The 57671-nt window shown below is 26.5% G+C and carries 55 protein-coding genes, 3 riboswitches and 1 other annotated feature (1 of these 59 running past the window's edge); of the genes, 12 read left to right on the top strand and 43 right to left on the bottom strand.

The features are described from left to right. On the top strand, positions 1–815 hold the 3' portion of the coding sequence (locus Q3304_RS12735; RefSeq protein WP_407813988.1) for an ABC transporter permease. Its footprint begins 1603 nt before the window's first position; 815 of the gene's 2418 nt are visible here — the last part of the coding sequence; its start codon lies off the left edge, out of view; its stop codon occupies positions 813–815. Between the two features lie 56 nt (positions 816–871). On the opposite strand, the gene Q3304_RS12730 is transcribed toward Q3304_RS12735, so the two are convergent. From Q3304_RS12730 to Q3304_RS12650, 17 genes are all read right to left on the bottom strand, one after another. Continuing rightward, complete coding sequence (locus Q3304_RS12730) at positions 872–2263, bottom strand: hypothetical protein (RefSeq protein ID WP_407813989.1); 1392 nt, start codon at positions 2261–2263, stop codon at positions 872–874. Positions 2264–2429: 166 nt separating this feature from the next. Beyond that, positions 2430–3728 (bottom strand): acyl-CoA thioesterase/bile acid-CoA:amino acid N-acyltransferase family protein, encoded by a 1299-nt coding sequence (locus Q3304_RS12725; protein WP_167640345.1) that lies wholly within the window; start codon positions 3726–3728, stop codon positions 2430–2432. Between the two features lie 310 nt (positions 3729–4038). Continuing rightward, positions 4039–4914 carry a hypothetical protein gene (locus tag Q3304_RS12720; protein ID WP_054270395.1) on the bottom strand — a complete coding sequence of 292 codons (876 nt, stop codon included), beginning with the start codon at positions 4912–4914 and terminating at the stop codon, positions 4039–4041. Between the two features lie 181 nt (positions 4915–5095). Further along, positions 5096–5782: a DUF554 domain-containing protein gene (locus Q3304_RS12715; protein WP_054270396.1), complete on the bottom strand. Its 687-nt coding sequence runs from the start codon at positions 5780–5782 to the stop codon at positions 5096–5098. Positions 5783–5831: 49 nt separating this feature from the next. Next, a complete protein-coding gene (locus Q3304_RS12710) occupies positions 5832–6371 on the bottom strand; it encodes a prolyl-tRNA synthetase associated domain-containing protein (RefSeq protein WP_054270397.1) in 540 nt (179 codons plus the stop codon). Between the two features lie 52 nt (positions 6372–6423). After that, positions 6424–7056 carry a cyclase family protein gene (locus Q3304_RS12705; protein WP_074178195.1) on the bottom strand — a complete coding sequence of 211 codons (633 nt, stop codon included), beginning with the start codon at positions 7054–7056 and terminating at the stop codon, positions 6424–6426. A gap of 85 nt (positions 7057–7141) precedes the next feature. Beyond that, complete coding sequence (locus Q3304_RS12700) at positions 7142–8224, bottom strand: SIR2 family protein (RefSeq protein ID WP_054270399.1); 1083 nt, start codon at positions 8222–8224, stop codon at positions 7142–7144. A 134-nt stretch (positions 8225–8358) separates the two neighbouring features. Continuing rightward, on the bottom strand, positions 8359–9705 hold the full coding sequence (locus Q3304_RS12695; RefSeq protein WP_407813990.1) for a M20 family metallopeptidase: 1347 nt from the start codon (positions 9703–9705) through the stop codon (positions 8359–8361). A gap of 68 nt (positions 9706–9773) precedes the next feature. After that, entirely contained in the window at positions 9774–11054 is a 1281-nt protein-coding gene (locus Q3304_RS12690) for a methionine gamma-lyase family protein (RefSeq protein WP_054270401.1), read from the bottom strand. A gap of 126 nt (positions 11055–11180) precedes the next feature. Then, entirely contained in the window at positions 11181–11441 is a 261-nt protein-coding gene (hfq, locus tag Q3304_RS12685) for an RNA chaperone Hfq (RefSeq protein ID WP_003428780.1), read from the bottom strand. A 113-nt stretch (positions 11442–11554) separates the two neighbouring features. Next, on the bottom strand, positions 11555–12490 hold the full coding sequence (gene miaA / locus Q3304_RS12680; protein WP_407813991.1) for a tRNA (adenosine(37)-N6)-dimethylallyltransferase MiaA: 936 nt from the start codon (positions 12488–12490) through the stop codon (positions 11555–11557). A 37-nt stretch (positions 12491–12527) separates the two neighbouring features. Beyond that, on the bottom strand, positions 12528–14492 hold the full coding sequence (gene mutL / locus Q3304_RS12675; RefSeq protein ID WP_407813992.1) for a DNA mismatch repair endonuclease MutL: 1965 nt from the start codon (positions 14490–14492) through the stop codon (positions 12528–12530). A 10-nt stretch (positions 14493–14502) separates the two neighbouring features. Next, positions 14503–17346, bottom strand: a complete 2844-nt coding sequence (mutS, locus tag Q3304_RS12670) for a DNA mismatch repair protein MutS (RefSeq protein ID WP_407813993.1) — start codon at positions 17344–17346, stop codon at positions 14503–14505. 165 nt (positions 17347–17511) lie between these two features. Further along, positions 17512–18246 (bottom strand): ABC transporter ATP-binding protein, encoded by a 735-nt coding sequence (locus Q3304_RS12665; RefSeq protein WP_200908109.1) that lies wholly within the window; start codon positions 18244–18246, stop codon positions 17512–17514. Continuing rightward, on the bottom strand, positions 18215–19228 hold the full coding sequence (locus Q3304_RS12660) for an ABC transporter substrate-binding protein (protein WP_407813994.1): 1014 nt from the start codon (positions 19226–19228) through the stop codon (positions 18215–18217). The genes Q3304_RS12665 and Q3304_RS12660 overlap by 32 nt, the downstream gene beginning before the upstream one ends. Before the next feature lie 21 nt (positions 19229–19249). Continuing rightward, positions 19250–20020 (bottom strand): ABC transporter permease, encoded by a 771-nt coding sequence (locus Q3304_RS12655; protein WP_054270406.1) that lies wholly within the window; start codon positions 20018–20020, stop codon positions 19250–19252. Next, entirely contained in the window at positions 19995–20285 is a 291-nt protein-coding gene (locus tag Q3304_RS12650) for an MTH1187 family thiamine-binding protein (RefSeq protein ID WP_003424145.1), read from the bottom strand. The genes Q3304_RS12655 and Q3304_RS12650 overlap by 26 nt, the downstream gene beginning before the upstream one ends. A 128-nt stretch (positions 20286–20413) precedes the next feature. After that, positions 20414–20513, bottom strand: a riboswitch (TPP riboswitch). 449 nt (positions 20514–20962) lie between these two features. Continuing rightward, a riboswitch (cyclic di-GMP riboswitch) is annotated at positions 20963–21052 on the top strand. A gap of 52 nt (positions 21053–21104) precedes the next feature. On the opposite strand from Q3304_RS12650, the gene Q3304_RS12645 reads away from it, so the two are divergent. After that, the gene (locus Q3304_RS12645) at positions 21105–21281 is read left to right on the top strand and encodes a hypothetical protein (RefSeq protein ID WP_054270407.1); all 177 of its coding nucleotides are present in this window, start codon (positions 21105–21107) and stop codon (positions 21279–21281) included. A gap of 114 nt (positions 21282–21395) precedes the next feature. On the opposite strand, the gene Q3304_RS12640 is transcribed toward Q3304_RS12645, so the two are convergent. Continuing rightward, positions 21396–21752: a helix-turn-helix domain-containing protein gene (locus Q3304_RS12640; RefSeq protein WP_167641084.1), complete on the bottom strand. Its 357-nt coding sequence runs from the start codon at positions 21750–21752 to the stop codon at positions 21396–21398. A gap of 255 nt (positions 21753–22007) precedes the next feature. Here Q3304_RS12640 and Q3304_RS12635 point away from each other — a divergent pair, with 255 nt between their 5' ends. The 3 genes from Q3304_RS12635 (at position 22008) to Q3304_RS12625 (ending at position 24390) form a co-directional block, all read left to right on the top strand. Continuing rightward, complete coding sequence (locus Q3304_RS12635) at positions 22008–22928, top strand: PhzF family isomerase (RefSeq protein WP_407813995.1); 921 nt, start codon at positions 22008–22010, stop codon at positions 22926–22928. Positions 22929–23157: 229 nt separating this feature from the next. Beyond that, complete coding sequence (locus tag Q3304_RS12630) at positions 23158–23769, top strand: NUDIX hydrolase (RefSeq protein WP_407815251.1); 612 nt, start codon at positions 23158–23160, stop codon at positions 23767–23769. A 282-nt stretch (positions 23770–24051) separates the two neighbouring features. After that, on the top strand, positions 24052–24390 hold the full coding sequence (locus Q3304_RS12625; protein WP_231300842.1) for a DUF3784 domain-containing protein: 339 nt from the start codon (positions 24052–24054) through the stop codon (positions 24388–24390). 278 nt (positions 24391–24668) lie between these two features. On the opposite strand, the gene miaB is transcribed toward Q3304_RS12625, so the two are convergent. The 6 genes from miaB to Q3304_RS12595 form a co-directional block, all read right to left on the bottom strand. Further along, positions 24669–26105, bottom strand: a complete 1437-nt coding sequence (gene miaB, locus Q3304_RS12620; RefSeq protein ID WP_407815252.1) for a tRNA (N6-isopentenyl adenosine(37)-C2)-methylthiotransferase MiaB — start codon at positions 26103–26105, stop codon at positions 24669–24671. A gap of 216 nt (positions 26106–26321) precedes the next feature. After that, entirely contained in the window at positions 26322–27761 is a 1440-nt protein-coding gene (locus Q3304_RS12615; RefSeq protein ID WP_054270411.1) for a cell wall-binding repeat-containing protein, read from the bottom strand. A gap of 848 nt (positions 27762–28609) precedes the next feature. After that, positions 28610–29161, bottom strand: a complete 552-nt coding sequence (locus Q3304_RS12610; RefSeq protein WP_407815300.1) for a tryptophan transporter — start codon at positions 29159–29161, stop codon at positions 28610–28612. 149 nt (positions 29162–29310) lie between these two features. Continuing rightward, positions 29311–29574, bottom strand: a binding site (T-box leader). A gap of 112 nt (positions 29575–29686) precedes the next feature. Continuing rightward, entirely contained in the window at positions 29687–30289 is a 603-nt protein-coding gene (locus tag Q3304_RS12605) for a TetR/AcrR family transcriptional regulator (protein ID WP_407815298.1), read from the bottom strand. A 248-nt stretch (positions 30290–30537) separates the two neighbouring features. Beyond that, entirely contained in the window at positions 30538–30996 is a 459-nt protein-coding gene (locus tag Q3304_RS12600) for a hypothetical protein (protein WP_407815297.1), read from the bottom strand. A gap of 351 nt (positions 30997–31347) precedes the next feature. After that, entirely contained in the window at positions 31348–31836 is a 489-nt protein-coding gene (locus tag Q3304_RS12595; protein ID WP_054270415.1) for an SH3 domain-containing protein, read from the bottom strand. 84 nt (positions 31837–31920) lie between these two features. Then, a riboswitch (cyclic di-GMP riboswitch) is annotated at positions 31921–32014 on the bottom strand. Positions 32015–32526: 512 nt separating this feature from the next. Here Q3304_RS12595 and Q3304_RS12590 point away from each other — a divergent pair. From Q3304_RS12590 to Q3304_RS12580, 3 genes are all read left to right on the top strand, one after another. Next, positions 32527–34857: an FtsX-like permease family protein gene (locus Q3304_RS12590; RefSeq protein WP_407815079.1), complete on the top strand. Its 2331-nt coding sequence runs from the start codon at positions 32527–32529 to the stop codon at positions 34855–34857. Positions 34858–34867: 10 nt separating this feature from the next. Continuing rightward, positions 34868–35629: an ABC transporter ATP-binding protein gene (locus Q3304_RS12585; RefSeq protein ID WP_407815080.1), complete on the top strand. Its 762-nt coding sequence runs from the start codon at positions 34868–34870 to the stop codon at positions 35627–35629. 101 nt (positions 35630–35730) lie between these two features. Then, on the top strand, positions 35731–36576 hold the full coding sequence (locus tag Q3304_RS12580) for an NTF2-like N-terminal transpeptidase domain-containing protein (protein WP_054270418.1): 846 nt from the start codon (positions 35731–35733) through the stop codon (positions 36574–36576). Between the two features lie 411 nt (positions 36577–36987). Here Q3304_RS12580 and Q3304_RS12575 read toward each other — a convergent pair whose 3' ends face one another. The 6 genes from Q3304_RS12575 to Q3304_RS12550 form a co-directional block, all read right to left on the bottom strand. Beyond that, complete coding sequence (locus Q3304_RS12575) at positions 36988–37152, bottom strand: hypothetical protein (protein ID WP_054270419.1); 165 nt, start codon at positions 37150–37152, stop codon at positions 36988–36990. A 524-nt stretch (positions 37153–37676) separates the two neighbouring features. After that, a complete protein-coding gene (locus tag Q3304_RS12570) occupies positions 37677–38009 on the bottom strand; it encodes a carboxymuconolactone decarboxylase family protein (RefSeq protein WP_407815081.1) in 333 nt (110 codons plus the stop codon). Positions 38010–38257: 248 nt separating this feature from the next. After that, entirely contained in the window at positions 38258–38899 is a 642-nt protein-coding gene (locus tag Q3304_RS12565; RefSeq protein ID WP_407815082.1) for an SdpI family protein, read from the bottom strand. Next, positions 38880–39173, bottom strand: a complete 294-nt coding sequence (locus tag Q3304_RS12560; RefSeq protein ID WP_021384784.1) for an autorepressor SdpR family transcription factor — start codon at positions 39171–39173, stop codon at positions 38880–38882. The genes Q3304_RS12565 and Q3304_RS12560 overlap by 20 nt, the downstream gene beginning before the upstream one ends. A gap of 261 nt (positions 39174–39434) precedes the next feature. Then, the gene (locus Q3304_RS12555) at positions 39435–39569 is read right to left on the bottom strand and encodes a hypothetical protein (RefSeq protein ID WP_284181950.1); all 135 of its coding nucleotides are present in this window, start codon (positions 39567–39569) and stop codon (positions 39435–39437) included. Positions 39570–39771: 202 nt separating this feature from the next. Next, positions 39772–40524 carry a TSUP family transporter gene (locus tag Q3304_RS12550; protein WP_284181951.1) on the bottom strand — a complete coding sequence of 251 codons (753 nt, stop codon included), beginning with the start codon at positions 40522–40524 and terminating at the stop codon, positions 39772–39774. A gap of 628 nt (positions 40525–41152) precedes the next feature. Between Q3304_RS12550 and Q3304_RS12545 the strand changes: the two genes are divergently transcribed. The 4 genes from Q3304_RS12545 to Q3304_RS12530 all read left to right on the top strand — a co-directional run bounded on the left by Q3304_RS12545 (position 41153) and on the right by Q3304_RS12530 (position 42039). Beyond that, on the top strand, positions 41153–41299 hold the full coding sequence (locus Q3304_RS12545; protein ID WP_243193344.1) for a hypothetical protein: 147 nt from the start codon (positions 41153–41155) through the stop codon (positions 41297–41299). A gap of 190 nt (positions 41300–41489) precedes the next feature. Continuing rightward, the gene (locus Q3304_RS12540; protein WP_255615882.1) at positions 41490–41618 is read left to right on the top strand and encodes a hypothetical protein; all 129 of its coding nucleotides are present in this window, start codon (positions 41490–41492) and stop codon (positions 41616–41618) included. Positions 41619–41694: 76 nt separating this feature from the next. Then, entirely contained in the window at positions 41695–41862 is a 168-nt protein-coding gene (locus tag Q3304_RS12535) for a hypothetical protein (RefSeq protein WP_227845232.1), read from the top strand. After that, positions 41863–42039 carry an AbrB/MazE/SpoVT family DNA-binding domain-containing protein gene (locus Q3304_RS12530; protein ID WP_054276791.1) on the top strand — a complete coding sequence of 59 codons (177 nt, stop codon included), beginning with the start codon at positions 41863–41865 and terminating at the stop codon, positions 42037–42039. 44 nt (positions 42040–42083) lie between these two features. On the opposite strand, the gene Q3304_RS12525 is transcribed toward Q3304_RS12530, so the two are convergent. The 13 genes from Q3304_RS12525 to Q3304_RS12465 all read right to left on the bottom strand — a co-directional run bounded on the left by Q3304_RS12525 (position 42084) and on the right by Q3304_RS12465 (position 57235). Further along, positions 42084–42878 (bottom strand): N-acetylmuramoyl-L-alanine amidase, encoded by a 795-nt coding sequence (locus tag Q3304_RS12525; protein ID WP_227434934.1) that lies wholly within the window; start codon positions 42876–42878, stop codon positions 42084–42086. Continuing rightward, positions 42878–43144 (bottom strand): hypothetical protein, encoded by a 267-nt coding sequence (locus Q3304_RS12520; RefSeq protein ID WP_021426475.1) that lies wholly within the window; start codon positions 43142–43144, stop codon positions 42878–42880. The genes Q3304_RS12525 and Q3304_RS12520 overlap by 1 nt, the downstream gene beginning before the upstream one ends. 45 nt (positions 43145–43189) lie before the next feature. After that, on the bottom strand, positions 43190–43360 hold the full coding sequence (locus Q3304_RS12515; RefSeq protein ID WP_227434936.1) for a hypothetical protein: 171 nt from the start codon (positions 43358–43360) through the stop codon (positions 43190–43192). A 26-nt stretch (positions 43361–43386) separates the two neighbouring features. Further along, positions 43387–43704 (bottom strand): hypothetical protein, encoded by a 318-nt coding sequence (locus tag Q3304_RS12510; RefSeq protein ID WP_407811700.1) that lies wholly within the window; start codon positions 43702–43704, stop codon positions 43387–43389. Between the two features lie 3 nt (positions 43705–43707). After that, complete coding sequence (locus tag Q3304_RS12505; protein WP_407815083.1) at positions 43708–45645, bottom strand: hypothetical protein; 1938 nt, start codon at positions 45643–45645, stop codon at positions 43708–43710. A 103-nt stretch (positions 45646–45748) separates the two neighbouring features. Continuing rightward, on the bottom strand, positions 45749–47974 hold the full coding sequence (locus Q3304_RS12500) for a hypothetical protein (RefSeq protein ID WP_407815084.1): 2226 nt from the start codon (positions 47972–47974) through the stop codon (positions 45749–45751). Between the two features lie 27 nt (positions 47975–48001). Then, complete coding sequence (locus Q3304_RS12495; protein ID WP_407815434.1) at positions 48002–49966, bottom strand: phage tail protein; 1965 nt, start codon at positions 49964–49966, stop codon at positions 48002–48004. Beyond that, positions 49966–52185 (bottom strand): hypothetical protein, encoded by a 2220-nt coding sequence (locus tag Q3304_RS12490; protein ID WP_407815217.1) that lies wholly within the window; start codon positions 52183–52185, stop codon positions 49966–49968. The genes Q3304_RS12495 and Q3304_RS12490 overlap by 1 nt, the downstream gene beginning before the upstream one ends. 17 nt (positions 52186–52202) lie before the next feature. Beyond that, positions 52203–52508 carry a hypothetical protein gene (locus tag Q3304_RS12485; protein WP_021426484.1) on the bottom strand — a complete coding sequence of 102 codons (306 nt, stop codon included), beginning with the start codon at positions 52506–52508 and terminating at the stop codon, positions 52203–52205. Further along, entirely contained in the window at positions 52495–55254 is a 2760-nt protein-coding gene (locus Q3304_RS12480; protein ID WP_407815218.1) for a phage tail spike protein, read from the bottom strand. Before Q3304_RS12480 ends, Q3304_RS12485 begins: the two co-directional genes overlap by 14 nt. 1 nt (position 55255) lies before the next feature. Then, positions 55256–56011: a distal tail protein Dit gene (locus tag Q3304_RS12475; protein WP_407815219.1), complete on the bottom strand. Its 756-nt coding sequence runs from the start codon at positions 56009–56011 to the stop codon at positions 55256–55258. A gap of 88 nt (positions 56012–56099) precedes the next feature. Beyond that, positions 56100–56825, bottom strand: a complete 726-nt coding sequence (locus Q3304_RS12470) for an endonuclease/exonuclease/phosphatase family protein (protein WP_407815220.1) — start codon at positions 56823–56825, stop codon at positions 56100–56102. 122 nt (positions 56826–56947) lie between these two features. Further along, the gene (locus tag Q3304_RS12465; RefSeq protein WP_407815221.1) at positions 56948–57235 is read right to left on the bottom strand and encodes a sigma factor-like helix-turn-helix DNA-binding protein; all 288 of its coding nucleotides are present in this window, start codon (positions 57233–57235) and stop codon (positions 56948–56950) included. Positions 57236–57671: the final 436 nt, after the last annotated feature.

The following is a 57671-nucleotide window of genomic DNA, read 5'->3' as shown; positions in this document are numbered from 1 at the left end:
TTTTAAAATCATTTGAAGAATATATTGTAAGTGGAAAATCAGATTATAAAAAACTTAACTCAGATGATTTAATTGTAAATAAGTATAGAGCAAAATCCTATGGATTAGATTTAAAACTTGGAGATACAGTTACATTTGATATTTTTAGTGGAAATAATATTATTAAAAAACAAATGAAAATTAAAGGAATTATTGATAATTCTAATACAGGTAGTATGTTTTTTGCTTTGGATAAAACCTTAGAATCTCTAACTCCATATAATACAAGCTTAGATTTTTCTATTTTGGTAGATAAAAAATATTCTAAAGAAGTTGAAGAAAAGTTGCTAAGTATCATTCAGGAACATTCTAGTTTAATGCTTTATTCATATGAGGATGATTATAAAATGATTACTAGAGCATTTAAGTATATAGTTGTAACTTCATACATTTTTGTTGGTTTAATTTCTTGTTTTGGTATACTAAATATGACCAATATTCTAATAAATAGTGTTTTAATCAGAAAAAGAGAATTTGCTTTACTTCAAGCTGTTGGAATGACAAAAAAGCAACTTCGAAATATGCTTTACAGAGAAGGTTTAAATATAAGTATTAAAGCTGTATGTATTTCAAGTTTATTAGGTTATTTGGGTTCAAGTTTACTTTGTACTTTTATAAAAGATGTAGTTAGAGTAGATTTTATTAATTTTAACTTTTCTATATTTACTATTTTAATTTTTTCTTTTGTATTAATTGGAATACAAGTTTTAACAACTGAATTACTTGTAAGAAATATAGAAAAAAAATCACTTACAGAACGCTTGCGCTCTCAATAAAAAAATAGGAGTTACAATTAATCTATCAGTAGATAGTTGCAACTCCTATTTTAACTTTAAATACTTTTCTTTTTTTCTAATATTTCATATATACAATCTTCTGTTGAGTTAATATCTTTTTCTCTTCTCTTTTTAGAATCGATTAAAACAAAATACAGTATAAATCCTACAACAAGTCCCCATGTTCCACCTTTAGCAGCAATCACACCTCCCATAAGCCCAATTAATCCCTTCTCTACACCAGTATTACATAGTTCCATTGACAACTTTGTACATAAATAACCTTGAACTAAGAGTGTCACTGAAAGTGCTAATGGTATAAGAGGAGTAGCAATCTGAGCAACTGGATAAAAACATATGAAAATAGCTGAAACCCACACTAATGTACCCATACCACTAAAAATGGACTGCATTGCTTCCTTTCCAACCTTATATCTTTGAGCAACACTTCCAGTAAGTGTCGCAGCTAATGGACCACACATTGGTATATATGGAGAAATAACTGCCATAACAATATTTCTTATACCACTTATAATATTAGACCTATTTGAATTGAAATCTATATATTCATCTTTTCTGTTTTCACTTTCAGAAAGTACTAAATTTTCACCTGTTATAAAATCACCAAATGCAATTATATATATCATAAAAGCCATTGGTAACCCTTGTATAAATAACATCATGTTTGGAAAACCTATTCCAAGAGGAGATACTGTATTTATTAAATTTTTTAAGTCTACTATGTAAATTATTTTATCAAAACTCAAACTAGGAATTCCTATTTCTTTGCTAAATATACCTACAATTAAACTCACTAAAATAGCTGATACTACTCCATATTCTCCTAAATGAAATAGAAATTTATTTTTAACTTTTAAAGTGTCAAATCTTTCAGAAAACATTACAAAACAGGCAACCAAAATTCCTACTGTTATAGCTATTGGATAAGAATCAAATCTACCTTTAGGACTAAATTCTGATATTACAGTAGAGATACCAACACCCATTAATATCCCACCTTTAATAGAATTTGGTATTTTACTAACCAACTTTCCAGCTACTCCAGTTATTCCCATCAAAATAAATATGATTCCTAAATCTATTTGTAAAGCTGTTAATGCTTGTATTCTTTCAATGCCCATGCTAAACTTTAATAAATATGCAGTTGTAAGAGTTATAGAAGCCGTAATCCAACCAGGTACAACTGGGTCTCCCATAAAAACATGTAAGCAGTATAATATGGAGTTGATTATAGCCATACTCCATGCTACTTCATAAGGTAATCCCAAAATTTGTGTACTAAGACCAATAGTTCCTAAACTTGTCATACTTGATATTATTCCTTGAATAGCTTCTGGTTTCTCAAACTTGTAATGTATAAATGGAATTCGTATCTTGAACAATCCAAATTTTATATGAGGTTGCTCTATTCTAGTGAGTCTTTCCATAATTTCACTCCACCTTTCGATAACTCTTATAAATTTACAACCTTATAATTGTTTATAAATTATCAATGTCGTTAAAACTAGTATATAACATGCAAATTGCATAAACAATAAATTAAATTTATAAAATTGATAGATTTTGTGCATATATGGAAAGACATCTTCATTTTTATTTGTTTATATCACTTGATAAAGGCTCTTTATAAAACTCAATAGTTCTTTTCCATGATTCAAATTGCCCTTGTGTATTTCCTTCTATCGTTCCTCCTGAAGAAAAGATACCTCCACCTACATTCATACATAAGGTCTCTTTTAAAGGTATAACATATGGAATTGGTAATGGATGCCCCATATTATTATATGTTAATAATTCTACTTTACATGGATAATTGTTTTCTTTAAGTATTTCTAATGCCTCTAAACAAGCATCATAACTATTCCATATATTATCTTTTTTCCCAGCAATCATAAGTATGTCTGCTTTGGAATTTTCTATTCTTATTCTAGCTTCATTTCTATTATTCGCTCTTTCAAGATTTTTTTTATAAGAATTGGCAAATCCAAATGGAATTCCTTTTGAGATATCTTTCTTTTGTTCTTCAAGAAAGATATCATCATCTAAGTGGATATATGAAAATGGTTCCCCTTTATACGACCATGATGAAGTATCTTTTCCATTCTCCAATCCATTAAGAGCTTGGAAACAATAAGTATGTGGAGCTGATACTACAACTTTTTTAATCTGTTCATATTTTGAGGCAAGTAAAAGTGCTAACTCTCCACCCTTTGATGTTCCATGAATAAAGATTTCTTTAGTATTAGTAATTTCATTTTCACTAATCCATTTAAATACTTTTTCAAAATATTCTAATGGAACTTCTTCTAATTTATCTGGTAGACCCTCTAAGGCAAAATAAGCAACTGTTAGTACATTGAATCCCCTAGATGCAAGTGGAGCTGCTAAAAGGTCTAGAGCATCTAAACTTCCATCAGAACCACCCAACATTAGAATTGTTTTATTATTAGAATTTTGTTTATAAAATAATTTTCCTATAAATTCATCAGATATGTATTTTGTAGTAATATCATGTGATTTAAATAGTCTTTTCAGTTTAACTTCTTTTCTTTCATTAGAAGATTCAAATATCATATTCATGATTATTGGCTTATCTATAGATATATTTTCTGCAAAATTATTACCTTCAGTTTTAGATTTTTCCAGCGAATAAATTAATCCCATACAGTCAGGATTTTTATAAGTACCTTCTATAGGTTCAACTGAATCTAAATCTACTTCTCCCTTTTCATTTGAAGAAAATACTCCATAAGAAGAGAATTCTTCTCCCTTACACCATGGAAATTCCATTTTCATACTTACTTTAAGTTTAGTATTTGGAGTCAAATCTGAAACTATAATCTTAAGTCTTTCATCTACAAACGATTCTAAATTGTATACATTTACTTTCATAATCCATTTCTCCTTATAATATTAGTGATTTATATATTTAAAATAACTTTATCCAATGTAATATGAATCCTCTAAATTAAGACATCATATTGACTATTTTATTGTATCAACTCATAAACTCTTTGTCAATATGATGTCTTTTTATTCATTTTAAATTATCACTAATATACTCTCTCTATTTAATATCATCATAAATAAAAACCACTCTTTCTAAAGAATGGTTTTTGATAAATGTTATTTTATATTGACAAGTTTCTCTTTTAATTTAAATTTATATAACTAGATATTTTTTATTTAATATCTAATTATATCATGCATTTGCAAAAGTATATATGGCATTAATTCTTGCTATATATAAATTTTCATCGCTACATCCAATATATTTAGCATATTTCTCTATCTTTTCTTTTGCATTTTCAACATCACTTTCATCACTCTCCATTAACTCATTTATATAAATATCCATTAATGAAGCTTTATAATCTTTTATATCATAACCTAAAAATTCAGTTAATCTCTCAATTTCCTTATTGAAATCTCCATCTTCTTTCACCAAAAATTCGTATACATCTTCTCTATATGGATTTAAGGTTATTATTTGTTTTACAACCTTACATTCATCAGCTTTTCCAATAAAGCCATCTTTATAATTATTAAATAATGCATTAGATTTTTTTATAGATTCTTCATCAATATAAGAATGTACCTCAGTTACCCTATTTTCTATAAGAGCATCCACTACAGCATAATGAATTTTAAAACAATCATTATATAAATAATTACTCATTTTTTTTACTGTTGATTCTATTTCTAAAAAACTAGCATGACCATTTTTTTTATTTTTATTTGGAATGATAAAAGTTTTATTCAAATTATTAAAAAGTCTCTTAAAATCCAAGTATTTTTCGCAATAAACACTTTTAAAGGTATCGATATCTATAGTTATAATTCCAAAACTTACTATAGTCTCAATGCCTTTCTTAAAAGATTCCTCTATATATTTTTCTCCTAAATTTAAACCTCTATCTGATATTTGTTTTAAATTTTGAAAATTATTTAAACAATCTCTTTCAAAGTTTTTAGAAATTTCCAAAGCGTATAGTTTAAAGATTTTCCTTATCTTATTATAATTATTTTTCGTATCATCAAATCTGATAATAGCTCCATTTACATCAAAAGTAATCATTGAGTTTTAACCTCCCCATTAGTTTCATCAATAAAATAAATTTAATATAAACTTTATAATCATAATATTAAACTTATTTATACTATAATTATTAATTTGATGATAAAAGCTATTTTCCTTCTAAATAAAAAATTTGTCTAAAGTTTTTAAAAAAATTAGACAAATCTTAGACTATTATTCTTTAAATTATTCCAAATACTCCAAATAATATTGGTATAAATATAGCTGGCAACAAATTTGCTACTTTTATATTTGTTAGTTTAAGTACATTTAAACCGAGACCTATAATCAGTAAACTTCCAGCTGCTGTCATCTCTGTAACTACAGGGTCACTTAAGAATCCATTTAAAAACGATGCACCTAAACATATAATACCTTCATATAAAAATACGGATATTGCAGAAAACATTACACCTATACCTAAAGAAGCAGTGAATATAATAGAAGCTATTCCATCTATTACAGATTTTACAAATAATGTATCATGACTTCCTGTAAGTCCACTTTCTAGTGCTCCAACTACTGCCATAGCTCCTATACAAAATAATAAACTAGATGATATAAAACCTTCCGCAATAGAATCTTTTTTATTTCCTTTAGAGAATTTACTTTGTAAAAAAACTCCTAGTTTGTTTACCCATTTATCTATATCTATTAACTCTCCTATTAAAGCACCTATAGCTATAGATGTTATTGTTACTAACGTATTTTTCCCCTCTAAAGCTCCTGATATACCGATATACAATACACATAAAGCAATTCCATTCATTATAGTATCACTTACTCTTTGAGGTAGTCCTCCTTTAATTATAAGACCTACTATACATCCACCTGCAATTGCTAGACTATTTGCTATTACTCCAAACATTTTTTCTCCCCTCGATTAGCTAATTAAAATTTACTCATATTATCAAAACTTAAACATCAATAGTTTGTAGTGGATATTTTAAATATTCCAAAAATTCTTCAAATCCTTTTCTAGATATATTTACAGTTTTAGTATTTATATTTGGATGAAAATTTAAGAAATCTTCTTTAATTACATCCTTGTCTATGTAAAGCTCCACTTTTCTTTCTGTGTCATTTATCAATGAAAAAGGATTTACACTTCCTGGAAGAAGTTTAAGTACATTGTATAATCTTTCAGGCGAAGCAAATGATAACCTAGAACTTCCTATCTTATCTTTAAGTGAGTTTAAATCAACCTGCTTTTCTCCTTTAACTACAATAAGGTAATACTTATTTCCTTTAGCATTTCTTAAAAATAAATTTTTACATTGACATCCTTTTGTTATTTCATCCAAAATTACTAGTTGTTCTGCTGTATATACAGCTTCATGCTCTACTACATCATATTCAATATTTAATTTGTCCAAGACACTATATATTTTAGTTTCATTAATTCTCACTTCATTTTCGTCTTCTTCTTTCATAACTTTATCTTTCAAATCATTCATATTTCTCTTTTCTCCTTAAACACTTTGTTATTTCTATACCCTCTTTAAGATATTACTCTACAATAGCTATTGCTCTTACTGGAGCACCATCAGCGTCATTATACTTAAATGGAGCTGCTATAAATAGAAATTTTTCTGGAACATTTTCTAGATTTGTAAGATTTTCTATTATTATTTTACCTTTTTCAAATAGAATATGATGCACTTTAAAAACTGATGTATCATATCTATCAACTGATAGCATGTCTATGCCTATACCTTTTATATTAGTATCAGCTATATAATTTGCAGCTTCTTCTGTTAATGTAGGATAACCTACATAGTACTGCTTTTTACCCCAAAACTTTGACCAACCTGATTTAAATATTATAAAATCACTACGTTTTATTTCATCTTCATATTTTTTTAGATATTCTAGCTCTATATTCTTATTTCCTTTTTCAAGTTCCAATACATAAGCTTTTCCAACAAAATTTTCTATATCCAATTTGTCTAGGGTCTCACCTTTAGTATACATATGTCTTGGTGAATCCATATGAGTTCCATTATGAGAAAATACACTAATAAGTGTTTCTTGATAACCATTTTCTTCAATAATTGCTACTTTTTTGATATCTGGTCTGTTAGGCTCTGCATATACAGGCATGTCGTTATGTGTCACATGAGTTAAATCAAAAACCTTCATTTTTATATACCCCCTATGTTTTATTTTCTATTATATACCTAAATTCACTTTATTTCTATCAGTTTTTATTCCATTATATACCATACTAATATATAGTTTTTATAAATTTCAAGGGATTTACAGAAAAATCTTGAAAAGAATTATCAGTAAATATAACATCTTCTCCTAAAAAACGTTTGTATCTTCCTTCTTCTTTTTTCAATGTAATTCTTTGTTTCTGTGAATGATTGTTAAAAACCATTATTTTAAGTGGAGCTTTTTTTCTATTTGTCTGAACTCTTTTTAACATGTATTTTATATGCATATCAGCTTCAGGAAATGAATATCCACAAAATATTAAAAGGTCAGTATCTCTTAACGTTTTTTCTGTTTCATTCCAAACATTACTTAAAAATATATTTGACATATTCTTAAAATATGTTGGTGGGACTATAATAGGTTCTGTCAATTCACCACATTCTAGACATTTTGTTTCTGAACTATTTTCAATAAGTTTCATGACACCACCTTCATGTGGGGTAAGAGTTACACTATTACAAATAGGGCAATAAAGCCAATTTAATGACCCATGTACCTTATATAATTTTATTAGTGGTTCTTTTGGTTTTCTCCAATTTATTTCTTCCTTAAAATTAGTAAATTCCACACCATAATCAAGCATAATTGGAGAATCATTTTTGTCCCTTAAACCAGTGACTGTATTGTCTATATGTATATCATAATTTGCACTAATAAAAGTGGTATCAAGAAGTAAATCACTTTCTAAAAGGTTTTCAACTAAAAGTTTATGATATTTACTATCTGTTCTAGGTGTATTATGAATTGCTTCAGCCATTAATAATATTAAGTATTGTCTCAAAAAACGTATACTATCACTTCTATTATTTAGATTTTCTAGACCAAAGTTTCTAAAGGCCTCTCTTCTTTGTTCTGCTAAATCCAAAAGACCTAGAACTTCCTCAAATGTAGGAAAGTTTGCATTATCTAGATTATCTTTTACTATATCAATGTTGAACATCTGTTTAAAAAAATTGTATAATTCTCTATTCATATTGGTATTATAGTTTTTAGGATTTAGTTTTTTAAAATATTCACTAAAAAGTTCATTTTGAATAGGTAAATTTTCTGCTGCTGAAGCTCCTGCTCCTAAAAATATAGCTATTTTCATATGATTCCTCCTAATATAAATATTACTACTGTTTTTTATATCTATTAAATATTCATATCATATCTTTAATAATACAACAATAAAGCTGTCTCTTCCTAGAAAAAATCCTATTACAAGACAGCCTTATATTTATATTAAATCTTTAATAATTCATAAATAGAAAGAGCATATATTTGAGTAGCCTTTACAATATCCTCTACTATTAAATATTCATTAGCTTGATGTTCTGTTTCTGGTTTTCCTGGGAAAATAGCTCCAAATGCAACACAATTATCTAAAGCTCTTGCATAAGTTGCTCCTCCAGATGAAAGTGGTGTTCCATCAAGACCAGTTTCTTCTTCGTATACTTTTCTAAGTGTTTTTACAAGAAGTGTATCTTCTGGAACATAGATTGAATCTAAGAAATCATACTCCTTATAAGTTAAATTGTACTTATCTGTCATTTTCTTTAATTCTTTTACAAAGTCATCTTTTTTGTATGTTACTGGAATTCTTATATCTATTCCAGCAAATTCTTTTTCACTATCAATAGTTACTCTACCTATATTTACTGTTAGCTTGCCAGATACATCATCCTTGCAATTAGGAATTATATTATTACCATTAGCATCCTCTCCAATGACTTCTGCTAAGAACTTAATTATATTAGAATCTATACCTATATTATTAAGAGCTATACAAAGTCTAGCTACTGCATTTATACCAGTATCACTTGCTGCTGAATGGACACTTTTTCCTATTATACATATTTTATTTCCTTCAACAGTATATTCAAAATTTAACTTATCAAGTTCTTTTTTTAATTTATCAGAATATTTTCCAATATAAATCGCTTTTCCTGGAACCGCATTTAAGGCTTTTCCAACTGACAATTCTATATCACTTTTACTATCACAAGTTAAGTGAACTTGTAAAAGACCTTTTTCTGCATTTGTTATTGGAAATCTAGAATCTGGAGTAAATCCGTAATTTGGTATTTCTTCATTATTTTCTTTATATTTATTTATACATCTCCAAAGATTTTCTTCATCAGCTCCAAAAATAAATCTTATTCTCTTATTAAAGTCTACCTTTAAATTCATAAGAGCTTTTACTGCATAAATTGCTGATATTGTAGGACCTTTATCATCTTGTGTTCCTCTTCCATATAAATTACCATTTTCTAGGACAGCTTCAAATGGAGGATGATTCCAGCTTTCCAAATCACCTTCTGGAACTACATCGACATGACCAAGTATGCCTATCATCTTCTCGCCTTGTCCGATTTCAGCATATCCATAATATCCATCCTTATATACTGTCTTAAATCCTAGAGATTTACATAAGTCTAATATACCTCTTAAAGCCTTATCTACATTTTCACCAAATGGACAGTTTTCAGTTGCGTCAGATATAACACTAGGTATTTTTACACTTTCTTGTATAGAAGAAATCATTTCATCTTGTAGAGAATTTACTTTTTCTTTAATTTGCTCTTTCATATTATCACCCTTCAATTTTCATCATAATATACTAATAAATATTTTGACCTTTTTAAAAAAAAATATGCTTATTTTTTCAGTTTTTTTATAAATTCAATCGCTTTTAAAGTCCCCATTTTAGAATGGTCAAATGTAAGTCCACCTTGGAAATAGACGTTATAAGGAGGTCTTATTGGAGCATCTGCACTTAACTCTATAGAAGAACCTTGGATAAAAGCTCCTGCTGCCATTATGACTTCACTTTCATATCCAGGCATGTCCCAAGGAACAGGTTTTACATAAGAATCAACTGGTGCAGCTTCTTGTATCCCTTCACAAAAACTTATTACCTCATCAGCATCATTAAGTCTAATACATTGAATAATATCACTTCTTAAATCATCGTATTTTGGCAATACATTATAACCTAACTTTTCAAAAGCTCTTGAACAAAATATGGCTCCCATTACAGCCTGAGACACTATATAAGGTGCCAAGAAGAATCCTTGAAGTACATTTCTAGTAGTTCCAAAAGTAAGACCACATTCTTTTCCTATTCCAGGAGAAGTCATTCTATAAGATATAAGTTCAATTAAATCTTTTTTACCAGCAATATATCCACCTGTTAATGCAAGACCACCACCAGGATTTTTTATTAGAGAACCAGCCATAACATCTGCTCCAACATCAGTAGGCTCTTTAGTATCTAAAAACTCACCATAACAATTATCAACCATTACGATAACTTCTGGTTTAACAGATTTTATTACATCAATAGCTTCTTTTATATCACTAATTGAAAGCGACTTTCTCCAAGAATATCCTTTTGACCTTTGTATCATAACAAGTTTAGTTCTATCATTTATTTTATTTCTAATTCCTTCTAAATCTAAATTCCCATTTTCTAAAAAATCTACATCATCATATGTAACACCATACTCTTTTAATGAACCTTTTTCTTCTCTTATCCCTATAACACCTTCTAAAGTATCATATGGTCTACCAGTAACAGACAAAATTTCATCTCCTGGTCTAACTATACCTTGTATGCATAAAGTAAGTGCATGTGTTCCATTTACAATTATTGGTCTTACAAGAGCATCTTCTGTATTAAAAACTTTAGAATAAATTTCTTCTATTTTTTCACGACCAATATCATTATATCCATATCCTGTAGTCCAGTTAAAGTGCATATCACTTAGTTTAGACTCTTGCATAGCTTTTAAAACTTTATATTGATTATATTCTCTTATTTCCTTTATTTCTTCAAACTTGTCCTTTATTTCTTCCATTACTTCTTGCGATAGTTTAAAAGTATCATCATCTATCCCATAGTAATCTTTTAATAATTCTTTTGTCTCATTAAGCATTTTATCACCTGTCTCTTTATTATTTTATTTAAACATGCCAAAGGAGACTATTTTACTAAAACAAATAAATCATAGTTTATAGGTTAGTATAAGTCTCCTCTCAATCATCTTAAATTAAATTATTATCTATCTGTTGTTATTATTGTTATTGTTTTGATTTTGATTTGTTAGATTAATATACTTTCCAGGTTGTATAGTTGAAACAGCATGTTTATAAATCATGTTTTGCTGTCTATTATCTCCTTCTATTAATATTATATAACTATCAAATCCTTTTACAAGCCCTTTAACTTGTACTCCATTAACTAAATATATAGTAACAGGTATCCTTTCTTTCCTAGCATTATTTAAAAACAAATCTTGTAAATTTAAAACTGTATTTTTCATTAGATTTGTACCCTCCCAAGATTAAATTGAACTTCTAAAATATTCCTACCTTATATTCTATATAAGTTATGATAAATTTTCAATATTAAGTTGTATACTTAAAAAATTATATATTATTTTATAGAATCTTTAATATATAAGATTATTTCATTTTTTAATGTATCTATGCTTTCATATTTATCTAAATCAAACCATTTTGCTATTTCATATCTTTTAAACCAAGTTATCTGACGCTTTGCATACCTTCTAGAATCTCTTTTGATTATTTCAATAGCTTCTTCGTATGTATATTCTCCATCTAGATACTTTAATATCTCTTTATAGCCTATACCTTGCATGGATATCATGTCTTTTTTAAATCCCATACTTAAAAGTTTTTTGACTTCTTCAACCAACCCATTTTCAAGCATGATGTCAACTCTCATATTTATTCTTTCATATAAGTGTTCTCTATTTCTATTTAATACAATTATTATTGGTTCATACTCTTCATTAAATTTTAAATCACTTGAAAAGTCATTCATTTTCTTACCGCTTAGACAAACTTCAAGTGCCCTTATAACTCTTTTAGTATTGTTCTTATGAATTCTATTAGCAGCTTCTTCATCAAGTAATTTCAATCTATCATGCATGTAATCTATTCCCTTTTCAGCAAGCTGATTTTGAAGTTCATCTCTCAATTCATTATTGGCATCAGATTTTGCAAAATCCATATTATATATTAAAGAATTTAAATAAAGCCCTGTGCCTCCAGTTACTAATACAGATTTTCCTTTTTGATTTATTTCATATATATACTTTTTTGCCCTTTGTTGAAACTCTGAGACTGAAAATGGATAGTCAGGCTTAACTTCATCTATAAGATAGTGCTTTACTCCCTGCATCTCTTCTTCTGTAACTTTTGCACTTCCAATATCCATATATTTATATATTTGCATAGAATCTGCTGAAATTATCTCTGCATTCATGTCTTTTGCTAATTTTATTGACAAATCTGTCTTTCCAACAGCAGTTGGACCTGTAAGTATTATAAGTGGTATTTTTTTCATAATATTCCTTTCCATATATTTTAACTATCCAAATATTTTACATGATTCTTTTAAACATTTTTTCTATTTCTGTCTTAGATATTTCGACCATTATAGGTCTTCCATGAGGACATGTAAATGGATTTTCACAATCTTCTAATTGTTTTAACAGACTTTTTATTTCAATATCATATATTTTATCATTTGCTTTTATAGCAGACCTACATGCCATAGATGCAAATCTTTCTCCCTTTAAATCATAATTACTTGTAATCTCTTCTATATTATCAACTATCTGAAGAATGAACTTTTCAGTTTCAGGAACTCCAAATATAGTTGGCACACATCTTATCATTATATGATTATTACCAAATACTTCTAATTCAAAACCAAATTTCATAAATAACTCTAAATTATTTTCAATTTGAAGCATATCTACATTTGATACTTCAATTACCACTGGGTCTAAAAGTATTTGCATATTGATATCTTGTCTATAAAACTTTTCCATATATCTCTCATATAATATTCTTTCATGTGCAGCATGTTGGTCCAACAAATACATAGAATCATCTTTGCTTAAAATTATATAAGTATTAAACACAACACCAATTACAGAATATCCATATAGAGAAAATTTACGTTTTGAACTATATAAATACTCTTCTCCGCACTCTCTAATGCTATCAATATAACAGTTACTATCGCTTCTTGAACCATCAACTTGAAATTCTTCTTGTATATTGTCATTTACAGTATCTTCACTTAGATACTTAGTGTTTTTTAATTCATCTTCTACACTTTCATTTAATACTTCACTTACTGATTGAAATTCATTTATTGGTCTTTCACTCGATAAAGTTATAACTTCAATAGCTTCATCTTTTTCTTTAGTAATATTGTTATTTTTAGAATCATCTTCTAATAAATTATTATTTTTCAATTCAAAACCTGTACTTTTTTCTCTATTATTAATAGCAATTCTAGGTTGTGTTTTTTTATCTGAATAAGTAGCATACTTTCCAATAAGATTTGAATGTATCAGTTTAACCTTTAGAAAATCTCTAAGTTCTATATAGACTTCTTGTTCTTTTTCAAATTTAATTTCGAGTTTATTAGGATGTATATTTACATCGATACATGATGGTTCCACTTCTATATTTAAGAAACAAACTGCATGTTTACCTATTGGAATTATAGACTTATAACTTTCTGTTATTGCATCTATGATTATTTTGCTTTTTACAAATCTTTTATTTATATAGATATGTTGTAAATTTTTATTAGAACGATATATATTGTTATTACCTATATATCCATTCATTTTAAAGTTATTACATTTAAACTCCACATCTATTATATTTTCTGTTATTTCTTTTCCATATATGCTTCTAATGGTATTTACGAGTTTACCATCTCCTGGAGTATTTAACATTTGTTTGTTATTATTTGTATATTTAAATTGAACACTTGGATTACCTATTGCAAGTTTATTTATTAAATCACTTATATTTATAGTTTCTGCATGAGTAGACTTTAAAAACTTCTGTCTTGCTGGTGTATTAAAGAAAATATCTTTTATAATGATTGTAGTCCCATTAGTAGAACCAATTGGTTCTTTTGATATTATTTTTCCACCCTCAACGTATATTTTAGTTCCTATAATCTCATCCTTTGTTTTAGTAGTCATCTCTAATTTGGATACAGCTGAAATAGATGCTAATGCCTCCCCTCTAAAACCAAGAGAATATAAGTCGTACAAATCATCAATTTTTTTAATTTTACTAGTAGCATGTCTTAAAAATGATTTCTCAACTTCACTTGAAGGTATTCCTATTCCATTATCTGTAATCTTAATTAAACTCTTGCCTCCATCAACTATATCTATAGAAATTTTGCTTGCACCTGCATCGATAGAGTTTTCAATAAGTTCTTTCACTACAGAAGAAGGTCTTTCTACAACTTCACCTGCTGCTATCTTATTTATAGTTAAATCATCTAGGATGTTAATTATATTTTTCATTTGCACACCTCTAAGATTTTATTTCTTTTGCTTTTTTTTGAAGATTATAAAGAGAATTTATCGCATCCAATGGAGTCATATTTAGGATATCTAGATTTAAAATTTCTTCTGATAATATGTCTCTCTTTACACTGTCAAAAGATATTTGAGTTAATGCTACTTCTTTTACAGAATCTTCTTTATTGCTTTTCTCCGTATCATCATTTTCCTTTATTAAAGCAACTTCATCATTTAGTAACTTAAATTTAGAATTTAATTTATCATAATCCTTTTTGATATGCTTATAGTCTTTTACTATAAGTTCATGTTCTATTTTTAGAGATTCATATTTATTCTTAAAATTACTTTGATTTACCTTAATCAATTCTTCATCTAAATTAATGCTAGTCGCATTAGTTTTTTCTTTATCACCATTTATCGCTACACTGTTATAGACATGATTTTTTTCCAAGTCTTTAAGTATATATTTTGCTCTTTCTATGACTTCATCTGGTAGTTTAGCTAATTTAGCAACATATATTCCATAACTCTTATCTGCCCCTTGAGGAATTATTTTTCTTAAAAAGATTATTCCTTCTCCATCTTCTTTGACTGCTATTGAATAATTCTTAACCTCTTTAAACTCCTCTTCTAAATCAGTAAGTTCATGATAATGTGTTGCAAATAATGTTTTGCATCTAATATTCTTCTGAATATATTCCACTATTGACCATGCTAAACTTATACCATCATAAGTGCTGGTTCCACGACCTATTTCATCTAATATAACTAGACTTCTCTCTGTAGCATTTTTTAGTATAAGAGATACTTCATTCATTTCCACCATAAAAGTAGACTGCCCTTGAGATAAGTCATCACTAGCTCCAACTCTAGTAAATATTCTATCTAAGATTGGAATATCAGCATATTCTGCTGGTACAAATGAACCTATATGTGCCATAAGTGCTATTATAGCAGTTTGTCTCATATAGGTTGATTTCCCAGACATATTAGGACCAGTTATTATGTTAATAATGTTTTCTCCACGGTTTAGATATGTATCATTTGGAACGAAATTTTCCTCACCTACTATATTTTCAACAACTGGATGCCTACCATTTCTTATATCAAGTTTATTATTTTCATTTATTGCTGGCTTTACATAATTATTTATGTGTGCAACTGTTGCTAGAGATACAAAAACATCTATATTAGCTATAGTTTTAGCTACTTTTTGTATTCTATCTATATTTTTGTATATAGTATCTCTTATACCTACAAATATCTCGTATTCTAGAGACTTAATTTTTTCTTCAGCATGTAATATCTTTTCTTCTATTTCCTTTAATTCTGGAGTTATATATCTTTCTGCATTACTAAGTGTCTGCTTTCTTATATATGTCTCATCTAGTTTTGCCTGTTTAAAGTTGGCTTTTGTTATTTCTATATAGTAACCAAAAACTTTATTAAAACCTATTTTTAATGATTTAACTCCTGTCTTTTCTCTTTCTCTATTTTCTATTTCTTTTACAAGAAAAGCTCCATTTTTAGAAATATCTCTTAATTCTTTAAGCTCATCACTAAAATCAGACTTAATTATATTTCCATCTTTTATAGTTATTGTAGGTTCTTCTAAAATAGCTTCATCTATTAAATTGTATATATCATCCAATTTATCCATTTCTGAAACATACTCTTTTAATATTGTTGCATTTGATAAATCTATTGTGTCTTTTAAATTTGGTAATTTTTCTATTGAATTTTTTAAGTGAACTAATTCTTTTGGTGTAACCCTTTCAAATGCTATCTTTCCACATATTCTTTCTATATCGTATATATTTTTAAGTATATCATTTAAATCTTCTCTTAATATAAAATCATCTTTTATCTCTTCTATTACATCTAATCTATTTTCAATTTTAGATTTATTTATCAAAGGTTCTTCAACATATTTTCTTAAAAGTCTACCTCCCATTGCTGTAGAAGTTTTATCAAGAACATGCAATAATGAACCTTTCTTCTTATTGCCTCTTATAGTTTGAGTAAGCTCTAAGTTAGTTCTAGTAAACATATCTAAAACCATGTATTCTGATGAATTGTATATATTTATATTATTTATATTAGATGTTATTTGTTTTTGAGTATTATATATATAATTCAGAAGAATTGATAAGCTTGACTTTATAAGACCTTTATCATCAAACTTTAGTTTTTGTAGATAAACCTCTGGAAAATATTCTCTTAATATGTTTATATCCAAATAGTTATCGCTAAAACTTTCATTTATGTATATATTACTTACAGTAGCTATATCTCTAAGCTTTTCTATAAAGTCTAAATCATTTATAATTATTTCTGTAGGATGGATTTTTGCAATCTCTTCAATTACTTTATCTTCATTTAAACAAGTTGCATTAGTTTCTCCAGTACTTATATCGACATAAGTTAGCCCTATATTAGAACCATCCTTATATAAAGACAACAAATAATTATTTTTTTTATTTTCAAGTAAATTTCCATCTAAAACAGTTCCAGGAGTGATGACTCTTATAACCTCTCTTCTAACAATTCCTTTTGCAGTAGATGGGTCTTCCATTTGTTCACCTATTGCTACTTTATATCCATTTTCAACTAATTTTGATATATATGAATTGGCTGAGTGGAAAGGCACACCACACATAGGAGCACGTTCTTCTAAACCACAAGCTTTTCCTGTTAATGCTATTTCAAGAGCTTTTGAAGCTACTAATGCATCTTCAAAAAACATTTCATAAAAATCTCCCAATCTAAAAAACAGTATACAATCTTTATATCGGTTTTTTACTTCAAGGTACTGCTTCATCATAGGAGTCAATTTATTCATATCTATTTGCATTATCAAACCTCCTTCTTTTCTAATTAAATATTATATCATAGTAGATGATTATTATTAACATAATATATAAAATTTTGACGTATAACTAAAAAACAATCCAAAATGTATAATTGCATTTTGGATTGCTAGGTTTAATACTCTTTGAATAAAGCATATATATAATTTTTACAACAAAGATATTATTTCTTTCTTAAGTTTAATGACATTTTCAAGGTTATCTTCATTCAGTTTTTTACTATCAATAATAAATTCTTTTTTTATTATTGATGGCTTTTTTGAAATGACATAAATTCTATTTGACAGCATTATAGCTTCATCAATATCATGGGTTATAAGAAGTATTGTTGAATTTACCTTTTTCTTAACATCTAAAAGCCATTTTTGCATAGATGTCTTAGTCAACGAGTCGAGTGCTCCAAAAGGCTCATCTAAAAGCATTATGTCATTAGAATTTACAAAGGTTCTCAGGAAATTTGCTCTCTGTCTCATTCCTCCAGAAAGTTCAGATGGATATTTATTTTCATATCCATTTAAACCAAAAACCTCAAAATAATGTTTTACCATTTCCCTTGCTTTACTCTTTTTTTCTTTTTTTAAGACCAGTGGTAGTGACACATTATCTATTATAGTTTTATATGGTAAAAGTAAGTCTTTTTGGTACATGTAACTGTATTTTCCATTTATATCTACTTTACCACTATTATAATCTGTAAGTTTAGTTATAATATTAAAGATAGTACTTTTACCACATCCACTTGGTCCTAATATAGAAACAAATTCGCCTTCATATACATCAATACTTATATCTTTTAAAACTTCAACTTCTTTATATGTTTTTGATACATTTTCTATAGATACTTTTATTTTTTTATTGTGGTAAGAATTCATTTGTGTAAGCATCACTTGCCTTCATATCCTTATCTATTAATTTATATTCTTTTAAGAATGATGTGTAGTTATTCCATACACTGTCTTTCATTTCTCCCCATCTAGGTGCATCGTCTTTATATTTACTTGCTAGATATTCTTGACTCTTTAATGCTAATTTTTCATCTACCTCAGGTGCATGTTTTATTAATATTTTTGCTGCATCTTCTGGATTTTTAATTGCATATTCGTAACCTTTTGTTGTAGCCTTTAAGAATTTCTTAGCTAGTTCTGGATTATCTTTTAGTACAGTTTCATTAGAAATTATAAGTGGTGTATAATAATCTAATCTTTCATCTAAATCTTTTACTGGTATAAAGTTCAAATCATAGTCAATTAAACTTGCCTTAACTGCATCCCAACCTTCAAATATCCATGCAAAATCTACAGTTTTCATAGCTGCAAAAAAATCATCTTGACCAGTATTAACTATTTTTAATTTGTTAAAGTCGGCTCCATTTTTCTTCATAACTGCTTTAAAAACAGCTTCTTCTGATGGAGAACCCCAACCGCCATAAGTTTTTTCCTCAAAATCCTTAGCTGTAGTTATATTTTTTTCTTTTGGTGATGCAAACCCAGAAGTATTATGTTGTATAACAGCTGCTACAGCTTTTATTGGAAGTGGGTCTTCACTAGTCTTTGCATAGGTAACTTGTTCTTGATAACTTATACCAAAGTCCGCTTTGCCTGTTGCAACTAAAGTCTCAGCTCCACTTTCAGGTGGTTGCACTATTTCAACATCTAAACCTTCTTCTTTATAATAACCTTTATCAAGTGCTACAAATAATCCAGTATGATTTGTATTTGGTGTCCAATCAAGCACCATAGTCACTTTTTTAGAAGAATCATCTTTAGTACTACTTTTATCCTTATCATTATTTGAAGAACATCCAGTTATTGTCACTAATGTAAAAACACTTACTAAACCTAATATTCCTAATTTTTTGAAATTCATAATTTCCTCCCTCAAATACAATTAATCTGCTAATCTATGTCTTATAACAATTTTTTTTACTACTTGTACAACTCCTACAAATATTAAACTAAATATAACTACCAATATAGTAGATGCAAATACTTTATCAAGAGCATATGCACTTTTTGACCTTAGCATATAAACACCAAGACCTTTAGTTCCACCTAACCACTCTGCAACAGTCGCTGCCATTACAGCATAGGTCGCAGATATTTTAAGCCCAGAAAAAAATTTATCCATTGCCATAGGAAATTTAAGATGAATAAATGTATTAATTTTATTTGAATTCATAGTCTTAAATAAATTTAAATAATCTTTATCAATATTCTCGATTCCATCTACAAAACTTATTAATATAGGAAAAAAACAAGTAAGCGTTACCATCAATATTTTTGGCATTGTCCCAAAGCCAAACCATATCATAAAAAGTGGAGCTATAATTATTGTAGGTATCATTTGAGTGACCAACATAATAGGATAAAGACACTTTTTTATTATCGACACAAAATCCATCAATACACCAATTATTAATGATATTATAATTGCAACTATAAAACCAAGTATTGCTTCTCCTATAGTAACTACAGCATGCATGGATAAATTTTGAGAGTCTTTAAAAAATACATTAAGTATATCTACTGGCGTGGGTAGTATATACTGTGGGACTTTTAAAACTTCTACCACAGATTGCCAAAGAATAAGTATAAACAAAAATGTTGCTATTGGATATATACTATCTTTAACTTTATCTATGATTTCTAAGTTTTTCATCTATAGTCAAACCCCCAGCTTTTTCATCTACTCTAGCTACTGTTATAACTCTTTCACATCCAAGGTTAAAAGGGATTTTATGTACTTTCTTCAATAATTCAAAAACTTCATCAAAATCACCTTCAACAGTCGTACTCATTGCACCTATTTCACATTTAAGACCACTTTTTTCAATTTCAGCAATACAAGCATCTACTACTTTATACATTTCTTCTTCACCTTTGTAAGGTCTTAGTGGCATTACTGCTATGTCTGCGATTACCATTTAAATCACTCCTTTAAAAATAATTAATACCTACTAGGTATATTTTGTTTTTTATTAAAAATTTTACTTCTGAAAGATAATATATTTAAATAAAATAAAAGTCTTATCCACAATAGGATAAGACTTTTTTTCATCTTTATTGGTCTCCCTACACTGGCATTATCCAAACAGGTTCAAAGGGTCGAGATAAAATCTCCTCTCAGCACATTAGCTCCCCGAAATATATTATATCTTTTCTACTTGATTATACTACACTTATCATATTTTAACAAATTTTTTATTCATATTATATATTTTATCTATTTTAAAATATATAATACCAAAATAGTATTTTTTAGTATTTTTAAAAAAGTATATTGCCACAATACCTACTCACCATAATTTATTAGAGTTTGATTAAATTTTAAAGCTTAGTTATAAAAATATACTATTATAATGATTTTTATTTATTTTATTAACCGTTTGACTTTATTTAGCTTTATTCTACTGCCTCAAATTAGTTCAATTTAGGTTAATAATAAAAACCTCTTATTCTGATTTGTATATATAAACTATATAATGTAATTATTTTACCTAATTTATTTTTGAAAAATAAATTATTTTTTTTAATTTTTAAATTTTTTAATATGTACCTTGAAAAATCAAACGTTTTCCTATATGATTGTAATTGTAGAATAAAACTAAATAGGCAAAACTAGAGAAATTTAGTGACGCAAAGCTATAGGGACTAAGACTTATGAAACGAGTTATGTCAGCCAGTTGCCAAAAAGATATTTTCTTTTTGTTTTTATGAAAGTTTTTTAGGGGGATAAATGATATATGTTTATAGATAAAATGGATAGATGTACGCATATACTAACTGCATATATATGCAGTTCATACGATTACTGCAATTTTATAGATACACAATTAAATGACTTTATACTAGAATATGGAGAGAACGTGGTAGAATCTTGTTTGCATCAAGTGATGGTATTGGTAAGCAGATATAATTAAAGAAATTTTATTTTCTAGAAAACCCTTTTTAGTTTTATCTACGTTTTATAATACATTAAAGAACTAATTAAAATAAGCTTCATTATCTATTTTTCATGAAGTAAACAGTTAAGTTTATCTCATATACTGTTTACCCCAATTACATAATTCTAATAATATCGATTCCAATGATTTACCACGTTTAGTAGACAAATATTCAACTTTTGGAGGAATAGTCGGATAAGAAATCCTCTTAATAAGTCCATCTCTTTCAAGATGCTTTAATTCTTGTGACAGTATCTTATGACTTATATTAACAACTTCTTTTTTTAATTGACTGTAACGTATTGGCTCTTGTTTTAAAATATGCCATAAAATAATTGCCCTCCATTTACTTCCTATCACAGTCATGGTAAAACCAATTGAACAATTAAAATCTTTTTGTCTTTCTTCAATATTTGGAAATTCTTCAAAATTATTATCTATATCCATCCCAATCCTCTCTTTCAAAATAGTAAGTATCTAACTAAAAAGTGCATTCTTGTTTAGCATACTAATTCGTAATATAATCTTGATTGTAGCATAGAGCCTTACATAATACTACTTTTTTAGATGTATATGTTTAAATTTTAATATAGACATATACTGTTTTATTAATTTTATTTAAATAGATAATAATAAGTAATAACTTATCTAAAGTTTTCTATGTACACAAACTACTCTAATATTTAGAAAGGATTGTATAATATGAATAAAACATTTCGTCTTTATCAAGTTGACTCATTTACAAAAGAAAAATTTACAGGTAATCCAGCTGGTGTAATTACAAATGCTGATGGCTTATCTGAATCACAAATGCAAAAAATAGCAAGAGAATTAAATAATTCAGAAACTGCTTTTATTTTCAATAAATTTATTAAAAATCATCAAGAAAATTATGATGTACATATCAGATTTTTTACACCAACTAATGAGGTTCCTATATGTGGTCATGCTACTATTGCTGCCCATTATGCTAGAGCAGTAGAAAACCAACTCAATAGCACAACAGTATTTCAAAAAACTGGTGCTGGAATATTGCCAGTTGATATTATAAAAAAAGATAATGATTATGAAATAATTATGACACAAGGAAAAATTGAAGTATCTCCACCATTAGAACAAACATATCAAGAAAGATTACTTAATGCATTTGGTATTTTAAAGGAAGATATTCGTACAGATTGTCCTATTGCCATAGCATCTACAGGACATTCAAAGGTTATGATTGGAATAAAGAGATTATCAACATTAAATAATTTATCTCCAAATTTATATGAATTATCGAAAATAAGTCAAGAAATAAAATGTAATGGATATTATATTTTTACATTAAATAATAAAGAAATGCTACAGGTTCATGGAAGGATGTTTGCTCCTGCAATAGGTATTTCAGAAGACCCTGTTACAGGAAATGCTAATGGGCCTTTAGGTGCGTATATTGTACATTATAAAGTAATACCTATACCTAACACAGAGTTTATATTTGAAACAGTTCAAGGAGAAGCAATAAAACGCAAAGGCAAGATGTTAGTAAAAGTAATTATTTCGGATAATAAGCCCGTTGAAGTAAAAATAATTGGAAAAGCTATAATTGCATTCTCAACAAACATAGAAATTGAATTATAGAATACATCTAAGTAAAATTTTGAACTTTTTAATTCTAATTAATACTAATTTAATAACAAACTAATTTATATACAAATTAATTTTTTTATTATTTGTTAATATATATTTATCATTATATTATATAATAATATAGATAGTTACTATATCTTAAATTAGATAAATCATAATTATATATTATTGTCAAAATTCAATTATATAATTTTTAATAATATTATTTTAGGAGGAAAAAATGATAAACGATATTAAAAATAAGTTCAAAGATTACAAACCATATATAAATGGATATAAAAATATGAAAAGAGCATCTGTTTTAATTCCAATAGTAGAAATAAATAACATACATCATATATTATTTGAAGTTCGCTCAAAGAATTTAAAGCATCAACCTAATGAGATTTCTTTTCCTGGTGGCAAAATAGAATCCAATGAAACTCCATATAATGCTGCTGTCAGAGAAACTTGTGAAGAACTAGGCACTTTTAGTGACAATATAGAAATCATATCTAGTCTAGACCTACTTATAACACCTGTAAAATTTATAATACATCCTTATTTAGGATATATAAAAAACATTAACAATTTAAATATAAATAAAGATGAAGTTGACCATACTTTTTTGGTGCCTATAAAATATCTTTTAGAAAATCCTCCAAATACTTATAATAATACTGTAAAAGTGTTTCCTGATGAAAATCTACCCTATGGATCAATTCCAAACCAAAAAGATTATAAGTTTGAAAGTGGAAGTTACCCTATTCTATTCTATAAATATAAAGATTATGTAATATGGGGTATGACAGCAAAAATACTAGAAAACTTTTTAAACTTCTTATCAGAATAATACTTGTAAGTGAACATTCAAAATTTTAAATGTAATAAGTCTAAAAAATATAATAAATTATGTTTTATAATTTTTTATTTAATTATTATTCAGTTATTATTACATAATTACCAATACAATTTCAAGGTAAATACTAAGTGTTACTATCATACTATAGATAAATTATAGCATAATAATATATCTAATAAGGTTAAGATATGAAATAAATGATTTTAATGTATCTTTATGGTAAAATATAACAAATTAGTAAACTGTAAATCAAAGTATATGGAGGTGCTTATAATGTTTGCAGTAGGATTTATTGTTATATCCGCAATTGCCCTTTTCATTTTAAGTATATTGTTATTTAATGGAAAAGCAAGTATGCTATTAGCAGGGTATAATACTATGAGTGATAAAGAGAAAGCTAGATATGATAAAAAAAAATTATGTAGAAGTTCTAGCATTGTTATTTTTATTGTATCTATAATGTTGTTTATTATGGCATTCCTTGGTTATAGAGTAGAGAGTGGACAAATGGGTGAAAAAGAAATGCTTCCATTTGCTGTGATATTTATAATCGTTATACTTGCTAGTGTGTTTTTCAATATCTATTATTCTAATAAGAAATGTAAAAAATAATATTTAGTAAGCTAAGCAGTTAATTAAAGATTAACTGCTTTTTATGTTTATTCTATAATATATTAGTATATAATAAGGAAATATTAATATATAGTTAGGTAAAACTTGATAAAATAAAAATAGATGTACTATCAATTTACATTTTATATCAAATTTATTTATAATAAAAACTGAAATTAACATAACATATGTAATGTATGTTTTTAAAATTTGATATATTTTGTTTTATAGTACATCTATTTTAATAAGTTTACATAATTTTATTATATTGTACAATATTAATCATTTATTAGTACTCCATTTAATGAAAAAGTTCTAGGTTCAGTAATTCTAACCATAACTAATTTCCCAATTAAATCATCATTTCCGCCTTCGAAATTTACAAGTTTATTTTGTCTAGTTCTACCAGCAAGTTTATTTTCATTATTTTTACTTCTTCCTTCAACTAAAACTTCAACTATTCTATTTTTATATCCATTATTTATATCTGCTGAAATCCTATTTACAGCTTCTAACACTCTATTAAATCTCTCATGTTTTATTTCTTCTGGTATTTGATTTTCCATTTTGGCAGCAGGTGTTCCCTGTCTTTTGGAATAAATAAACGTAAAAGCTGAATCATATTTTACTTTTTCAATTACATCTAAAGTATCTAATAAATCTTCTTCTGTTTCTCCTGGAAAACCTATCATTAAATCTGTTGAAAAAGCAATGTCTGGTACTTCTTTTTTAGCCTTTTTTATTATTTCTAAATAATATTCTTTTGTATAATGTCTATTCATTTTTTTCAAAAGACTACTACTTCCACATTGTATTGGTAAGTGTAAAAATTCACATACCTTATCACAGTCTCTAATTGCATATATTACTTCATCAGATATATCTTTGGGATGAGATGTCATAAATCTAACCCTTTCAATTCCTTCTATATCATTTACTTTTCTTAGAAGTTCTGCAAATGTAACTGGATTTTCAAGTGTCTTACCATAAGAGTCAACATTTTGTCCGAGTAAAGTTATTTCTTTTGTTCCATTTGCTACAAGTTCTTTTATCTCATCAATTATATCTTCAGGTGTTCTACTTCTTTCTCTGCCTCTTGTATATGGAACTATACAGTATGTGCAGAAATTATTGCATCCATACATTATATTTACAAATGCTTTTAATTCAAATTTTCTATTACTTCTAAGCCCTTCTATTACCTCTCCATCTACATCCCAAACATCTACCAACATTTTGTCAGAATCCATTGACTCTGTAAGTAATTGTGGAAATTTATATAGATTATGTGTTCCAAATATAAGGTCTACATGTTTGTATTTTTTCCTTAGTTCTTCTACAACATGTGGTTGTTGCATCATACACCCACATACAGCTATTTTCATATTTGGATTTTTTCCTTTTAAATGCTTTAATTGTCCTAAGTTGCCATATACTTTTAGTTCTGCATTTTCTCTAACTGCACATGTGTTATATATTATTAAATCACTTTCTTCAACCATCATTGACATTTTGTATCCCATTTCTTCTAGCATTGAACATAATTTTTCTGAATCATGTTCATTCATTTGGCATCCAAAGGTTTGAGTAAACACGAGTTTTCTCTTTCCAGTTCTGTTGAAGTATTCTTCATTTTGTCTGTGTATTTGTTCTATATATTTATCTTGTTCTTGTATTTTCTCTATAGGTATTGTTACTTGTTTTCTTTTGCTCACTTCTATTCCTCCTAGTTAATTTCTTATATTACACATAACCTTAATTATATCAAATAAGAAAAATCTTTTAAAGATATTATTATTTTTATATGTGTGTTTTGATAATAATTTAGATATAGTATATTGCTAAAAAATAAAAAAAGATGTTTTAATTTTTAATTTAAAACATCTTTCTTATATTAAAATGACCTATTTCCTACTGAATTATAATTAAACCTATTTATTCTCAATCAAATAACAATTATTTAGTATTAAATATTGTCCTTCCTCAACTGTTATATATCTGTTTCCTGAGAAAACATCATTAGTAACTATTCCATCCACATCACCCAAGCTATCATCTCTAACTTCATAATATGCATCAGAAGAATTTGAAACTATAGTATATTCTCCAGCAGGAATTTCTAGTCCAATTTTGTACATACCATTTCCAAATTTGCCATTCTTGGCCTTTTGAACTTTAGCATACTTGGCTAATATCATTGTTGAATCCTCAATTTTAATATACTGCCCATTCTCTAAAGTTATGTATCTAGTTCCACTAAAAATATCATTTGAAAGTATACTATCAGCATTTCCTGTACTATCACTTGTAACTTCATAATAAGAAGCATAACTTCCTGAATTTGAAGTTATTAAGTATTCCCCTGCTGATATATCTTTTCCAACCTTATACATACCAGCTTTTATAGTCTTTGTAGTTGGCTTAGCATCATCTTTTATAATTCCAGTATTAATATCTCCAAGTCCATTTGTTACATTTAGACATTGTTGAATTATAGTTGAATTTATATACCCTATAGAAGTTATCTTTTTAGCATTCTTTAAGACGCTTTTATTACTGCCATTATCAACTAATACCATTGGACTATTTTTTGATAAAGATGAACCTACAAGAGCATTTGTTAATTCATATGCTCCAGCTATATAAAAATCTTTAGCATCTTTGTAAAATTTATCTATTATTGCTTTATTAGTTTCAAAGCGAGTACTTCCTCCCAATCTAGTAGATTTAGTCTTGTTTACTAAAGTAGTACTCATTGAAGATGTTCCACCTATTACATAAGATTTTAAGCCACTAGTTGAAAAAGGTATACTTCGCCCATTAGTAAGAATTATTGGTGTACTATCTCTTGCAGCTACAGATGCAATACTTATAGCATCAGCTTCTCCTTTATATGCATTTGTTAACATTACAGTGTCAACTTTTTTTATTGAGTTTATTTCTTTTGCAACATTATAACTTGTTTTTATTCTGTCACTTCCCTGAATTCTTACAACTTTTATATTTTTAGCTTTTAATGAATTTTCTACAGCTGTACTTATAGAATATGTTCCTCCAATTATATAAACTTTTGATACATTTTTTAATCTTGCAGATGTCTCAGTTGGTATAGTATTTTTTTCAGTTAATAATATAGGTGCATTTAAAGCTCCTGCTAATCCACTTGCACTTAGACCATCTGCTATAGAATTATTAGTATTAATTAGTATAGCAGTCTTATATGCATTTTCATCTGCTACATTACCTGCAATTTCATACTTATTATTTCCTTGTATCTTCTCTACAGATGATATTGCATTTACTAGTTGAATATTTGCAAATGCAAAAGAAATACTCAAAGTCAATGTTAACATTCTTTTACAGAATTTCATAATAAAATTATCCCCCTCATAATAAATTTTTAATATATGAATACATTCTCTTAATTAGGTTATGTACTTAACAAACTTATGTAAAATCGTAAACTACATTAGATTGTATTACTAATAATCACCAATGCAATTATTCATATAAATATAATTGTATTTACATTTATATTAAAAATCAACTAGATTTATATAAATACTTATAATTTTATTTTTATTCTTAATATTTTTTTTATTATGTTATTTTAATAGATTTATTTTTCTTTTTTAAGTATATAGATATATTTCTCAAAATATTCTATTTCTATTATAGTTACACATATTTTATTTGGCTAAAGTATTATTTAAATTTAGAATTTTCTATTTTATATTAAAAACATATTTTACAGGTATAGTTTTATAAGTTTTAACTAAATTTCATTTTATATTACGAACTATATATTTTTTTCCTAATCAAATTTAAATAAGTTTTTCACAAAAAATATGCTTTTATTATATTTTTTAGAAATTTATAAATGGAAATATATACAGATTAAATTAAGTAGAAATTTTAGTATATTTAAATAGCTGATAAATCAGAGAAGATTAATATACAAATTTATCTTGAAAAAACAAATTAAAATAAATTTTATATTTAATAACTACAAATGAGATACATATAAGAAGATTAACATAGGTATGATAATTTATCTGTTAGGTTGAAGATATATTACTATTATATAAATATTTTATTAAAAACAAAAAAATATAATGCTAAATCTTTAAATAATATAAGAATAGAGTAGATATAACTACTCTATTCTTATATTGCTTGATTATTATAATAGTTTATAAAGTAAAGTATTATTTCATATTTAAGCTTGATAACTAACTCTTCTTATTGATAGGCTAACAATCTTGAATAAAAATAGTCCTGCAACTAAATTTATTAAAACAGCTGGTAATACTACTGCTAAAAATAAAGCTGTAAATGAAGCACCTGGAAGACCAACTATAGTTTGAGCTGCTAATAAGAAAATTGTTCCACTTACAAGTGTTCCTATTGGCATTATGATTGTAACTACTATAGTATCTTGCGCCTTTTTAGCTAATCTTTTTATAAAAGGCATTTTATAACTAATGTTCATTAATAAAAATACTACATTTGCTGTAAGAGTTTTATCTATTACATTAGGAATTTGACCTCCTGGAAAACTTGATGTAAGAGCTGTAAATATTCCTGTTACTATACCTGCTATTAAACAAGTTTTATAATCATCTCTATTTAAAACTAATATTACAAATAACATTGCTAGTGGTATATCTGGTTTCATTGGTAGTCCTATAGCTGGTGTAATTTGATGTATCAATAATCCCATCGCTAAAAGTATTGCATTTAAAGTTAATTTTTTTGTATTTGTTTTCATTTTTGTATTTCCTCCTATTTTTTTAATTTTCAATTTATTTTTTTGCCAATTTATTATATCATCATCTTTAACGCTGGAAATTCATAACATCTTTTTCACCACCTTCTATATTTAAATTTTTCAGTAAAATAAAAAACTCCGTCCTAAACTAATAGGACGGAGATTATCCGCGTTGCCACCTAAATTATATAAAAACTAATACAAAATTTAATTTTTATATATCTCATTATCAGGTACTTACATACCTTATTCGCTATAACGTGCGACTGACGATAAAGTCTACTCTCAAAACTATGATTTCAATTTACTCCTCTAAGGGCCATTCATTAAATTTTTTCTTGCTAAGATTCCACCATCCTCAGCTCTCTATAATGAACCTAAATTTAACTACTCTTCCTTTTCATAGGATTTAATTTACTTTATTAAATTTTGTCGTTGAAATAATAATATTATTTTTTCTAAAAAATGTCAATATGTTTTTATAAATTTCAAAATATATTTTTCCTAAAAAATAGTAAAATAAGATTATGTATTTCTTTTTATATCCAAAATCCTGTGAATAATTCCTTTGATAACCTGTTTTTTTTGCTCTAATTCTTTCTCTGTTAATTCAGTTAGTGAGTCTTGATGTAATATTGCAAATGATGAATAAAGAACAGCATTTGCAAGCTCTAAATCCGTTTCAATTGCACAACTCCCAATCTCACCTTTATCACGCATATAGTTTATATATTTTGCTATATGAGGAACTAAACTTTTTAAAGTTAATTGATTGAGTGCAATTTGCATACTCCAATGAAATTTACCTAATTTAAATGTCTTATACTTTAAAAGAGTTTTTTGTAATAACTCAAATACCACATCGATTTTAAGATTATTTGGTATACAATCATCATATAAAACATCAGAAAAACTTTTTCCATACTGAGCTAGAAATAATTTTATAACTTCATTGAATATTTCATCTTTTGATTTAAAATAGTGATAAAACATACCAACTTCACCACCAACACTATCTAAAATCATTCTTATAGAAGTATTTTCATACCCATATTCTAAAAACAAATTAAGTGCATTCCCAATAAGTTCATCTCGTTTACCACCATTTAATATTCGTTTTCGTGCCATTTTTGTATCTCCTTTTAAACAGAATATCATTCTGCTTAAATTATATCATGCTATAAAATAAACATCAATAATTAGCAAAACGCTATTCTTTAAATTACTATCTAATGAAGAACAAAATCATAACAATATAATTCCAACTAAACTATAAAATAGTTATTCATAAAAAAACTTAAAATAAGATGAAAAGCAATATTGTATATAATACAATAAAATCATATAATACAACTATGTAATTTTTATTCTTGTATTTAATAAAATTTCTTCTTCTTTCTTCTAATAAATATTATCCCAATTAAAACTATAACAATAAATACAACTATTACTGAAAGTATCAATTTTGAAAGAATATTATATCTTCCTATGCTTTGACTTTTATGTTTATCTAAATTTCTATGTCCATAATTTTTAGTTCTTATAGTTCTTTTCTTCAAATTAACTCTACTTTTTCTAGATTTACTACGTTTATGCTTACTTTTAGATTTAATAGTTTTAAATCTAGTATTATTAGATTTAATAGTTTTAAATCTAGTATTATTAGATTTAATAGTTTTAAATCTAGTATTATTAGATTTATAATTTTCTTGTGCTGAAGAAATGTATACACTAGAATCAATAATAGCTTCAGCTTCAACTTGCAATGGATTTATAGTGCTAATTATAAGCAAAAAAGATATAGCTATTCCAATCAATGTTTTCTTTTTTTTCATATTTTCCCCCTCATAAAAATCTTATATCTAGTTTATTATAATATATATAAAACTAAAAATTACAAAATTTTTCAAATTTCTTATATCTTTTCTTATCTTTAATATTATTTTTATCCTATCAACTTTCTTTTTTATTAAAATTTTCTAAATCAATCTCAATTTATGGCACCTAAAATACAAATCATAAGTTAAATCTATTTTCAATTAAATCTTCGATTTACAATTAAAATGACCTAGTTAATTTATTATATTTAATATTATAATAAGTTTTTTTACAAAAGAAAAAGAATCCCATGAATAGGATTCTTTTTCTAAAATTTATTAGTATATTTAAAGCTTACTAGTATCCAATTATGATAAACTTAAACATTCTTCTATATATTGACTATATACATATCCAGAATATTTTTTTCCATTTCTATCAATATTAACCCTTGCCCATTTGCCAACACTATAACATACTTCAACTTTAAAACCATCAGGAATTGTAGTTATAATTCTAGAGTCTAATGTTCTATCATTTCTAAGTTCTAGACTTAAGCCATTCGTTCTTATATTTCCTACATAATTCTTTTTTCTATTTTTTACTATACCATTACTATTGCTTTTAGCATTACTTAATTTTTCTAAATATTTATAAAGTAACCAACCTTTGTCATAATTACTTTCAACTTCTGCCCATATTCCATCGACACATTTTAACTTAACAATTTTACCTTCTGGTATACTTTTCAACTTCATACTATTTATGTCTGGTCTTTCTCTTAAATTTAATTTAATTTTAGTCTTAAAATTGATGCTAGATTCGCCAAAACTTTTCAACATTAATTCAGATATCATCTTAAGCCCTCCTCTTGCCAAATATTAAGTTATTAAAAATATATAACTTTAAAAAATACTTTCAACAAAAAGAATTATTATCTTTTTGGCAACTGGCTGACATGACCTTTATTATATAAAGATTTTAGTCCCTATAGCTTTGCGTCATTAGATTTATCTAATATTGCCTATATCTGAATAATAACATAATTTAAACAATTTAAAAATAATATTACATCAAATTTTATATTAATTAAATATAAATTAAATTTTTAATTAATAATAACCAAAAAATATCTTTATATTTATTAATTTAATTATTCTTCTTCATAATTCATCTAAAAAATAGTAATTTGTATATGATATCACTACTTTTAACAAATCTTTTTCAATAAATATTAATATATAAAAATAATCGATAATTTTTTACATCCTTAATTAATATAAAAAATTAATGATTAATAAAAACCTAAAAATAATTTGTATTAATTATTCTCTTTTTAAAATTTTTACTACTCTATCTATGCTAAATCCTCTCTACGCACTTTATCATAAGATGTATATATTTTACTTTTTAAATGACTTGACAAACTAATGATATTATAATATTATCATTATAGACCGACGGTCAGTTTGATATTTATGTTTATATAACTACTAAAAAAATTCTAAAATATTTAATACAAAATTTTTAAGAAATGAGGATTATTTATGCTAAAAAGAATATTATTAAAAGATTTAACACGAAATAAAGTAGTAACAATTACTCTATTTATTTTTATTTTACTTGCATCAATGCTAGTATCTAGTTCAATAAATATCATTATAGAGCTAACTAATTCAATGACTTCCTTGTTTCAAAAATCTCATACACCACATTATGTCCAAATGTATTCTGGGAAATTACAACAAAAAGAAATTGATAAGTTCTCATCTAAAACTCCATATATAAAAAAACAGCAAACTTCTGAACTCCTAAATATAAATGGAGCTAATATTTTTCTAGGAAATAAAGTAGAAAATCAAGCTAATAGTGTACTAGAAAATAGTTTTACAAAACAAAACGATAAATTTGATTTTTTATTAGATATGGACAATCAAATAATGCAAATAAAAGATGGAGAAATAGGTGTCCCTGTATATTATATGAAACAATCCAATTTGAAAATTGGAGATACTATAAAAATTATTAATGGTAATTTCTTTATGGAATTTACAATAAAAGATTTTATACGTGACTCACAAATGAACCCTTCACTTGTTACTTCAAAGCGTTTTTTAATCAGTGACAATGATTGGAACACGTTAAAATCTAATATAGGAGAAAGCGAATATTTAATTGAATTTATATTAGATGATATAAATAAAATTAGTGAGTTTGAAACGTTATATCAATCAACTAAGCTCCCTCAAACAGGTACATCAGTGACTTATTCTATTTACAAATTACTAAATTCTTTGTCTGATGGGATTGTAATTACTATTATCATCTTAATTAGTATTCTTCTTATTACAATTTCTATTTTATGTTTACGATTTACTTTAATTACAACGATTGAAGAAGATTATCGAGAAATTGGTGTTATGAAGGCCATTGGTATTCAAAATGGTAACATCCAAAACTTATATTTAATAAAATACTTGTTAATTGCATCTTTTGCAAGTTTTCTTGGTTACATACTCTCATTATTTATAGGCCCTCTTTTTACAAAAAATATTTACATTTATATGGGAGCCATAGACAAAACCATTTTTAGTATTCTCGTTCCATTTATAGGTTCAGTTCTTGTATTTTTAAGTGTTGTATTCTTTTGTAAAGTTATACTTAAAAAATTCAAAAAAATATCAGTAATTAATGCATTAAGAGGTAACCGTTCTACTAACTCTGTAAAATATGGATTCAGTTTTCAAATACACAAAAATAAAATAACAAATACTAACATACTTTTAGGATTAAACGAAGTGTTTAAAAAAATTACAGTCTATGGATTGCTTTGTTTTGTATATACGATTTGTATTTTTATTATGATTGTCCCAACTAATTTTTTAAATACTATTAAATCACCTGAATTTATCACTTATATGGGTGCTGGCAAGAGTGATATTCGTATTGATTTGCCTCAAACAAAACAAACTAAGCATCTTTTTAATTCTATACTAGAAAAAATTAGTGTTGACAATGATGTTAAAAAGTATGCATCCTTTACAACAAGTTCATATAAAATAAAAAATAAAGATGGCAAAATAGAAAATATTAAAATAGAAAATGGAAACTTTAGAACTTTCCCACTGACATATGTAAAAGGTTCTGCACCAATGAAAGAAAATGAAATTGCATTGTCTGTCATAAATGCAAATGAACTAGAAAAAAGCATTGGAGATAATTTATCAATTTTCTTAAAAGATAAAGAGTTGATTTTGACTGTTAGTGGAATATATCAAGACATTACCTATGGTGGTAAGACTGCAAAAGCTATGCTACCATCTAGTGAAGATAACATACTATGGCATATTGTAAATTTAAATTTAAAGCCTGGAGTCAATGTAGCAGATAAATTAAAGCAGTATAGCATAAATTATTACCCTGCTAAGATTACTGATATGAATAATTATACAAGTCAAACATTAGGTTCTGTTATCAGCCAATTAAGACTTGTTATAAAATTAGCTGTTGTTATATCTATTGCAATTTCTTCACTAATTACCGCGATGTTCTTTAAAATGCTCATTGCTAAGGATACGCCACAAGCAGCAATTATGTTTAGCTTAGGATTTTCTACTAAAGATATACGCATTCAATACATTACTAGAGCTTTATTGATACTTATAATTGGAACTGTTTTAGGAGTCATTATGGCAAATACACTTGGACAAAAAATATCTGGATTACTACTTTCTGGTATCTCAAATCTCCAGTTTGTAATAAATCCATTAATTGTATATGTGCTTTATCCATCAGTTTTAATTCTCACAGTATTAACTACAATTATAGTAATTAGTAGAGCAATTAATAAAATAAAAATTATGTCTATTATAGAATAAGGGGTATGTTATGAATAATATTATAGAAGCTAAAAAAATTATTAAAGAGTATACTATTGGTAAAGGAAATGTACAACAAGTTTTGAAAGGAATAGATTTGTCAATTCAACATGGTGAATTTATATCTATTATGGGTTCTTCTGGCTCTGGTAAATCAACACTACTACATAACATAAGTGGAATGGATAAATTAACTTCTGGTACAGTCAAATTTTCGGGTGAAATGATTTCTAATCTGTCAGAAGAAGCATTATCAAAACTTCGATTAAAAAATATGGGATTTATATTTCAACAAAGTAATTTACTTAAAAATTTAAATATATTTGATAACATAATTATTTCTGCTTACTTAAGTAAAGAAAAAAATCGTCAAATAATCAATGAACAAGCAACAAAACTTATGGAAAAAATGAACATTCTAGAAATAAAAGATAAAGATATTACTCAAGTCTCTGGAGGTCAACTTCAAAGAGCTTCCATATGTCGTGCTTTAATTAATAATCCGAAAATTTTATTTGGAGATGAGCCCACAGGTGCACTTAACTCCAAGTTAACAAATGAAGTAATGGATATTCTTATAGATATTAATCAATTAGGTACAGCTATTATGCTTGTAACTCATGATGTAAAAGTAGCAATAAAAACAGAACGAGTACTATTTATGTCTGATGGTATGATTGTTGGGGAAATTAAATTAGGTAAATTTAATAATCATGATTCAAAATACCGAGAAAATAAACTGATGAGTTGGCTATCAGAGTTAGGTTTTTAATTTTACTAAACTATTCACTTTATGTACTTTAAAGCTAATGACTTATTCAATGTTTGATGCTAAAATATAATTAATAAAATTTAATTATAGGTGATTGCATTATGAATATTACTAAAGGCATAACTTTACTCTTAACATTATCAATTGTAATATCAGTAGTAGGATGTTCCCCAAAAGAAAGTGCTAGTGAAGTAGCAAAACAATATATTGATAGAGTGAACTCTGGTGACTATGAAACAGCATATAGTTTATTAAGTAAAGATAGCAAGAAAAAAATTAGTCTAGAAAATCTTGAAGAATTTCAAGATATTTTAATTGAAACAAAAAGAATAATTAACTATAAAATAGGTAAAGAAAAAACTATAAAAACATATAACTATGGTGGAAAAGAATATAAAAATGTTGTTAAATTAGAAGAATCTTTTAATATAAAAAATCTTCTTTATAAAAAAGATGAATCTTTAAAGGTAAATAGATATTTTGTAGTTGAAAATAATAAGTATAAACTCTTGTTATATGAAGATTTTAAAAAAGAATTTGGAATTAATAGTATGGATTTTGCTCAACTTAAACTTGATGATCATGGGCTGAAAATATTTAAAGAAGTCGAAGTCATACTAAAAAAAGCTATTACTATTAATCCTACTGATTCAGACCTTTATTATGCACAAGCGTGTAATTACATGCGTTTCGATGGATACCCTGATTATCCAGATGCAACATACAATGCTTTGAATTCAATTAATAAATCTTTAAAGTATCTAGATAAAAAGGACGCGGACTATAAAAAAAATGCAAGCAATGTATATAACTTAAAAGGTGTTATACTCATGTTTCATAAAAAATTTGATGAAGCTCAACAATATTTAAATAAAGCGTTATACTTTAATAAAGATAATAAAGATCCTAAACTCAATCTCGATACACTAAAAAATAAACTACAATAAGTATTTAATTTTTAGTTATATGCTATATAAAGTATTTCTATATATTGTTTACGGTTAAAGCATAATTTCTTTAAAATTAATTACAATTTTAAACTACAAAGACTTATTGCTATATAAATATTAATCTATAACAATAAGTTTTTTATTTAAATAGAAAATGAAATTGCTAAAACTTAGTTATAGAAATTCAAACTAAAAATCTTAATAAATTTTCAATTATATTATTTAATAAGATATTAACTAAATTCACATATCTAAATCTAAACACTGTTTATTAAATACTCTATGTTATGTATATAAAAGAGCATTTAAATACATTATCTCTATAATAAATTAAACATTAGAATACCTCAAATAATAAAAAAGAAGGTATAAAGAGCTACCCTCAAGCTCAATATACCTTATAAATGTCTAAACTTCATTTTTTACTAATTTTTCTATATCTTTGATAATATGTTCTTTAGATTTTTTTCCAGCTATAGCATCAAAAATTGCAACAGCCTTTTTCTCTCCAAATTTTTCTGCTACATCATTAAAATCTAGAAATCTAACACTTTCTTTTTGTTTACCAAACATATAACACCTCTCATACACTTTTATATACTTATTATAACTTCTATATATTTATTTTTCACCAATAAACGTTAGACAAATTAGTTCCTTTATTTTTTCAGTCTGATTCTATTTTCAAAATTCCCAACAAAAACAGTTTATTCTACTCTATAAATAAAAATAGACAATTTAATTTGTAGTAAATTTGATAATAAAATACAATGAACAAAATTTTATTTATTGTACTTTCAAGAACTTTTTATTAAAACTTATATGAGTTATAAAAAATATATTACTATATGAAACATAAATATGTAAATATAATTATCCCAATATTCAATTTATTTAAAACAATAAAAAGTATAGTATATTGAATAGCAACACTATACAATTCTCAATATAATCTGTAATAAAAAAATACTCTAAATTTTTAATTTTTTGTATACAATTATAAAAAATCAATAAAAATATATAATTATAAGAATAAAATTTAGCACAATTTTAAACAACTAAATGCTACTAATATAAATAAATTATTGATACTAAAATTATACATTAAACTCTTCTAGAACCTTTATTGCGAATCTTGCGTTTGGATACGTAATAGACCCACCACCAATTACACCTATTTTTATTGCTTCTATAATTTCATCATTACTCGCACCAGAATTAATACAACCCTCAATATGATAACAAATACATTCATCACATCTACTTAAAATAGAAATAGCTAATCCCATTAATTCTTTATTTTTTTTGCTTATAGCTCCTTCTAAATAAGCCTTATCATCAAGACTTCCAAATACTCTGAAAAATTCATCTGTATCACTTAATTTTTTATTGTAAAACTTTCTATATTCCTTCATTTCTTTAGTATTCATGTTCTACCTCCTATATTTATAAATAATTTTTTATAAAAGTAGCACACTATACTTATGCTTTCAACATTAAATTCAAATTTTTAAATTATATTCAATAGATTAATTAATATAAGTTCTTAAAATTTTCAATATACCATATTAATTTCATTAAATAATATTTTTTCAGAGCTAAAACAAACATCTTAGTACATTTTAAATTATATATTTTAGCTCTGAAAAGTATTGCATTCATTTAAATATTATGATGATTAGTTATTTTTCATTGAAACTCTGTATATCAAATAAGAATATATAAATGGTAGTATTACAATTACAAAAATTACAAACATATTATAAAAAGGCATGTTAATAAAAGCATTAATAATTAACAATATCCCACCAATAATCCAAATCCATCCAGCTAAACGATGTGTCTTATTCCAATTGTCTTCATCATTAAGAGTCCATGGTAAAATTATTCCCATAGAATAATTTTTCTTACATTTAGGAAGATAATTTCCAAATAAAATAACTACTATCCCCAAAATCAATCCTGTATAAAAATTAAACTCCAAACTAATTCCTGTTGAATACAAAACCATCATTATTTGTAAGATGACTGCAAGTATAGCGACTCCCCATTTTGATAAATTTTGCATGACATTTGAAAAATTAGCCTTTTTAGGTTCATTTTCAAGTCTAAACCATGTATACAAATGAACACATAGCATTAGTAATGGTACCCCAAAAGCTGCTATAAATTTTGGAGCATAATTATCTGGATTTCCATAAGTATCAAAATGAATTGCAACTTCATTTGGTAGTCTATTGTAAAAATATATTGATACAATAAATGGTATAAAACATATTAATGTAGATAAAATAAATTGTTTATTTATCGCTTTTTTCATTATCTTTTTCTCCCTTCTCCATAAATTGTGAAAACCAAAGCATAACCTCTTCAAAAACCGAAATGTTTATTTCATAGAAAATAAAATTTTTATACTTTGTCTCAAATATGAGTCCTGCCTTTTTTAATTGAGATAGATGATAAGAAATTGTGGCATTTGTCATATTAAATTTTTCACTAATTTCTCCTGCTGACATTTTATTCCCCCTTAACATAAGTAATATTTCTCTTCTTACAGGGTCTGAAAGAGCTTTAAACGTTTCTGGAAAACCCAACACCATCACCTCTCTATTTAGAATTTCATCTAATTAGAATATAGCATAGGTATTATTATATTTCAATATCTATTTAGAATTTTTTCTAAATACTTATTTTAAATTATCAAATAAAGTTTTTATTTTCTTTTAATAAGCTGATTTTACTTACATTTTATTTCTATTCAAATATCTTAACTTCAAAAAATAAAAGAGCCTAGAAGTTAACTCTAGACCCTTATATTTTATATATTTCCTATATTTAAAATATAATGCATACAATTATGCAACATATTCATATTTTGCTTTGTATTCTCTCATTGCATCATTCCAAGCTTCTTGTACTGTTACACCTTTTTTATTAGCGATTTTTTGTGCCAATTCGATTATCTTCATAGCTCTTCTTGATATATTCATAAATAACTCCTCCTACAAATTATTATATATTTCATATAAATAAAATTAAAATTATATTTTTTTGATATATAATCTTTCTATGTATAATATTACAATTTATATGTGTATTACATATGAACTGTATTAGAAGATAATTAGAACTTTTAAAAGTCATTTGATATATTTTAATCACAACTACTTATAAAATTTAAAAGTTAATCAATTAAAATAACGTTTGATACACTAATTTTGTGACCATAAACAATGCCATTACTAAAAATATTGGTTTTATCATCTTTGAACCTTTTTTTATAGCAACTTTAGCACCCACATAAGCACCTATTATCATTACTAATGCAAACACTATAGCAATTTTATAGTATACTTGACCATTTATCACAAACAATAATAATGATGTTATGTTACTTGTTAAGTTTAATATTTTTGTATTTGCAGAAGCATGTAAAAAATCATATCCATATATTTTTATAAATCCAAAAGTTAAAAAAGTACCTGTACCAGGTCCAAAAAAACCATCATAAAAACCCATTATAAGAGCCATAATCATACCTAATCTTAGATTTTTCTTATTAATACCTTCAAAATTATCTTCTTGACCTAAGTTTTTAGAAATAAAAGTGTAAATAGCCACTATTAAAATCATTATTACAACTAAAACATTTAATATATCTTCACTTATTGATAGTACACATCTTACACCTAAAATACTACCAATAATAGTAAATGGTACTAATTTCTTTAAAAGCTCATTATTAGTTTTACCAGATTTTGAGTATCTATAAGCACTACTTATACAGCCTGCTGATGCAGCAAATTTATTTGTACCAATAGCAAGATGCACTGGCACTCCAATCGCCATAAGAACAGGCATACTTATGAGTCCACCCCCTCCTGCTATAGAGTCTACAAAAGCAGCTAAAAAACCTCCTATGCATAAAAAAATAATTACAAGCATAAAACTCCTCCACATATTCTATCTCAATTTTATTAACAACATATATCTTACTTATGTTGTAATATTATTCTATTTTATTTGTTTATTGTTGTTATTTTTTACAAGTGTTGGTATCTCAATGTTTTATTAAGTTCAGTTTTGTTGTTTATGTTTTATTGTGCTTAATTCAAATTTATTCTATTCCTTATTTTGGGTGGCAAGATGGTGGCAAGTTAGATTTTGTCACCATTTATTTTTAAGAAATATAGTTCATTAATATAAATATAGAAAGGAGGTGAAAAGATAGATAAAACAAACTCGCCAAAGTTAAAACTGCTCTCTATATCTTACCTATTTTAATAAATTTAATTGATAAACTAATTAAGTTATTAAAAGATTTATAGTTTTATAAGCTAGGAAGAATTTAATCTTCTTCCTAGTAATTTCTTCTTAGATATTATAACACATTTTCTATAAAATATAAGTGATAAAGTTTACAAAATCTGTATTGTCATAGTTGCTATAACTATAGTAATAGACATAATACTTTTATTTTTGCATTTTAATACTAGCAATATAATAGGATTAATAATAAGCATTTTATTGTTAATATTTGTTACATTACAATATAAAAAAAGAGGGAAATAGTTTGGAGCAAAAAGAATCTGAAATAGTTTATAGTAAAGGTGGCTCAGGTACTTATTCTGCCAAAATTTCTTTACCTTTAAGCCAACTTGAAAAAATGAGATTTACAAGGGAAAAACGTAAGGCAATAGTTATTTTTGATGAGGAATAATTTTAAAATAAGTAGGTGTAATGTAAGCATCTACTTATTTTTATTATATTTTGTATTTCATGTTAATAGATTTTATAAATTTATTGAAAAATATGGATAAAAGTGTTGCATATTACGCCCCGTAATGTTATAATATATTTATAGATAAGGAGGTGACAAAATTAAAAACTAAGAAAGGAGGACAAAGAGAGTGGGGAGATTAGAAAGAAGAAAAAATAAAAAAGAGAACAAATTTAATATACTTAAAAAAGTTCTCTCTTTTATATTATTAATACTAAATATAGCTCTTACAGTTTTAAGACTAATTAAAGAACTATAAGAGTTAAGCCTAGAAGGAAATGCACTTCCTTCTAGGTGGTTTCTTTCTAATATTATAACATACTTTCTAGAATACCATGAATAGAAAATTTTACAAAATATGTATTGCTGTTGTTTTAATAACTATAGTATTTGATGTAATACTCTTAATAAAAAGTTTTGATATCTGGAATATCATTGGCTTATTAATAAGTATCTCACTATTAGTTTTCTTTACAAAAGAATTAAAAAAGGATGGAAATTAAATGGAGCAAAGAGAATTAAATATAAGTTTTCATAAGAGTGGAAATGGATACACTACCACTAGATTATCTTTACCTATCAATTGGGTTAAAGAATTGGGTATATCTCAAGATGAAAGAAAAGTTATAGTTACACTAGAAGATGGTAAAATAACTATTGAAAAAGCTGAGAATGATTAAAAAAAGGAGGTGGTAACTATTTTAGTTGCTACCTCCTAATCAATTTATTTGTTTATAAAATCTAATGCTTTATAAAGGGTGTCAAATCTATCATTACCCTTTATCATAGTATATTTTTCTGTCGTTATGGAACTTATCTTATTACATGCTCCTCCTCCTACAACATATAGATTCTCGGTTTTGGAGGGTTTATAATCTTTTATATCACAAACTAAGCATTCTTCTTTTTTATATCCCCAACCAATTACAGTCGCAGGTATCTTATCAACTTCGCCATCGTAAACTATTGTATGTTTATACATGATTTTATCCTCATTATTTATATTTTTATTTAATATGCCTTCTGCAATTAATCTCGCTACTGTATTTTTGTATTTAATATAATAATCTGTATCAGCCTTACTATCTACAAAACAAGTTTCAATTAATATTGCTGGTGCTTTTGTATGACTAAGCCAGTAAAGACCTCTTACATCTGTTTTTGCACCCCTATTTTTAAATACAGTTGATAATTTTGAATTAACTCTCTCAGCATATGTTTTACCATTATTAGTTTTATATATTGTTTCTGTACCCATTGGATTTAAGGTTGTACTATTTGCATTAAAATGAATTTGTACTGCTAAATCTACATCTTGTCTGTTGGCTATTTGACATTGTTCTGCTAAGTAATTATTGGATTTATCTATCTTACCTGTATATACAGTTGCTCCACCCTGTTTTAACCATTTTACTATTAAGTCAGTTAGTATTCTATTTTCTTTTCCTTCATCTATATAACCTACTGCTCCAGTTCCTTTTCCTGTTAGAGTATGCCCTGGTACTATTGCTACTTTCATCATTTATCACCTTCTTTCTGTAGCATTACCTTTATATCTGTTACATCTTCCTTTATTTCCTCCACATCAGTTTTCATTGCTCCCATTTCAACAAGTATATTTTTATTGATTTCCTGTTGTTGTGTAGATAGTTCGATAAAGTTTTCTACTGTCTTTTTATACATGTCTCTATCTTCTTTTTTCTCTTGCATAGTATTTTTGAATAATAAAGCACATAAGATTCCTATTGCTCCTAAACTACTTAATTCTGTTAATAATTTTTCCATGATGACCTCCTACTAAAATTGATATAAAAAAAGAACCTGTGTATTTTAGATAATAGGTTCTTTTGGTACTTCTTCTTTATTTATCATGTTTGTTAATTCTGTATATTCATTCTCTTTAATTCTATTTAATGCATAGAATACATCTAACTTGTTTTGCAACTCTTCTTTAGTTTCATAATTTTTTTGTTCAATCATTCTTTTTAAAATATTATACATATTCTTACCTCCAAATTTTTATAACTTTATAGCATATTATTTGTGTTAAGTTCTAACATAGCTATTCTATAAGCATTATCTATTAAAAGATTATCTTGCTCCTTCTGATTTTCTATTAAAATTGTACTTTCATCAAGTGGTTGTTCTGGTTTGACTGGATTGTTTTGTAATTCTAACCACTCATTATAAGACTGTTCACCTGTTTTAATAATTTCTCCTTTGCTTATTAAAGGTGTCCACAATTGTCCACTATCTGTAATAAAAAAATTATCAATTCCTATATTGTCAATTTCTTCTTTTGAGAAATTATGCTCTTTTATTATTTTAAATTTCATTTTATCCATACTTTAAACCTCCAAATTTACAACAACACTAATTAAAATTCCTTTATTCTTAATATCATGACCTGGAGTTAACATTAGTATAGTATTATTTACACAAGCTATCCCTACAGTGTCAACTTGTTCACAAGAAGAATTCATAACTGGACAAGAATAGTTTTGTCTTGATATACCTAAAGGTAATTTAATTATTGCTTCTTCTAAAACAGTAGATGATGTATTTTTTGTCACAATCATGTTTACAAATAAGTACTTTCCTACATTTGTAATAGTAGCTGATTGCCATACTTTATCCCATCCATTTATAAATTTAAAATCAATATTATTTTCAGTTTTAATTATTGATGTAATTTCTTTTAAATTTTCTCTAATAACTTCTATATGACTACCTAAATTTTGTGTACTTTCAAAACTAATATTTGGAGTTATAGCCCCAGCATTACAAATAAATCTAGTTTGATTATCATATTGTTCTAAATTTAATGATGTCAATTCAATTTCTCTTGGTGTTTCTAATTCATAAATTATTTTCAAAGGATTTTTCTTTAATTTTTCTTTAAAATTAGCAATGCTAAAAGGAGATATCAAAGTATCTACTATATCTATTACACCTATTCCATTTTCTGTTGATATAGATAATGCTGATTCAGCTTGAACATTATATATATAGTCCACATAAGATTGCTTGTACAAGTTAGTTACAAACTTAGACATATCTAATCTTAATACAGATATATCTAAATTTAATCTAAACTCATACATTCCATGAACTTCTATCCAATTTTCATTACCATTAAAAACTATTTCTTCACATCTTTGTATTAGTTTATATGAACCATTTTTGTAGACTATTTCATCTCTTATTCCATTTGATAAGCTTCTTAATGTGTATGGAATTACCTTTTTATCATATTTATTTCCTTTAGTTATAATTGTTTTATTACCATCATCATGCAAATCTTTTATTATAGTAACTTTTAGATATTTTGCATTTTTAGGACTTCTAGTAACATAAAAAATATCTTTATCTCCTATTATTCTTTCATTTAATGGTGCTTGTATGAAACTCTTATTTATATCATACCAACAAATATTTCTACTACAATTATAAAAAGTATACTCTGTATTTGGTTCTATTTCTATATAATCTAATGTATATTTATGATTGCTAGCTTCAGAAATAAGTTCTTCTCCATTAAGATATTGTAAAATATAATTATCTTTAAAATTGGAATTCTTATTAAAGATATTAATTCCATTATATTGATAACTTAAAAGTTCTATTTTATCTATTTGCCCAACACTTAATAGTTCATTAGAGTAATCTATATTAATATCTGTATAATCTCCTTCTAATATGGTAATTTTCAAACTTACTTCATAACCAGATGCAAGTGTATCATTATCTAAAACACTCCTTAAAGCCACATTACAATCACTTAAGTCTGATATTGTTGTGAATGTATATCTGAATTTCCCAATCACTCCTCCTAATATAGCTATATTTGTCAGATTAGGAATAAATACTGAATTTTCTTCTCCTAAACTATGAATATATATTCCACTTGTACTAGGTAAAGTATTTTTATCAACATCAACTATTATTGTATATATAGTATCTGGTTTATATAAAGTATAATTGGTTGTAAAAAAATTAGAATATCTTATATCATTTTCTGTTAGTATGTTTATTTTTCCATCTAAAAAAGTTGCTTTCCATAAAGAAAAATCTGAACTAGTTTTTCCCCATAAATCAATTAGTGTCTTACCTTGTATGTTAAAATTAGTTAAATATCCCTTCTTACTGTTTTCTATAGAACATTCTCCATTATCTGCCACATAAGAAATATTAGGCACTTCTTTTAAATCCTCTATATCTTCAAACCTTTTATTTGTATCAACTGGTAAATTTAATATCTTTTGTCTAACTTCTTCATTTAACAAATTATATTCTCCTTTCTATTTGATAAAATAAAAAAGAGCCTTAAAACTCTCTTTTTCTACCTTGTTTTTCAAATCTATACACTATTAAGATATCACTTTCTTTCTAATCTAATATATATTGTGCATTTATAATAACTGCTGTATTTGATGTGAGTGAATTTATTTTAAAATCACCAGCAGAATTTACATATAGCAGTCCTACAGGTGTTCCAATTGTATTAAAAGTTTGAAATAGTTGATTAGAGTTTGGAATCATATCTTCTGGTATTTTACATATAATTGTTTCATTAGAAATTATACCACCTTTAATGCTTCCAATAATAGTTACAACATTCCCATTTCGTGTTACTACTATCCCTCTATGAACATCACTAAACAAAGTCCATCCATTTAGTAGTTTATTAGCTAAATTTATTGTGTGTGTATTTCTTTGTGTATCTATAAGTGCTTTTATATTACTTCTAATAACTTCTATGTGATTACCTAAGTTTTGAGTACTTTCAAAACTAGTATCTGGAGTAATACCAGATTCACAAATAAACATAGTTTGATTATTATATTGCTCTAAATTTAATGTTCCAAGTTCAATTTCTTTAGTTTCTATTTGTCTAACAAGAGTTACATGATTATTGTTCAGCCACGTTTTAAAACCTGATAAGTCTTGTGTTTCTAATCTACTTTTTAAAATTCTTATCCATATATTAGTCTTGGTTTCATAAATACCTTCAAAATTATAAGCTACCCCCCAAATTGCATAGGGCTTGAATTTATCACAATAGAGATTTATATTGTTAATTGCCCCATTTATATTGGCTCCAAGTGGGGCATTAAACAATAAAGTCTCATTTGTTGCATTTTCTAAAAGTTCAGTCCAATTTTCTTGACCATTTATAGTTATCTCTTCACATTTTTGTATTAACTTATAAGCATTATTCTTATAAGTTATTTCATCTTTAATACTATTCGGTAAGCTTCTTAAAGTATATGGAATTACTTTTTTATCAAACTTAACCCCTTCACTAATTATTATTCTACCTTTGTATCTAGTTGGAACTGACATTCTCATATAACATGAATTAGAAGTTGTTTTAATAAAGAATAACCCTTCTGATACTTTATCACCTAGTCCATTAATACTTATAGAAGGATTTGGATAACCAAAATTTATTATATTTTTATCTTTATCATAGAGTAAAATATTCCAATTTGCATAAATTAAAGTGTAGTCTGTATCAGCTTTAACTGGTATATAATCTAAAGTATAAGAATAATGTTTGGACTCATATTCTAAATTATCATTTCTATTTAAAAAATATCCATCTTTCCATGTTATGTTATTAGGTATTATATTAATATCTTCTTTACATGAAAATAGTTCTATATTATCCCCTTGACCAACACTTTGGAGTCCGTCAAAATATTCTATATCTTTACTTGTACAATCCCCTTCTAATATTAACATTGATTTTGATAGTTGTTGTTTATCTACATCTGTTTCACCCCAACCATCAGGAGCATGACCATAACATAAAATTTCTGGTATATTAATGTTATCTGGTATAGTGTATAGTACTTTACTTTTTGCTTCAACTTTTAGGTTTTCAATTCCTCCATAAATATATTTTATTTGCTTATCACTAAGATTTATAAAGGTATAAGTTTTACCACTTTCAATATATTTAAATGGGTTGTTATACCTAACTCCATCTGTAGTATAGACATTATTGGGATTAGCTAAATTAACTAATGTTTTACCCTCTATATTAAAATTAGTTAGATAACCTTTCTTACTATTTTCTATTGTATATTCACCTGTATCTGTGCTACATTTTATATTGTCAACTTCCTTGAGATTTTCTATATCATCAATTTTATTTTCTAAAGCTTTTAATAAATCTTCTATCTTTATAGAAGAATAAGTGGTTGTTTCGGTACTTCTATTATCATCAATAGTTGCTGAAACCATATTTATGGCTGAGTTTCCATTTACAACTATACATTCAAGTTCATTGTTTGATTCATTAAAAACTTTTATCCTATTATCATCTAAAATTTGATATGAACAAAATATATTGTTATTGGTAGTCTTATCTATTAAACTTACAAGTACTTTTCTAGTTACAAGATTATGTTCAACTATAGTTGTATATGTACTTTCTTCTAATATCCAATCATTTGTTGATATATCTTTAGATATAGCTACATTAGTGCCACCTTGAATTAATTTATCTAAATCTTCTTTACTTGCTTTCTTACTAAGTTCTAGGTTAATATTATCCTGTTCATTATTTAATTTATTAATATTTTTTACTACATCTTCATTTAACAATTTGTCACCTTCTTTCTTATATTAAATTTATTTTGCTGTAAATATATCCCCATAATAATAATCATTAGCAAGATTAACATTTACTTTTCCAAAATATACTCTACAATAACAAGTTAACTCAGCATCATAATGACTCACAATTCCTGGGAATGTTCCTGGTGAACCAGAACCATTACCATCTGTACCAGTTTGAGTAAATCCATCTGCATTAATAGTCATTATTCCATTATCACTATTAGTAGTATATTTTAATATAAATACTTTATTTGGCTTTGTAATAATATCTCCATTAGAATAAGCACCTGTGCTTGTTCCAGTATTAGATTTTATCCAAGAATCTGATTGATAATTAAATGTTCGTGTGAAACTACTAGAATTTAATAATGTGGTTTCCATCTTAGAATCAAGTCTATTATCCCAAATAGCTTTATTGAAAGCTTGTAAACTAATATTACTTTTAGAAATAGCCAAAATGGCTGTCGAGCTACTTGCGATGGCAGACATGGCTGTCGAGCTACTTGCGATGGCAGACATGGCTGTCGAGCTACTTGCGATGGCAGACATGGCTGTCGAGCTAGAGATTACTATGTTCAAGAACCCTTTATTATTTATTATTGTGTTTACTGCTATTTGTGAGCTTGCCACAGCATTCATTGCTATTTGTGAGCTTGCCACAGCATTCATTGCTATTTGTGAGCTTGCCACAGCATTCATTGCTATTTGTGAGCTTGCCACAGCATTCATTGCTATTTGTGAGCTTGCCACAGCATTCATGTATTTATCACTTCTAGCTAACGCATCCGAAGTGTTGATACTTATATTGTCTATCCCCGCTAGCTTCGCTGCGGTTTTTGCTATAGCTAAATCAATTTCCTTGATAGAATTGAAAGCTACTTCGTCACTTGATAAAGCTGTTATAACACTTAAATTATTTTCTATGCATTGAAATATAGCAATTATATTATTTTTGTCTAAGTTATTATTTGATAATAAATCTTTTACACTTATAAAATTAGTATTCATATTTTCAACTATAGGAAAAAGCTTACCTTGGTATTCTATGTTAGTTGAATTAATCATACTAGTCATATTTGTTATTAAAGTATTTATATCTAACTTAAATATACTATTATGAGTTTCTAAAATCTTTGTAAGTACAAGTCTAATAACATTTGCATTTGCTAAAACTAAATCTAATGTATCTTGATTAGATAATAGTAGCTGTGTAGCTTCTAAATTCTCAAATATCATCCTAACTGATTCATGATTTGTTGCTATATGAGTCATTGCTTCAGTACTATTGATTATAGCTTCTCTAATTACATTATTTTTTAAAATTGCCCTTATAACTGCTGGCTCTGCTGTAACTTTTAAAATGTATTGTCCTAACAAATCCATAGCATTACTACTTGCCACAACAGCTTCCATGCTTGATTCACACATAGTTAAAGCTACTATTGCATTACTATTATTAAGTATCACATTAGTAGCTTCTGTATTGGCTAATATTTCATCTATAGTTGTAAGACTTTCTAAATCAGCATTATTTAAATCGAAAGTAGAATTAAACCATGTGCCTATGCTTGACTTTTCTTGTTCTCTTGTAACATATCTATCATATCCTTCTTTAAATTTTTCCTCTAATGAATTATAATGCTCTACAGTCATTCCTTTTACTACATTATCAGCATTTCCTAGACTAAATATATCTGTTCTATAAAAAGCATTTAATTGTTCCCCTAGCTTGGTACTTTTATCAAACAGATTATCAATGTCTGTTTCTGAAAAAGCTGCATATACTACTTCTCTAATTCCTCGATTAGAAAATAAGTATAGACTATTTAAATATAGCTCTTCCCATATTCTAATATTACCATCATAAAGTACATAGCTGTCTAGTTCATTTAGTTTTAAATCATTCAAATAGTTTAAAAAATTCAAAGGTTCGCCTTGTATGTCACTGTTTACCTTATATACCTCTGACCAGCTCATTAAATCACCCCTTCACTTGTAACAGATTCTTGTATCATTCCATTTTCAAAATTAGTTATTGTTGTACTGATTAATATATCATTTATATATTTTTCTTTTGATATAGAACCATTAGCATTAAACTTTGTAATATACTTGATATTATTATCTAATACCTCTGTTATAGAGCCATTTGTATTAAATTTTGTCTCTTTATTTTTAAAAGTATCTAATTCAGAAAGTTTTTCTTTTTCTTTAGTTGTATAATCTTCTGTAGAAAGTCCTTTCCCTTCCACTTTTTCAACATATATACCATGAACATGTTCTAAATTAGCTTTTTTATCTAATCTATCTTTTAATAGTCTTTTTATCTCTATGCTAGAGTAAGTACTTTCAAGAGATTCTATATCATCATTAATAGTGAATTTTATAAGTTCAATAGTTGAACCACCATTAACTACAGTAATTTCAATATCTATAGCAATTTCATTAAATAATACTATATTATTATCATCTATAATTTTATAAGATGTAATCAAACTTTTCTTGTTAAGTTTATCTATAGAAGATACTAGTATTTTTTGAGTAACAAGATTATGCTCTACTGAAAGTTCAAATCCTCCATCAACTTCAATCCATTCAGATGTATCATATGATTTATTAAATGCTACATTTATTCCACCAGCAATAAGCTGCTCTATTTTTAAATCTAGTTTATTAAAATCATAAGTTAATCTCTCTTTTAAAGTATCTTTTATCTGACCATCTGTTGTTTCTTTTGATTGTAATATTTCTCCCGCTGTATCTAAATTTTCTAATTCATTGAACCTTTTTTCAAACTCAGTTATTTTATTGCTAACAGTGGTTGTCATATCTGTTTTAGCAGTATCTACTTCAATTATTTTATTATCAACCTCATCTACTTTATCATCTACTTTTTTCTGCATATTAATTATAGATGTTTGCCTAGTTGATTCATTTAATTCTCTAGTTTCCTCATTACTTTTTCTAAGTTCTTCATTCTCTTCTCTTTTAGTTTCTGAACTTTGTCTTGTTATTTCATTTGCTTTTCTTGTTTCTTCATTAGTTTCCCTTGTTGTTTCACTAACTTTTCTAGATTCTTCATTAGTATTTCTAGTTTCTTCACTAGCATTTCTTACTTCTTCACTTGCTTTTCTTGTCTCTTCATTTATATTTCTAGTTTCTTCGCTAGTATTTCTTACTTCTTCACTTACTTTTCTTGTCTCTTCATTGCTTTTTCTTAGTTCTTCATTTTCTTCTCTTATATCTTCATTACTTTTTCTTAGTTCTTCACTTTCTTCCCTTTTAGTTTCTGATTCTTGCCTAGCTACTTCACTAGTAACTCTTGTTTCTTCACTAGTGTTTCTTACTTCTTCACTTGCTTTTCTAGTATTTTCATTTGATTCCCTTGTTTCTTCACTAGTTTTTCTTATTCCCTCATTTGATTCTCTAACTGTCTCATTGTTTTCTCTTGTTTCTTCATTTGTATTTCTAGTTTCTTCACTTGACTCTCTGACTATCTCATTGTTTTTTCTTATCTCTTCATTAGCTTCTCTTGTTGTTTCATTTGTCTTTCTAAGTTCCTCATTCGCTTCTCTAGTCGTTTCACTTGTCTTTCTAGTTTCTTCATTAGTTTCCCTAGTAAGCTCTTGCGTTTTTCTTATTTCCTCATTATCACATCTTTCAGCTTCATTACCTTTTCTTTGATTTTCACTTTCAATTCTTATATCCTCATTGCCAACTCTTACATTTTCAGAACTTATTCTAATTTCTTCATTAGATTTTCTTACATTTTCATTTTCTTGTCTTTCTTCTTCATAACTTAATACATTCAATATGTCTTTTATTATATCCCAACTAGGCTCATCCTCTATTGCATTTCTATTTATACTTTTTTCAACTTTTATTATTGTAGAAAATGTAGTAACTACCTTGTCATCTTTATATAAAGTTATCTCAGAAGCAACATCACCTTCCTCTGAAAGCTCTATATGACTTAATTCAGTATAAACAGTTGAACCTTCTATGGTACAATTCTTCTGAGTAACTCTTCCACTTGGTAAACTAAAAAATGCTAATGCTGTATATCCAGTTAAATCAACATCTATAGAATCTTGTACTATCCTCATGTTATAAGATACATTATTATCATTTTGCTTATATCTAGCTATTTGATACATCTTTGTATTGATGTCTACAATATAAATTCTATCTCTCAAGATTTATCACATCCTCTCTATGCATCTATTCCTCCATTAAACTCTTCAACACTTTCTTTTAACCAATTGTAGCAAGCTTGGACTTGATTTACTCCACTTATATCCAGCGTATTTGTATCTAAATATAAAGCAAAATCATCTTCCTTCATCATATAGTTTTTAACAATTATTGGTTGCTTATTATCTAATCTTCTTTGCTCATCTTTATATCCAGCAATAAATACATTACACTTTTTTGCACCATAACTACTATTTATTGTTGTTATCCTCCAATAGTTAGCAGTTTGACCCATTGCATTTGTTATATCCTTAGAAATTGCCATGTTGTTCTTCTCCTCCCATTATTGAAAAATATTCATGTTCTTTATCAATTCTACTTCCCTTTACACTAAAATCTACTTTCCCAGTATATCCAGATACTTTAAAATATCCATTTTGCTTTTCTACAACTTCAACTTTTCCATTAGAAGGAAATACTGCATATTTTGAAATAGTTTTAGCATAAGTACTATCTAATTTAACTATAGTTCCTGTTTCTTCTACTTCTACATCAAATAAAATATCTTCTATTAATGTTTGAGGGCTATCAACTGGTGACATACCAAAAATGGTTCCATCAATTTCAATAGAACCTCCTTTTTTAGTCCCATCATCATAAAAAGCGTGTCTTTCTCTTCCTCTACAATAAATAGCAGCATTGCCATCATCCCATGCTACAAAACCAGTTTCACCACTTTCAGTATATAATCTTAATGCACCAGACATATCAAATTGTGCACCATCCCATCTAATTTCATCTTGATAAAAATAAACACTTGAACGAGAAAAGTTATTATAAATAGTTGTACTACCTATATAAAAGTTTATTGAAGAACCATCTACAGCTACATAATGGCTTCTATCATACTGAAATCTAATTGATTTACCTATACCAACACCATTTAATGCAGTAGCATCTATTGCACATTCAGCTCCATTACCTGAAAAAAGTAATATTCTTGGATTTGATGAACTAGCACCTATTCTGTCACATAAAATAGTACCTGTATCTATATAATCAGCATTTATATATAATCTACTTCCACTTAAATATATTCCACAATTTCGATTCCCTGTTAATGCATCGAATACTGCTTTTTGGTCACTAGTTAAAACACTTTCATAGTTGTTTTTATCACCTATAGATAATTCATTAGCTCTTATATTGACTTTCCCATTGCTATCCACTTGTAAAGTTATATATCCATCATTATCTCTCACAGTTAAATTTCTACCATTTATAAATTGCCCCTCTAAAGTACCAGTTCTAATGTAACTTGCATTTAAATATAACTCATTCCCAACCATATATAGTCCTTTAGCAAGACCATTATTAGTTAATTTGTTAAATATCTCAAGTTGAGTTATATTATCTATTTCTCCTCCTATAATTGACTCTAGTGACTTCCCTTTTAATGTAAATGTTGTTGCACCTATATGAACATTTCCAAAACTATCTATATTTAAAGTTGTTTGGCTGTTTCCATCAACCACAACTAAATTTTTAGCTTCAATATACTGTCCTTTTACTTTTCCTACATTTATCTTATCTGCATCTAAATCTCTTATAACTGCATGACCTATAGCTGCTTCTTCAAAATATTCAGCTGCATCACTTAACTTCCTTGTTGTTGCACTAACTTCATTTGAAAATTCATTATAGTTATCATGTGTATTTCCAGCCCTTACTCTATAATACCAAGTTTGCATAGGTTTAACTTCATGGAGTAATGAACTTGCTTGACCCACATATATCCTGTTTGTATATCCTATAGTATCTGGTTCAAATCCTTTTATTTGAGATGCATATACTTCATAGTTATAATATAGTTTATTATCAAAAGTCCAATCTAATTGAATCATACTCCATAACCCTAATGCTGTGACATTTGAAGGCTCTGGAAGTGTATCTGGAAAATTATCACTTTCAATTACAATATTATCTACATTATTTTGAACCTTATCTATTTTTTCTTCTAAATCATCTATTCTCTCATCTTTAAAATGATTTACTAAGTCACCAATTTCAACCGAATTGTATTTTTTTAATACTGGATTATATTCCGTTTTTACTACCCTTGCAGTAGCATTTATACCTAAGTTATAATCTCTAACTATTATTTCATCATCCATATTAACAGTCTCAAGCATCTTATAACTTTTATAATCTTCTGTAGTTGATAAATCTACAAATTCAACTTTGTAAGTAACTTTAGGTAAATCAACACTATTTTTAACAAAATAATCTTTGCACTTATTCCTTAAGCTTTCTTCATTTTTCACATCATCATCTGTAAAATCAACTGCAACAATTCTTTGAGTTGGATAATTATTTATATATTTGCTTTCTATATATTTTTCTGATAGTGTAATTTTCTTATTTTTACCACTTTTTTTAGTTGCATATGGATATATCTTAGTTATGACTTCCTGTGTATCATAAGTTGCTGTAAGACCTGTTATATTTTTCCTATATGCTAGTAATACATTATTGCTTTCTCCAATATTATTTAATAAACTTATATTAAAATTATCTCTCTTTAATTTAGATTTGTTGTTAAATAACTCTTTAATATCAGATATAGCATTGTGTGGACTTACACATGATATTGAAAAATCTTTATTTCCAGTTATATCTGAATATCCTACAAATCTATTTTCTTCAGTACAGGACCTAAATATTTGATTAAGAACCTCTTCACAAGTAACATTTTTAAGTTCTAAAGTCTCTATAAAATTATTTAACAAGTCATAACTAATATGTTCTGCTTTAACTAATATTTTTCCATCAAGTTCTTTAGAAATATAGTAAATCCTAAATAACTGATTTTTAAGTTTTGGAGAAGCATCAGCCATAACTATTTTATTATAATCAATTTCATCAAATAAAAAAGAGCCCACATAATATGTAAACTCTAACTCAAACAACCCATTTAATTCTTCTGTAATCTTTGCTTCAACTGCATCTTTTAATATTCCTAATCCATTATTTTTAAAATTTGTTTCATTTGCTTTATATAACCTAAGCAATCTATAACACCACCCATCTAGGTTCTATCTCTATTTTTTCTACATCTCCAGTGTATGTTATTATATTTTCACCATGTTCAAATGTTGGAAAATCTCCAAACATTCTACTATTCTCATTAACTATATCATTAGTATGAATATCTACCTTATAAGCATTCATGAGTTCACAATCAATATATATATGTCCTTGAACTTCTGTAAGTTCTATTATTTCATTATTTATTTTTAATTTTATATCACCATTTCCAAATACTTTTATAAGAGGATACGAAGCCATTCCAGTATTTATTAACTTAGAATTTGATTCATTTATTGTAATTAAATTACTAATTAGCTGTTTTTTGAGTGGTTTACATTCAAATGTAATCTTAAAATATCCTAAATCCTTTATAACTTCTTCTAAATCAAGTTTATTAATACAAACTGCTTCTCTATAATAGTTTGGGTCACTACTTATAATAAGATTTTTATATGAAAAATCTGTTTGTAACCACATCTTTATTTCAGATGCTAGTATGTTAATATCTTTACCATCTACATCTATATAACATTCTATTTCAAGATTAAAATTACTATAACAACCTTCATCTAAAATAAGACTGCCATTCCTTCCTGGAATCTCTATTCTTTCAAATCTCCGTTCTGGTGATGCAAGTTCATTAATATCTGTAATTACAATACCAAAATCTCTACTATTTATCTCACCATATTGAAAAGAAACTAGTTCATTTTCACTGACACAGTATTGTAAAGCCAAATTATCACCTCCTATACATAAAAAAAGAGATGATTCAAATTTTTATTTTGACACATCCCCTTTTATAATTATTAATTCAATTCATATATTAATCAAATCTTAAAGTTGCATAGTATAAATTGTGGTCTGTAATTGTTTCTAAGTCTTGTACTGAGTTTTTATCTAAAACTGTCATATACTCTGGTGCTAGTATGTTATCTATTTGCTTTGATGTAAATGGGAACACTGGTTTAAATCCCAATTCTAATAAAGGTTTTAAATCATATTCTGAATAAGAGTTAAAATCTCCTGTTATAACTTTGTAGTAGTTTTTATCATTTTTGATTACATTAGCTAACTCTTGTGCATGTTTCCTTACATAAGTATTTCCATTTTGTGAAAAATGCGTGTTATATAATGATACATTTTTATATGATGTATTAAATATTACTTTAACATACCCTCTTGGCTGTTCTCCATTACCTAATGCTGAATATACTCCACCTGTCTTTGTAGATAAACCGAATGTAGATACTACAGCATTACCTTGCCATCCACTTCCCCAAGATAAATCTAGTATTCTTTGTTTTCCTACATGGTCATATACTCCTGCTATTTTGCTTGTACTCTCTGGTAAATTCCAAAATTCACAATATTCTTGTACTCCAATTATCCCTATTCCTTTTTCCATAGCTATATGCATAGCTTTTTGTATTGGTTCTGGGCTTTGCTTAACATATTTATTTATGTTGAATGTACCTATTGTTACTGAACGATTAGCTTCATCTGCTGCGATTTGAGCTTTGAATGCATTTTTTTCTGCTGTAGTAGCCATAACAATACCTCCAAATTGTATAATCATGCATATTATAATACATGAATGTATTTTTTATAAATTAAAGGCCTCATAATTTATATTTCATATAATAAAGACTGTATTTTCATGAAAACTGTAAATTATAAATAATATTTTTTTAATTTACTTAAAGCTTTAACTTTATTGGAATATACAGATTGCCTTGAAAGTTCTAGATTACAAGCTATTTCTGTGTCAGTTAAATTATAAAAATATTTATCTATTATTATTTTTTTTTGAACATCACTCAAACAATTAAGTGATAAATACAACTCTACTTCATTTGTATCTAAACATGAAGTTTTTGATTTTATATTATCGTTATACTTAATTGTTTCAGCATTAAATTTTTTATTTCTATTGTAAAGGGATATAGATTTTCTATTCAAAGATGTACTTATATAGTTAATAATTGCTCCATCAGATTTATTAAGTAACTTACTTGTATCAATTGATTTAATTAATTCAATTAAATATATAACTAAGTCTGTTTCAGCACATTCATAGTCTAACTTATTTGATATTTTTTTAATTAGAAATTTGAATTTATCTAATAAGTTTAATATTAAGCAGCTATCTCCATCTTGATATTCTGTTATGATATCTATTAATTTTATTTTAACCCTCTCCTATTTTTGAATATAAAAAAGTACTTACTTAAACAGTAAGTACTTCTATTTACTTTGCATATTTTTATCAAGATATGATATAATAAAAGCAAGAAGAACTACAATCTATTGTCAGTAGAGTGGAGTTCATCATAAATGATGTTATTTGAATTTATGGAATTTGATTTTTAAATCAAACTCCCAACCACTCTTAGTG

It is taken from the genome of Clostridioides sp. GD02377 (assembly GCF_045899875.1).
GTDB classification, from domain to species: domain Bacteria; phylum Bacillota; class Clostridia; order Peptostreptococcales; family Peptostreptococcaceae; genus Clostridioides; species Clostridioides difficile_A.
This window is presented reverse-complemented; position numbering and strand designations above follow the sequence as displayed.

Bases quoted from the DNA above. Each gene is read 5' to 3' on its own strand.
- Q3304_RS12730 (WP_407813989.1), bottom strand. From the start codon at position 2,263: ATGGAAAGACTCACTAGAATAGAGCAACCTCATATAAAATTTGGATTG.
- Q3304_RS12725 (WP_167640345.1), bottom strand. From the start codon at position 3,728: ATGAAAGTAAATGTATACAATTTAGAATCGTTTGTAGATGAAAGACTT.
- Q3304_RS12720 (WP_054270395.1), bottom strand. From the start codon at position 4,914: ATGATTACTTTTGATGTAAATGGAGCTATTATCAGATTTGATGATACG.
- Q3304_RS12715 (WP_054270396.1), bottom strand. From the start codon at position 5,782: ATGTTTGGAGTAATAGCAAATAGTCTAGCAATTGCAGGTGGATGTATA.
- Q3304_RS12710 (WP_054270397.1), bottom strand. From the start codon at position 6,371: ATGAATGATTTGAAAGATAAAGTTATGAAAGAAGAAGACGAAAATGAA.
- Q3304_RS12705 (WP_074178195.1), bottom strand. From the start codon at position 7,056: ATGAAGGTTTTTGATTTAACTCATGTGACACATAACGACATGCCTGTA.
- Q3304_RS12700 (WP_054270399.1), bottom strand. From the start codon at position 8,224: ATGAAAATAGCTATATTTTTAGGAGCAGGAGCTTCAGCAGCAGAAAAT.
- Q3304_RS12695 (WP_407813990.1), bottom strand. From the start codon at position 9,705: ATGAAAGAGCAAATTAAAGAAAAAGTAAATTCTCTACAAGATGAAATG.
- Q3304_RS12690 (WP_054270401.1), bottom strand. From the start codon at position 11,054: ATGCTTAATGAGACAAAAGAATTATTAAAAGATTACTATGGGATAGAT.
- hfq (WP_003428780.1), bottom strand. From the start codon at position 11,441: ATGAAAAATACAGTTTTAAATTTACAAGATTTGTTTTTAAATAATGCT.
- miaA (WP_407813991.1), bottom strand. From the start codon at position 12,490: ATGAAAAAAATACCACTTATAATACTTACAGGTCCAACTGCTGTTGGA.
- mutL (WP_407813992.1), bottom strand. From the start codon at position 14,492: ATGAAAAATATAATTAACATCCTAGATGATTTAACTATAAATAAGATA.
- mutS (WP_407813993.1), bottom strand. From the start codon at position 17,346: ATGCAAATAGATATGAATAAATTGACTCCTATGATGAAGCAGTACCTT.
- Q3304_RS12665 (WP_200908109.1), bottom strand. From the start codon at position 18,246: ATGCTTACACAAATGAATTCTTACCACAATAAAAAAATAAAAGTATCT.
- Q3304_RS12660 (WP_407813994.1), bottom strand. From the start codon at position 19,228: ATGAATTTCAAAAAATTAGGAATATTAGGTTTAGTAAGTGTTTTTACA.
- Q3304_RS12655 (WP_054270406.1), bottom strand. From the start codon at position 20,020: ATGAAAAACTTAGAAATCATAGATAAAGTTAAAGATAGTATATATCCA.
- Q3304_RS12650 (WP_003424145.1), bottom strand. From the start codon at position 20,285: ATGGTAATCGCAGACATAGCAGTAATGCCACTAAGACCTTACAAAGGT.
- Q3304_RS12645 (WP_054270407.1), top strand. From the start codon at position 21,105: ATGTTTATAGATAAAATGGATAGATGTACGCATATACTAACTGCATAT.
- Q3304_RS12640 (WP_167641084.1), bottom strand. From the start codon at position 21,752: ATGGATATAGATAATAATTTTGAAGAATTTCCAAATATTGAAGAAAGA.
- Q3304_RS12635 (WP_407813995.1), top strand. From the start codon at position 22,008: ATGAATAAAACATTTCGTCTTTATCAAGTTGACTCATTTACAAAAGAA.
- Q3304_RS12630 (WP_407815251.1), top strand. From the start codon at position 23,158: ATGATAAACGATATTAAAAATAAGTTCAAAGATTACAAACCATATATA.
- Q3304_RS12625 (WP_231300842.1), top strand. From the start codon at position 24,052: ATGTTTGCAGTAGGATTTATTGTTATATCCGCAATTGCCCTTTTCATT.
- Q3304_RS12615 (WP_054270411.1), bottom strand. From the start codon at position 27,761: ATGAAATTCTGTAAAAGAATGTTAACATTGACTTTGAGTATTTCTTTT.
- Q3304_RS12610 (WP_407815300.1), bottom strand. From the start codon at position 29,161: ATGAAAACAAATACAAAAAAATTAACTTTAAATGCAATACTTTTAGCG.
- Q3304_RS12605 (WP_407815298.1), bottom strand. From the start codon at position 30,289: ATGGCACGAAAACGAATATTAAATGGTGGTAAACGAGATGAACTTATT.
- Q3304_RS12600 (WP_407815297.1), bottom strand. From the start codon at position 30,996: ATGAAAAAAAAGAAAACATTGATTGGAATAGCTATATCTTTTTTGCTT.
- Q3304_RS12595 (WP_054270415.1), bottom strand. From the start codon at position 31,836: ATGATATCTGAATTAATGTTGAAAAGTTTTGGCGAATCTAGCATCAAT.
- Q3304_RS12590 (WP_407815079.1), top strand. From the start codon at position 32,527: ATGCTAAAAAGAATATTATTAAAAGATTTAACACGAAATAAAGTAGTA.
- Q3304_RS12585 (WP_407815080.1), top strand. From the start codon at position 34,868: ATGAATAATATTATAGAAGCTAAAAAAATTATTAAAGAGTATACTATT.
- Q3304_RS12580 (WP_054270418.1), top strand. From the start codon at position 35,731: ATGAATATTACTAAAGGCATAACTTTACTCTTAACATTATCAATTGTA.
- Q3304_RS12575 (WP_054270419.1), bottom strand. From the start codon at position 37,152: ATGTTTGGTAAACAAAAAGAAAGTGTTAGATTTCTAGATTTTAATGAT.
- Q3304_RS12570 (WP_407815081.1), bottom strand. From the start codon at position 38,009: ATGAATACTAAAGAAATGAAGGAATATAGAAAGTTTTACAATAAAAAA.
- Q3304_RS12565 (WP_407815082.1), bottom strand. From the start codon at position 38,899: ATGAAAAAAGCGATAAATAAACAATTTATTTTATCTACATTAATATGT.
- Q3304_RS12555 (WP_284181950.1), bottom strand. From the start codon at position 39,569: ATGAATATATCAAGAAGAGCTATGAAGATAATCGAATTGGCACAAAAA.
- Q3304_RS12550 (WP_284181951.1), bottom strand. From the start codon at position 40,524: ATGCTTGTAATTATTTTTTTATGCATAGGAGGTTTTTTAGCTGCTTTT.
- Q3304_RS12535 (WP_227845232.1), top strand. From the start codon at position 41,695: ATGAATAGAAAATTTTACAAAATATGTATTGCTGTTGTTTTAATAACT.
- Q3304_RS12530 (WP_054276791.1), top strand. From the start codon at position 41,863: ATGGAGCAAAGAGAATTAAATATAAGTTTTCATAAGAGTGGAAATGGA.
- Q3304_RS12525 (WP_227434934.1), bottom strand. From the start codon at position 42,878: ATGAAAGTAGCAATAGTACCAGGGCATACTCTAACAGGAAAAGGAACT.
- Q3304_RS12520 (WP_021426475.1), bottom strand. From the start codon at position 43,144: ATGGAAAAATTATTAACAGAATTAAGTAGTTTAGGAGCAATAGGAATC.
- Q3304_RS12515 (WP_227434936.1), bottom strand. From the start codon at position 43,360: ATGTATAATATTTTAAAAAGAATGATTGAACAAAAAAATTATGAAACT.
- Q3304_RS12510 (WP_407811700.1), bottom strand. From the start codon at position 43,704: ATGGATAAAATGAAATTTAAAATAATAAAAGAGCATAATTTCTCAAAA.
- Q3304_RS12495 (WP_407815434.1), bottom strand. From the start codon at position 49,966: ATGAGCTGGTCAGAGGTATATAAGGTAAACAGTGACATACAAGGCGAA.
- Q3304_RS12485 (WP_021426484.1), bottom strand. From the start codon at position 52,508: ATGGCAATTTCTAAGGATATAACAAATGCAATGGGTCAAACTGCTAAC.
- Q3304_RS12470 (WP_407815220.1), bottom strand. From the start codon at position 56,825: ATGGCTACTACAGCAGAAAAAAATGCATTCAAAGCTCAAATCGCAGCA.